Source organism: Streptomyces sp. NPDC032940, from assembly GCF_040636935.1.
Lineage (GTDB): Bacteria > Actinomycetota > Actinomycetes > Streptomycetales > Streptomycetaceae > Streptomyces.
In genome coordinates this window covers 282,486-337,801 of sequence record NZ_JBEZVJ010000002.1, presented here as the reverse complement: position 1 = coordinate 337,801, position 55,316 = coordinate 282,486, and the positions used below count along the sequence as shown (strand labels likewise).

The 55,316-nt window shown below is 72.9% G+C and carries 55 protein-coding genes and 2 riboswitches (2 of these 57 cut by a window edge); of the genes, 20 read left to right on the top strand and 35 right to left on the bottom strand.

Annotated features, from left to right (window positions below):
- The 3 genes from AB0E77_RS04160 to AB0E77_RS04150 form a co-directional block, all read left to right on the top strand.
- Positions 1–320, top strand: the end of a protein-coding gene (locus AB0E77_RS04160) for a MoxR family ATPase (RefSeq protein ID WP_361565613.1). Its footprint begins 694 nt before the window's first position; only the last 320 of its 1,014 coding nucleotides appear in the window; its start codon lies off the left edge, out of view; its stop codon occupies positions 318–320.
- Complete coding sequence (locus AB0E77_RS04155; protein ID WP_361565210.1) at positions 320–1,684, top strand: DUF58 domain-containing protein; 1,365 nt, start codon at positions 320–322, stop codon at positions 1,682–1,684. Before AB0E77_RS04160 ends, AB0E77_RS04155 begins: the two co-directional genes overlap by 1 nt.
- A gap of 174 nt (positions 1,685–1,858) precedes the next feature.
- Entirely contained in the window at positions 1,859–4,228 is a 2,370-nt protein-coding gene (locus tag AB0E77_RS04150) for a DUF3488 and transglutaminase-like domain-containing protein (RefSeq protein ID WP_361565611.1), read from the top strand.
- Positions 4,229–4,361: 133 nt separating this feature from the next.
- Here AB0E77_RS04150 and AB0E77_RS04145 read toward each other — a convergent pair whose 3' ends face one another.
- The 3 genes from AB0E77_RS04145 to AB0E77_RS04135 form a co-directional block, all read right to left on the bottom strand.
- Positions 4,362–4,772, bottom strand: coding sequence for a DUF3040 domain-containing protein (locus tag AB0E77_RS04145; RefSeq protein WP_361565207.1), 411 nt, complete (start codon positions 4,770–4,772; stop codon positions 4,362–4,364).
- Between the two features lie 279 nt (positions 4,773–5,051).
- Positions 5,052–5,879 (bottom strand): methyltransferase, encoded by an 828-nt coding sequence (locus tag AB0E77_RS04140; protein ID WP_361565204.1) that lies wholly within the window; start codon positions 5,877–5,879, stop codon positions 5,052–5,054.
- 181 nt (positions 5,880–6,060) lie between these two features.
- A complete protein-coding gene (locus AB0E77_RS04135) occupies positions 6,061–6,660 on the bottom strand; it encodes an SAV_6107 family HEPN domain-containing protein (protein WP_361565202.1) in 600 nt (199 codons plus the stop codon).
- Between the two features lie 186 nt (positions 6,661–6,846).
- Between AB0E77_RS04135 and AB0E77_RS04130 the strand changes: the two genes are divergently transcribed.
- Positions 6,847–7,476, top strand: coding sequence for a TetR/AcrR family transcriptional regulator (locus tag AB0E77_RS04130; protein WP_361565199.1), 630 nt, complete (start codon positions 6,847–6,849; stop codon positions 7,474–7,476).
- A gap of 395 nt (positions 7,477–7,871) precedes the next feature.
- Complete coding sequence (locus AB0E77_RS04125; protein WP_361565196.1) at positions 7,872–9,362, top strand: NAD(P)/FAD-dependent oxidoreductase; 1,491 nt, start codon at positions 7,872–7,874, stop codon at positions 9,360–9,362.
- 84 nt (positions 9,363–9,446) lie between these two features.
- Here AB0E77_RS04125 and AB0E77_RS04120 read toward each other — a convergent pair whose 3' ends face one another.
- From AB0E77_RS04120 to AB0E77_RS04095, 6 genes are all read right to left on the bottom strand, one after another.
- Positions 9,447–10,385, bottom strand: coding sequence for a hypothetical protein (locus AB0E77_RS04120; RefSeq protein WP_361565193.1), 939 nt, complete (start codon positions 10,383–10,385; stop codon positions 9,447–9,449).
- Between the two features lie 56 nt (positions 10,386–10,441).
- A complete protein-coding gene (gene metF, locus AB0E77_RS04115; RefSeq protein ID WP_361565190.1) occupies positions 10,442–11,365 on the bottom strand; it encodes a methylenetetrahydrofolate reductase [NAD(P)H] in 924 nt (307 codons plus the stop codon).
- 142 nt (positions 11,366–11,507) lie between these two features.
- On the bottom strand, positions 11,508–12,164 hold the full coding sequence (gene thiE, locus AB0E77_RS04110) for a thiamine phosphate synthase (protein WP_361565188.1): 657 nt from the start codon (positions 12,162–12,164) through the stop codon (positions 11,508–11,510).
- 70 nt (positions 12,165–12,234) lie between these two features.
- The gene (locus tag AB0E77_RS04105; protein WP_361565185.1) at positions 12,235–12,600 is read right to left on the bottom strand and encodes an Rv2175c family DNA-binding protein; all 366 of its coding nucleotides are present in this window, start codon (positions 12,598–12,600) and stop codon (positions 12,235–12,237) included.
- A 66-nt stretch (positions 12,601–12,666) separates the two neighbouring features.
- The gene (locus tag AB0E77_RS04100) at positions 12,667–13,908 is read right to left on the bottom strand and encodes an FAD-dependent oxidoreductase (RefSeq protein ID WP_361565183.1); all 1,242 of its coding nucleotides are present in this window, start codon (positions 13,906–13,908) and stop codon (positions 12,667–12,669) included.
- Between the two features lie 33 nt (positions 13,909–13,941).
- On the bottom strand, positions 13,942–14,292 hold the full coding sequence (locus AB0E77_RS04095) for a hypothetical protein (RefSeq protein WP_361565180.1): 351 nt from the start codon (positions 14,290–14,292) through the stop codon (positions 13,942–13,944).
- A 51-nt stretch (positions 14,293–14,343) separates the two neighbouring features.
- A riboswitch (TPP riboswitch) is annotated at positions 14,344–14,455 on the top strand.
- Here AB0E77_RS04095 and thiO point away from each other — a divergent pair.
- The 5 genes from thiO to AB0E77_RS04070 all read left to right on the top strand — a co-directional run bounded on the left by thiO (position 14,453) and on the right by AB0E77_RS04070 (position 19,812).
- Positions 14,453–15,712, top strand: a complete 1,260-nt coding sequence (gene thiO / locus AB0E77_RS04090) for a glycine oxidase ThiO (RefSeq protein WP_361565178.1) — start codon at positions 14,453–14,455, stop codon at positions 15,710–15,712. Its footprint overlaps the riboswitch before it by 3 nt.
- Positions 15,709–15,909, top strand: a complete 201-nt coding sequence (gene thiS / locus AB0E77_RS04085; protein ID WP_361565175.1) for a sulfur carrier protein ThiS — start codon at positions 15,709–15,711, stop codon at positions 15,907–15,909. The genes thiO and thiS overlap by 4 nt, the downstream gene beginning before the upstream one ends.
- A gap of 3 nt (positions 15,910–15,912) precedes the next feature.
- Positions 15,913–16,707, top strand: a complete 795-nt coding sequence (locus AB0E77_RS04080; protein ID WP_361565173.1) for a thiazole synthase — start codon at positions 15,913–15,915, stop codon at positions 16,705–16,707.
- A gap of 235 nt (positions 16,708–16,942) precedes the next feature.
- The gene (gene pknB / locus AB0E77_RS04075) at positions 16,943–18,886 is read left to right on the top strand and encodes a Stk1 family PASTA domain-containing Ser/Thr kinase (RefSeq protein ID WP_361565170.1); all 1,944 of its coding nucleotides are present in this window, start codon (positions 16,943–16,945) and stop codon (positions 18,884–18,886) included.
- 47 nt (positions 18,887–18,933) lie between these two features.
- Positions 18,934–19,812, top strand: coding sequence for a deoxyribonuclease IV (locus AB0E77_RS04070; protein WP_361565167.1), 879 nt, complete (start codon positions 18,934–18,936; stop codon positions 19,810–19,812).
- 12 nt (positions 19,813–19,824) lie between these two features.
- Here AB0E77_RS04070 and AB0E77_RS04065 read toward each other — a convergent pair whose 3' ends face one another.
- Positions 19,825–20,472 carry a sulfite oxidase-like oxidoreductase gene (locus tag AB0E77_RS04065; protein ID WP_361565164.1) on the bottom strand — a complete coding sequence of 216 codons (648 nt, stop codon included), beginning with the start codon at positions 20,470–20,472 and terminating at the stop codon, positions 19,825–19,827.
- Between the two features lie 184 nt (positions 20,473–20,656).
- Between AB0E77_RS04065 and bfr the strand changes: the two genes are divergently transcribed.
- A complete protein-coding gene (bfr, locus tag AB0E77_RS04060) occupies positions 20,657–21,160 on the top strand; it encodes a bacterioferritin (protein ID WP_361565161.1) in 504 nt (167 codons plus the stop codon).
- Here the strand turns inward: bfr and AB0E77_RS04055 are convergent.
- The gene (locus tag AB0E77_RS04055) at positions 21,157–21,390 is read right to left on the bottom strand and encodes a (2Fe-2S)-binding protein (protein ID WP_351135800.1); all 234 of its coding nucleotides are present in this window, start codon (positions 21,388–21,390) and stop codon (positions 21,157–21,159) included. The two genes, bfr and AB0E77_RS04055, sit on opposite strands and share 4 nt — an antisense overlap.
- Before the next feature lie 164 nt (positions 21,391–21,554).
- Positions 21,555–22,910 (bottom strand): class II 3-deoxy-7-phosphoheptulonate synthase, encoded by a 1,356-nt coding sequence (locus AB0E77_RS04050; RefSeq protein ID WP_361565158.1) that lies wholly within the window; start codon positions 22,908–22,910, stop codon positions 21,555–21,557.
- Positions 22,911–23,138: 228 nt separating this feature from the next.
- On the opposite strand from AB0E77_RS04050, the gene AB0E77_RS04045 reads away from it, so the two are divergent.
- Both AB0E77_RS04045 and AB0E77_RS04040 read left to right on the top strand, forming a co-directional pair.
- Positions 23,139–23,195 (top strand): trp operon leader peptide, encoded by a 57-nt coding sequence (locus AB0E77_RS04045; RefSeq protein ID WP_225634270.1) that lies wholly within the window; start codon positions 23,139–23,141, stop codon positions 23,193–23,195.
- Positions 23,196–23,300: 105 nt separating this feature from the next.
- On the top strand, positions 23,301–25,244 hold the full coding sequence (locus tag AB0E77_RS04040; RefSeq protein ID WP_361565155.1) for an anthranilate synthase family protein: 1,944 nt from the start codon (positions 23,301–23,303) through the stop codon (positions 25,242–25,244).
- Here AB0E77_RS04040 and AB0E77_RS04035 read toward each other — a convergent pair.
- The 4 genes from AB0E77_RS04035 to AB0E77_RS04020 all read right to left on the bottom strand — a co-directional run bounded on the left by AB0E77_RS04035 (position 25,196) and on the right by AB0E77_RS04020 (position 29,028).
- On the bottom strand, positions 25,196–26,191 hold the full coding sequence (locus tag AB0E77_RS04035) for a 2-hydroxyacid dehydrogenase (protein WP_361565152.1): 996 nt from the start codon (positions 26,189–26,191) through the stop codon (positions 25,196–25,198). The two genes, AB0E77_RS04040 and AB0E77_RS04035, sit on opposite strands and share 49 nt — an antisense overlap.
- Positions 26,192–26,282: 91 nt before the next feature.
- Complete coding sequence (locus tag AB0E77_RS04030; protein WP_361565149.1) at positions 26,283–26,960, bottom strand: response regulator transcription factor; 678 nt, start codon at positions 26,958–26,960, stop codon at positions 26,283–26,285.
- On the bottom strand, positions 26,957–28,207 hold the full coding sequence (locus AB0E77_RS04025; protein WP_361565146.1) for a DUF5931 domain-containing protein: 1,251 nt from the start codon (positions 28,205–28,207) through the stop codon (positions 26,957–26,959). Before AB0E77_RS04025 ends, AB0E77_RS04030 begins: the two co-directional genes overlap by 4 nt.
- Before the next feature lie 26 nt (positions 28,208–28,233).
- On the bottom strand, positions 28,234–29,028 hold the full coding sequence (locus tag AB0E77_RS04020) for a lysophospholipid acyltransferase family protein (protein ID WP_361565609.1): 795 nt from the start codon (positions 29,026–29,028) through the stop codon (positions 28,234–28,236).
- A 193-nt stretch (positions 29,029–29,221) separates the two neighbouring features.
- On the opposite strand from AB0E77_RS04020, the gene AB0E77_RS04015 reads away from it, so the two are divergent.
- Together AB0E77_RS04015 and AB0E77_RS04010 are read left to right on the top strand one after the other, a co-directional pair.
- Entirely contained in the window at positions 29,222–30,010 is a 789-nt protein-coding gene (locus AB0E77_RS04015; protein ID WP_361565143.1) for an alpha/beta fold hydrolase, read from the top strand.
- Complete coding sequence (locus AB0E77_RS04010; RefSeq protein WP_361565140.1) at positions 30,003–30,665, top strand: hypothetical protein; 663 nt, start codon at positions 30,003–30,005, stop codon at positions 30,663–30,665. The genes AB0E77_RS04015 and AB0E77_RS04010 overlap by 8 nt, the downstream gene beginning before the upstream one ends.
- 34 nt (positions 30,666–30,699) lie before the next feature.
- On the opposite strand, the gene AB0E77_RS04005 is transcribed toward AB0E77_RS04010, so the two are convergent.
- From AB0E77_RS04005 to AB0E77_RS03980, 6 genes are all read right to left on the bottom strand, one after another.
- Positions 30,700–31,446, bottom strand: coding sequence for an endonuclease/exonuclease/phosphatase family protein (locus AB0E77_RS04005; protein WP_361565137.1), 747 nt, complete (start codon positions 31,444–31,446; stop codon positions 30,700–30,702).
- A 136-nt stretch (positions 31,447–31,582) separates the two neighbouring features.
- Positions 31,583–32,536: an ROK family glucokinase gene (locus tag AB0E77_RS04000; RefSeq protein WP_361565134.1), complete on the bottom strand. Its 954-nt coding sequence runs from the start codon at positions 32,534–32,536 to the stop codon at positions 31,583–31,585.
- Positions 32,537–32,590: 54 nt separating this feature from the next.
- Complete coding sequence (locus AB0E77_RS03995; RefSeq protein ID WP_361565131.1) at positions 32,591–33,151, bottom strand: DUF5304 domain-containing protein; 561 nt, start codon at positions 33,149–33,151, stop codon at positions 32,591–32,593.
- A 57-nt stretch (positions 33,152–33,208) separates the two neighbouring features.
- Positions 33,209–34,381 (bottom strand): ArsA-related P-loop ATPase, encoded by a 1,173-nt coding sequence (locus AB0E77_RS03990; RefSeq protein WP_361565128.1) that lies wholly within the window; start codon positions 34,379–34,381, stop codon positions 33,209–33,211.
- 71 nt (positions 34,382–34,452) lie between these two features.
- Entirely contained in the window at positions 34,453–34,893 is a 441-nt protein-coding gene (locus AB0E77_RS03985) for an SRPBCC family protein (protein ID WP_361565125.1), read from the bottom strand.
- Positions 34,894–35,034: 141 nt separating this feature from the next.
- Entirely contained in the window at positions 35,035–35,832 is a 798-nt protein-coding gene (locus tag AB0E77_RS03980; protein WP_361565122.1) for a metallophosphoesterase, read from the bottom strand.
- 308 nt (positions 35,833–36,140) lie between these two features.
- On the opposite strand from AB0E77_RS03980, the gene AB0E77_RS03975 reads away from it, so the two are divergent.
- A complete protein-coding gene (locus tag AB0E77_RS03975; protein WP_361565119.1) occupies positions 36,141–37,937 on the top strand; it encodes an AMP-dependent synthetase/ligase in 1,797 nt (598 codons plus the stop codon).
- Between the two features lie 122 nt (positions 37,938–38,059).
- Here AB0E77_RS03975 and AB0E77_RS03970 read toward each other — a convergent pair whose 3' ends face one another.
- Positions 38,060–39,202 (bottom strand): glycosyltransferase family 4 protein, encoded by a 1,143-nt coding sequence (locus tag AB0E77_RS03970; protein ID WP_361565116.1) that lies wholly within the window; start codon positions 39,200–39,202, stop codon positions 38,060–38,062.
- Positions 39,203–39,385: 183 nt separating this feature from the next.
- Between AB0E77_RS03970 and AB0E77_RS03965 the strand changes: the two genes are divergently transcribed.
- Complete coding sequence (locus AB0E77_RS03965) at positions 39,386–40,585, top strand: glycosyltransferase family 87 protein (RefSeq protein WP_361565606.1); 1,200 nt, start codon at positions 39,386–39,388, stop codon at positions 40,583–40,585.
- Between the two features lie 22 nt (positions 40,586–40,607).
- On the opposite strand, the gene AB0E77_RS03960 is transcribed toward AB0E77_RS03965, so the two are convergent.
- The 5 genes from AB0E77_RS03960 to AB0E77_RS03940 all read right to left on the bottom strand — a co-directional run bounded on the left by AB0E77_RS03960 (position 40,608) and on the right by AB0E77_RS03940 (position 46,062).
- A complete protein-coding gene (locus AB0E77_RS03960) occupies positions 40,608–41,798 on the bottom strand; it encodes a hypothetical protein (RefSeq protein ID WP_361565113.1) in 1,191 nt (396 codons plus the stop codon).
- 49 nt (positions 41,799–41,847) lie between these two features.
- Complete coding sequence (locus AB0E77_RS03955; protein WP_361565110.1) at positions 41,848–42,867, bottom strand: NlpC/P60 family protein; 1,020 nt, start codon at positions 42,865–42,867, stop codon at positions 41,848–41,850.
- 212 nt (positions 42,868–43,079) lie between these two features.
- Entirely contained in the window at positions 43,080–44,120 is a 1,041-nt protein-coding gene (locus AB0E77_RS03950) for an NlpC/P60 family protein (RefSeq protein WP_361565107.1), read from the bottom strand.
- 273 nt (positions 44,121–44,393) lie between these two features.
- Positions 44,394–45,743: an NYN domain-containing protein gene (locus AB0E77_RS03945; protein WP_361565104.1), complete on the bottom strand. Its 1,350-nt coding sequence runs from the start codon at positions 45,741–45,743 to the stop codon at positions 44,394–44,396.
- Between the two features lie 79 nt (positions 45,744–45,822).
- The gene (locus AB0E77_RS03940; protein WP_161168307.1) at positions 45,823–46,062 is read right to left on the bottom strand and encodes a hypothetical protein; all 240 of its coding nucleotides are present in this window, start codon (positions 46,060–46,062) and stop codon (positions 45,823–45,825) included.
- Between the two features lie 156 nt (positions 46,063–46,218).
- Between AB0E77_RS03940 and AB0E77_RS03935 the strand changes: the two genes are divergently transcribed.
- Together AB0E77_RS03935 and AB0E77_RS03930 are read left to right on the top strand one after the other, a co-directional pair.
- Positions 46,219–46,977, top strand: coding sequence for a rhomboid family intramembrane serine protease (locus AB0E77_RS03935; protein WP_361565101.1), 759 nt, complete (start codon positions 46,219–46,221; stop codon positions 46,975–46,977).
- Complete coding sequence (locus tag AB0E77_RS03930) at positions 46,974–47,255, top strand: Lrp/AsnC ligand binding domain-containing protein (protein ID WP_077797603.1); 282 nt, start codon at positions 46,974–46,976, stop codon at positions 47,253–47,255. Before AB0E77_RS03935 ends, AB0E77_RS03930 begins: the two co-directional genes overlap by 4 nt.
- Positions 47,256–47,285: 30 nt before the next feature.
- Here the strand turns inward: AB0E77_RS03930 and AB0E77_RS03925 are convergent, their stop codons facing one another.
- From AB0E77_RS03925 to AB0E77_RS03900, 6 genes are all read right to left on the bottom strand, one after another.
- A complete protein-coding gene (locus AB0E77_RS03925) occupies positions 47,286–48,668 on the bottom strand; it encodes an aminotransferase class V-fold PLP-dependent enzyme (RefSeq protein WP_361565098.1) in 1,383 nt (460 codons plus the stop codon).
- Positions 48,669–48,844: 176 nt separating this feature from the next.
- Positions 48,845–48,961, bottom strand: a riboswitch (SAM riboswitch).
- Positions 48,962–49,045: 84 nt separating this feature from the next.
- A complete protein-coding gene (trpD, locus tag AB0E77_RS03920) occupies positions 49,046–50,110 on the bottom strand; it encodes an anthranilate phosphoribosyltransferase (protein ID WP_361565095.1) in 1,065 nt (354 codons plus the stop codon).
- A gap of 131 nt (positions 50,111–50,241) precedes the next feature.
- Complete coding sequence (locus AB0E77_RS03915; RefSeq protein WP_361565092.1) at positions 50,242–51,879, bottom strand: cytochrome bc complex cytochrome b subunit; 1,638 nt, start codon at positions 51,877–51,879, stop codon at positions 50,242–50,244.
- Positions 51,876–52,934 (bottom strand): Rieske 2Fe-2S domain-containing protein, encoded by a 1,059-nt coding sequence (locus AB0E77_RS03910; RefSeq protein WP_361565089.1) that lies wholly within the window; start codon positions 52,932–52,934, stop codon positions 51,876–51,878. The genes AB0E77_RS03915 and AB0E77_RS03910 overlap by 4 nt, the downstream gene beginning before the upstream one ends.
- A complete protein-coding gene (locus tag AB0E77_RS03905) occupies positions 52,931–53,740 on the bottom strand; it encodes a c-type cytochrome (protein WP_361565086.1) in 810 nt (269 codons plus the stop codon). Before AB0E77_RS03905 ends, AB0E77_RS03910 begins: the two co-directional genes overlap by 4 nt.
- A gap of 65 nt (positions 53,741–53,805) precedes the next feature.
- Entirely contained in the window at positions 53,806–54,426 is a 621-nt protein-coding gene (locus AB0E77_RS03900; RefSeq protein WP_029393865.1) for a heme-copper oxidase subunit III, read from the bottom strand.
- 188 nt (positions 54,427–54,614) lie between these two features.
- Here AB0E77_RS03900 and AB0E77_RS03895 point away from each other — a divergent pair, with 188 nt between their 5' ends.
- Positions 54,615–55,016 carry a hypothetical protein gene (locus AB0E77_RS03895; protein ID WP_361565083.1) on the top strand — a complete coding sequence of 134 codons (402 nt, stop codon included), beginning with the start codon at positions 54,615–54,617 and terminating at the stop codon, positions 55,014–55,016.
- A gap of 43 nt (positions 55,017–55,059) precedes the next feature.
- On the opposite strand, the gene AB0E77_RS03890 is transcribed toward AB0E77_RS03895, so the two are convergent.
- Positions 55,060–55,316, bottom strand: the 3' portion of a protein-coding gene (locus AB0E77_RS03890; RefSeq protein ID WP_361565080.1) for an Ig-like domain-containing protein. It continues 1,021 nt past the right edge of the window; only the last 257 of its 1,278 coding nucleotides appear in the window; its start codon lies beyond the right edge, outside the window — the gene reads right to left on this strand; it ends in the stop codon at positions 55,060–55,062.

The following is a 55,316-nucleotide window of genomic DNA, read 5'->3' as shown; positions in this document are numbered from 1 at the left end:
CCACGCGCACCCACCCGGATCTCAGACTCGGCGCCTCACCGCGCGCGACGCTGCATCTGCTGCGCGCGGCGAAGGCGTCCGCCGCCCTGAGCGGCCGGGACTACGCGCTCCCCGACGACCTGCAGGCCCTCGCCGTCGCCGTCCTGGCGCACCGCCTGCTGCCCACCGCGCAGGCCCAGCTCAACCGGCGTACGTCCGAGCACGTCGTCCAGGAGATCCTGCAGCGCACCCCGGTGCCCGCGGCGCCCCGGCAGCAGACCGGCCACGGCATGGGCCGCGGTGAGCCGGCGTACGGCCAGCAGCCGCCGCGGAGGCTGTGATGGACGCCGGGGGGGCGGGCCGGGCGGAGGGCGAGCGCGGGGAGGCCGGCGGCGTCCGCACCGCCCTGGCGGGCCTGACCACCCGCGGGCGTTCCTTCCTGGCCGCCGGTGTCGCCGCCGTGATCTGCGCGTTCGTCCTCGGGCAGGACGACCTGCTGCGGGTCGGGCTGCTGCTGGGCGTGCTGCCGCTGGTGTGCGCGACGGTGCTGTACCGCACGCGCTACCGGGTGGCGGGCAGCCGCCGCCTCTCCCCCGGGCGGGTGCCCGCGGGCAGCGAGGCGCGGGTCCATCTGCGCATCGACAACGTGTCGCGGCTGCCCACCGGGCTGCTGATGCTCCAGGACCGGGTGCCCTACGTGCTCGGTCCGCGTCCCCGCTTCGTGCTGGACCGGGTGGAGCCGGGCGGGCGCCGGGAGGTGTCCTACCGGGTCCGCTCCGATCTGCGCGGCCGCTATCCGCTGGGCCCGCTCCAGTTGCGCCTGACCGACCCGTTCGGCATGTGCGAGCTGACCCGGTCCTTCTCCACGTACGACGACCTGACGGTGATCCCGTGCGTGGAGCCGCTGCCGCCGGTGCGGCTGAGCGGCGAGGCGAAGGGGTACGGCGAGGGGCGGCAGCGTTCGCTGGCGCTGGCGGGCGAGGACGACGTGATCCCGCGCGGGTACCGCTACGGCGACGATCTGCGCCGTGTGCACTGGCGCTCCACCGCGCGCCACGGCGAGCTGATGGTGCGCCGCGAGGAGCAGCCGCAGCGGGCCCGGTGCACGGTGCTCCTGGACACCCGGGGCACGGCCTTCGAGGGCGCGGGTCCCGACTCGGCCTTCGAGTGGGCGGTGTCGGGCGCGGCGTCGGTGCTGGTGCACATGCTGGAGCGGGGGTACTCCGTGCGGCTGATCACCGACACCGGTGACGTGGTGCCCGGCGAGGGCCCCGACGGGTTCGCGGGCATGAGCCAGGGGGCGGCCGACGCGGCCGGGCTGATGATGGACACCCTCGCGGTGATCGGCCACTCCGACGGTACGGGCCTGTCCCGGGCCTACGACGTGCTGCGCGGCGGCGGCGAGGGGCTGCTGGTGGCGTTCCTCGGCGATCTGGACGAGGAGCAGGCCATGGTGGCGGCCAGGATGCGGCAGCGCAGCGGCGGGGCGGTCGCCTTCGTGCTGGACGGCGAGACGTGGCGGCGGGAACCGGCGGACGTGCCCGGCCCTTCGGTCAGGAGCGGGGAGCGGCTGCGGATGCTGCGCGAGGCCGGCTGGAGCGCCGTGGGCGTGCCACGGGGCGCCGGTCTGGAGGAACTGTGGCGCCGGGCGGACCGCGAGCGCACGGGCCTCGCCGCGACGAGCGGCGGGCAGGGCACATGGTGAGCGGGCGGACACGGTGGTCGCCGTGCGCCCCGGCGGCGGAGTGTTCGGACGAGGGGGCACGGTGAGCACGGAAGCACGACCGGCGCCGGGTGTCGCCGCGGCCACGGCGCACCGGATCTGCGGGCCGGCGGCGGGGCGTCGGGAAGAGGGGGCGTGGTGAGCGGGCGGGCTCGGATGGCGTTGTGGGCGTGGGCGGCCACGCTGATGGCGGCGTGTGCGCTGCTGCCCCTGGTCGACCCGGCCTTCTGGATCCTCGAGGCGGCGATCCTGCTGGCGATCCTGTCGGGCGTCGGCGCGGGGGCCCGCAGGCTGGCGCTGCCCCGGCCGCTGATCATCGCCGCGCAGGTCCTGGTCGGGCTGATGCTGCTGACCCTGGACTTCGCCCGGCAGCAGGCCCTCGCCGGGCTGGTCCCCGGCCCGGAGGCCTTCCGGCACTTCGGCGAGCTGCTGCGGCAGGGCGGCGACGACATCGCGCGGTACGCGATCCCGGCCCCGCTCGGCTCCGACGGCATCCGTCTGATGCTGGTCGGCGGCGTGCTGGTGATCGGCCTGCTCGTGGACACCCTCGCGGTGACCTTCCGCAGCGCGGCCCCGGCGGGACTGCCGCTGCTGGCCCTGTACTCGGTGGCCGCGGGCCTGTCCGACGGCGGCGCCGACTGGCTGTGGTTCCTGGTCGCCGCGGCCGGCTATCTGATGCTGCTGCTGGCCGAGGGCCGCGAGCGCCTCTCGCAGTGGGGCCGCGTCTTCGGCGGGGCACCGCCCCTGGCGGGCGGCGACCGCGGCGCGGTGGCCCCGGTGCGGACCGGGCGCCGCATCGGCGCGCTGGCGCTGGGCGTGGCCCTGGTGGTGCCGCTCGCGCTGCCCGCGCTGGACGGCGGGCTGCTGGACGGCGCCGGGACGGGCGTCGGCTCCGGCACCGGGGGCGGCGGCACGATCTCCGCGGTGAACCCGCTGGTCTCCCTGCGCGACAGCCTCAACGTCGACGAGGACCGCGAGGTCCTCTCCGTCAGGTCCGACTCGACCGACCCCTCCGGCCTGTACCTGCGGATCGTGTCCCTGGACGACTTCGACGGCAGCACCTGGAAGCCGTCCAAGCGGAACATCACCGCCGTGCCGGGTGGCACGTTCCCCGCTCCGGCGGGCCTCGGCCCCGACATCATGCGCGTGGAGACCGAGACCACGATCTCGGCCGCGGACTGGTACGCCCAGGACTGGCTGCCCATGCCGTACCCGCCGAGCGGGGTCCGGATCGGCGGCAACTGGCGCTACGAGCCCGTCGGCATGACGCTGGTCGGCGACCACGGCCAGAACACGCGCGGGCTGACGTACGAGGTGCGCAGCCTGGACGTGCGGCCGACGGCGAAGCAGCTCGACGCGGCACCGCGGCCGCCGGAGGCCCTGCGGCGGGAGTACACCGAGCTGCCGGACTCGCTGCCGCCGGTGGTGGCGCAGACCGCCCGGGACGTGACCGAGGGGGCGACGACCGCCTATGAGCGGGCGGTCGCGCTCCAGGAGTACTTCGCGATCACCGGTGGTTTCGAGTACGACACCCAGGTGCAGGTCGGCAGCGGTTCGCAGGCGATCGCCACCTTCCTGAGGGACAAGCAGGGCTTCTGCGTCCACTTCTCCTTCGCCATGGCGGCGATGGCCCGCTCCCTGGACATTCCGGCGCGCGTCGCGGTCGGGTTCGCGCCCGGCTCCCCGCAGGCGGACGGTTCGGTGTCGGTGGGGCTGCGGGACGCGCACGCCTGGCCCGAGCTGTACTTCGAGGGCGTGGGCTGGACCCGGTTCGAGCCCACGCCGACGCGGGGTTCGGTGCCGTCCTACACGGTGGAGAACACGCCGGGCGACGCGGTCCCCGACCCGGCGCTGCCGTCCCGGGCGGCGACGCCGGAGCCCTCGGCCGCGCCCTCGACGAGCGAGAGCTGCTCGCCGCAGCAGCGGAAGCTGGATGCCTGCCCGAGCGAGTCGGCGGCGGCGGTGCCGGTGACCGAGGGCGGCGGTCCCCGGTGGTACGCGGTCCTGGGCTGGTCGCTGGGCGGGCTCGCGGTGCTGGTGCTTCCGCTGCTGCCGATGCTGTGGCGGATGCGGATCCGCGCGGTCCGGCTGGGGGCGCACGGGCGGAGCGAGGCGGACGCGGTGCCGCACGTCCTGGCGGTCTGGGAGGAGCTGACCGACACGGCCTGGGACTTCGGCATTCCGCCGCAGGGGTCGCAGACGCCGCGCCGGGCGGCGGACCGGATCGTCCGGCTCGGGCGGCTCGACGCCGCCGCGGCGGCCGGGGTGCACCGGGTGGCGGACGCCGTGGAACAGGTCCTCTACGCGCCCCGGCCGCGTCCGGCCGCCGGCCTCACCGAGGACGTGCGGCGCGTGAACGCCGGGCTGCGGGCGACGGTCAGCCGCCGGACGGCGCTGCGCGCACGGTTCGCGCCGCGTTCGGCCGTCCGGGTGGTGTGGGCCGCGGCGGCCCGGTGGGCGGCCCTCAAGCGGCGGGTCTCGGCGGCCCGTCCGACGCTGCGGAAGGCGTCGGAACAGCAGGGCTGAGCCGCCCCCGCGGGCACCGGCACGGGTGCCGGTGCCCGCGGGGGCGCGAGGGCGTACGGCATGCGTAAGGGGGGTGACCACCGGATCGGTGGTCACCCCCCTCACACGAACTGTCGTGGCGAGCGGTGGCCGGCTACTGGCCGCCCTGCTGCTCGTCGCGGCGCCGCTGCCAGCGCTCCTCGATGCGGTCCATCACGGAGCGTCTTTGCCGCGCCGGTCGGCGTGCCTGTGGTCCGGCGCCCGTGGCGCCTGCGGCGGGCTGCTCGCCCGGCTTGGGGGCCTTGCGCCAGCCGGTCACGGCGAGGACCGCACAACCCAGCATGACGAGGAAACCCACCACGCTGAGCCAGACCTGCTTGGCGACCATACCGGCCATGAGGAGCGCAATTCCCACGAGGAAGCCCGCGACCGCCTGGTAGACCCGCCGCCGGGTGTACGTACGCAGCCCGCTTCCCTCGAGCGCCGACGCGAACTTGGGATCTTCGGCGTACAGCGCTCGCTCCATCTGCTCGAGCATGCGCTGCTCGTGCTCCGAGAGCGGCACGGAGTCCTCCTCATCGTGCAGTCGCCGGGGCGACCCGGGGGGTCCCTTCAGGATAGGCAGGGAATCGCCCCCGTGAAACCCGCCCCTCTACGCCAATTGGCCAACCGGACTCCGTCATGGCCGCGCCGGCTCGCTGAAGTTCCCTTTCCCCAGCGGCCGACCCGTCATGCCGGGCGGTCTCCTTCGATCATACGGCGCCGGGCCCCCGTTCGGGTGGCCTGTGGCGTACTCCATCTGCAGCCGCGGCCCTGATCAGCGGGCTGCCTCGCAAGTCGGCTCTCAGGCCCCTTCGGTCCCCCGCGTCTCGCCGAGCACATGGAGTTGCGTGGCCACGGAGTGGAAGGCGGCGAGCTCGGCCGCCGCGGCCTCCAGTTTGAGCAGCGCGTCCAGGGCGCCGGGCTCGGTGTCCACCAGTGCCCCGGGGACGAGGTCGGCGAAGACGCGCACCCCGTGGACCGCGCCGATCCTGAGTCCCGCGCCCTCGACCAGGCCGGTCAGCTGCTCCGCGGTGAACCGGCGGGGCATCGGGTCCCCCGTGCCCCAGCGGCCGTCCGGGTCGTCGAGGGCCTGCCGGGCCTCGGTGAAGTGGCCGGCGAGCGCCCGGGCGAGCACGGCGCCGCCCAGGCCCGCGGCGAGCAGGCTGAGGACGCCCTCGTCGCGCAGGGCGGCCACCGCGTTGCGGACGCCCTCGGCGGGGTCGTCCACGTACTCCAGGACGCCGTGGCACAGCACCACGTCGAATCCGCCGCGGTCGACGACGTCGAAGAGGCCGTGGACGTCGCCCTGGACGCCCCGCACCCGGTCGGCGACGTCGGCCTCGGCGGCCCGGCGCTCCAGGGCGAAGAGCGCGTTGGGGCTGGGGTCGACGACGGTGACGCGGTGCCCGAGACGGGCCAGGGGCACCGCGAAGTTGCCGCTGCCGCCGCCGGTGTCCAGGACGTCCAGCGCCTGCCGGCCCGTGGCCTTGACCCGGCGGTCGAGGGCGTCCTGGAGGACCTCCCGGACCACGGCGGTGCGCAGGTCGGCGCGGGACCTGGAGGGGTCGGAGCGCAGCGACTCCGCCTGGGGGCGGTGGGGCGAGGCGGGCGGGCGCATCGGGTCCGACACGGCAGTTGACTCCTCGGCGCGGCCCCGCCTCTGGCAGGGGCGGAGCGAACGGGCTGCCTCCCCGGCCCGGGTGCGGGAAGGGGCAGGCTTCAGGCGTCTCCCACCCTATTGCCTCCGGCCCGCCGGCCGGTCACTCCGGGTACCCGGAGCCGGGGCGGGTGCGCCCGCCGACGCGGCGCTTTCATCCTGCGTCGGGCAGCTCGTGGCCCCCGTCGTCCGGCGCCGGACGAGGCCGGCCCCCCTCCGGGCGGTCGGGGTCAGCGGGCTCCGTGCCGGCGCGGGGCTGGGGCAGGACCGGCTCGAGGACGAGCATCCGCTCCACGATGCGCAGGAACATCGCCACGTCGCGTATCAGGTCGTCGGCGTCCCGGCTGCCCGCCGCTCCCCGGATGCCCGCCTCGGCGCGGGCCCGGCGCCGGGCGCCCGCGGCGAACAGCGCACTCCAGTCGGCGAGCTCGGGCGCGATCTCGGGGAGCACCTCCCAGGCGCTGCGGATGCGGGCCCGGGCCCGCGGGGTGGTCTCGGGCCGGCCGCGCGCCGCGAGCACGGCGGCGGCGGTGCGCAGGGCGGCGAGGTGGGCCGTCGCGTACCGCTCGTTGGGCGTTTCGAGGACAGCGGCCTCTTCCAGTCCGGCGCGGGCCTGGGCAAGGAGGTCGAGGGCGGCGGGCGGGGCGGATGTCCGGCGGAGCACGGGGTGCACGTCGCTCGCCGGGCCGTTCAGTGAGGGGGCAGGGCCGGCTGCGCGGGGCCGCCGGGCGGCGGCTGCGGACGAGTGGGCCATGACGATCCTCCTGTCGTCTCCTGACGGCACGTCCCGGGCAGGAGGTGCCGTATGCGCCCATCGTGCGGTATGCCACTGACAATCCGTTCCGACCTGGACTTTTGACGCGATCGCGTGTTCGAGGACGGGTGGGCGGCCGGGCCCTGCGGTCACGGTCGCGGGCGGGGTGCTGTGAGAATCGGGACCATGGAACGCAGCAGCACCGCCTCGCCGGGCAGCAGCCGGCGCGAGGCCACCCGGCAGAAGCTCTACGAGGCGGCCGTCACCCTCATCGCCGAGCAGGGCTTCTCCGCCACCACCGTGGACGAGATCGCCGAGCGCGCCGGCGTCGCGAAGGGCACCGTCTACTACAACTTCGCCAGCAAGTCCGTCCTCTTCGAGGAGCTGCTGCGGCACGGTGTGGGGCTCCTGACCGCCTCGCTGCGGGAGGCGGCGGAGGGTACGGCGCGGGAGGGCCGGGGCCGGGTCGACGCCCTGGACGCGATGATCCGCGCGGGGCTCGTCTTCATCGACCGTTACCCCGCCTTCACCCAGCTGTACGTGGCCGAGCTGTGGCGGACCAACCGGGCCTGGCAGTCGACGCTGCTGGTGGTCCGGCAGCAGGCCGTCGCGGTGGTGGAGGACGTGCTGCGCGAAGGGGTGGCGAGCGGCGAGTTCAGCGACGAGATCGACGTGCCGCTGACCGCCGCCGCGCTGGTCGGCATGGTCCTCGTCGCGGCGCTGGACTGGAAGTCGTTCCAGCCGGAGCGGTCCCTCGACGAGGTGCACGCGGCCCTGTCCCGGCTGCTCCAGGGGCGGGTGAGCGGCTGCCGCTGAGCCGCGGTCCGGACAGGCGGAACGCCGGTCCGGGGTGGCCGCGTCCCCCTCGGGCCACCGCCGGACCGGCGTCTCCTCCTGCTCCCCCGTACGTCCCCCCGTGGGTCCCCGTTTCTCGGTCGCCCCCCGGGTTCCCCCGTCTCGCTCCCGCCGGCCACGGCCGGCGGAAGGAGCGGATCGCGGGCCCGGCTCCGTTCCGGCGCCCCGTGTCGCCGGTGCCGGAGCCGTGCCCCTCTCCGTGCCCCCACTCTCTCGTCACCGCAGGCCGGGACCCATCCGCGCGCGTACTCATCTCCTCGACTAGGTACGGGTACTCAGTCCTGCGCACCCGCGCCCACCGGGGCGCGGCCCCTCGGGCGGGATCGATGTCGGTGGTGGCGGCTAAAGTCCCTGGCATGGCACGGATTGCGGTGATCGGCGCCGGGATGGGCGCGATGGCGGCCGCCGCCCGGCTGGCCGTCGCGGGCCACCGGGTGGCGGTGTACGAGCGGACGGGGACGTACGGCGGGGCGGTGCGCCGCTTCGAGCGGGACGGCTTCTCCTTCGACACCGGACCCGGCCTGCTGCCCCTGCCCGCGGTCTGGCGCGACCTGTTCGTCAAGACCGGCAGGGAGCCGCTGGAGTCCCGCGTCGAGCTGGTGCAGGTCGACCCGTCGTCACGGCACGTGTTCGCGGACGGCACGGAGGTCGCGCTGCCGAACGCCTCGCGGGCGGGCGTGGTCGCCGCCCTGGACGAGGCGCTCGGCCGGCCCGCCGGGCAGCGCTGGGGCGACCTGCTGGTGCGGGCCCGGGAGGCCTGGGACCGCACGCGCCGGCCGCTCCTCGAGGAGCCCCTGTGGACCGACTGGCGGGTGCTGGCCGAGCGCGAGCCCTACCCGGCGGTCCCGCACAAGCGGCTGCTGCGCACCCGCAGGGCCGGCACGCTCGCGGAGGTCGCCGCGTGGGAGCTGCGGGACTTGCGGCTCACCGCCCTGCTGGAGAGCCACGCGCTCGCGTACGGCCTGGATCCGCGGACCGCTCCGGCCAACGCGGCCGTGCTGCCCTACATGGAGCACGCCTTCGGCATGTGGTACGTGCGCGGTGGGCTGCGGGAGCTGGCGCGGGCGGTGTACGAGCGGTGCCGGGAGCGCCGGGTCGAGTTCCGCTTCGACACGGAGGTCACGGGGATCGTCGAGAAGGACGGCCGGGTCGCCGGCGTGGAGCTGGCCGGCGGCGAGCCGGCCGAGGCCGAGTTCGTGGTCGCCGGTGTGACGCCGGGCGTGCTGGACCGCCTCGCCGGGGACACGGCGGTGCGCGATGCCGGCGGGGTCCCGCCGCAGCGCGGGGCGGCGAGCCGGGTCACGGTGCTGCTGGCGCTGCGGGGCGGGCGTCCCGAGGGCACGGCGCACCGGACGGTGGTGCACACCCGCGACCGCGCGGGCGAGCTGGAGGCCCTGTTCGGTGCCGCGCCCGCGGCGCCCGCGGATCCGACGGTCACGATCCTGCGGCCCGGCGATCCCGGCCTGGTGCCCGACGCGGAGCACGAGGCGATGACGCTCACCTCGGTGGTGCCCGCCGGCACCGGTGCCGAGGACGGCGCCGAGCGGCTCCTGGCCGTCGCCGAGCGGGCCGTGCCGGGGCTGCGGGACCGGCTCCTGTGGCACGAGGTGCGCACCCCGGCCGACGTCGCGGCGGAGACGGGAGCGGCGGGCGGCGCGGTTCCGGCCCCGGCGCTGGCGGCGGCGGACGGCCGGCTGCTGCACGCGGGCAACAGCACCGCCCTCGCCGGGCTGTTCACGGCGGGCGGCTGGTCGCACCCCGGCGGCGGGCTGCCGCACGCGGGCATGTCGGGCGCGCTGGTCGCCGGACTCGTCGTGGAGGGGCCGGACTTCCGGGGCTCGCAGTGACCGGCCGGCCGGGGTGACCGGTCGGCCGGGGTGACCGGTCGGCCGGGGTGACCGGAAGCCCGTCACCGGTCCCGGGCGCCTCCGTCAGAAACGGTACTGCTCGTCGTATCCCTGACTGGGGCCCTGCGCCTGGTCGTTGCCCTGGTACGGGTACGGCTGCTCCGGCGGGAGCTCGCCGCCGTACGGGTCGTCGGCGGTGCGCTGCTGCGGCACCCACACCCCGCCGGCGGGGGTCTCGCCGCCGTAGCCGCCGGGTGCTCCCGCGGCGTACTGGCCCTGCCCGTAGCCCTGCTGGTCGTACTGCGCGCCGGTGGTGTCGTAGCCCCCGGTGTCGTACGACCCGCCGCCGTAGGTGGTGGTGCCGATGTACGGGTCGGAGTAGGCGGCGTACTGCTGCTGGCCGGTGTCGTAGCCGTAGCCCTGCTGGCCGTAGCCGGAGTAGTCGTAGGCGTAGGACTGGTCGGGGCTCTGCGCGGCGGGAGTCCGCTGGTCCTGTCCGTAGCCGTCGCCGCCGTACACACCGTACGAACCGGTGTCGTCCGGAAGGGGCTCCGGCGCGTAGACGGTGGTGGTCTCGGCGGGCCGGACCGGGGTGAAGACATCGTCCCGGTCGTAGTCGTCATGGCCGTGGGCGAGGCCGTCGTAGCTCTGCGCGAGGTCCTCGCGGGTGCCTGGGGCCGCGTCGTCCGCCTCGAGGCCCGAGACCTCCAGCGTCGGTTCCTGGCGGCCGCGCTCGGGGCGGCGGCGCTTGCTGCCCACCAGGCCCGCCGGGGCGTTGACCGCCCAGCCGGCCTCGAAGCCGCGGCGGAACGACAGCGTGACGTAGGTCTGGCCGACCGCGAAGGCGGCGGCGCCCGCGCCGATGACGAGCACGTTCGACATCAGCACGCCGGCCACCACGCAGGCGAAGCCGCCGAAGGCGAGCAGCCGCCAGCGCAGCCGCGCCTTGTACTGCAGCAGCACCTCACCGAGCAGCCACAGCGCGACGATGCCGAACGCGATGTAGAGGACCGTCCAGCCCATGTACGCCCCTCTCCCAGTGGCCGCTACGCAGTGTGTCGCAAATACGTGCGGCCGGTCTAGGCCCGCGGGGGGTGGTGCAGGCCCAGGTTCTCGTAGATTTCCAGCGTCGCCGTGGAGTTGTTCAGCGTGATGAAGTGCAGTCCGGGCACACCCTCGGCCAGCAGCCGCGCGCAGAACTCCGTGGCGAACTCGATGCCAATGGAGCGTACAGCCGCCGGATCGTCCTGTGCCGCGAGGATCCGCTCTTTCAGCTCGGCCGGGAACGAGGCGTTGCTGAGTTTCGGCAGCCTCTCCAGCATCTTCACACTGGTCACCGGCATGACCTCGGGGATGACCGGGGTCTCGCAGCCGGCCGCGGCGACCCGGTCGCGCAGCCGCAGGTACGACTCGGGCTGGAAGAACATCTGCGTGATCGCGTAGTCGGCGCCGGCCCGGCACTTGTCCACGAAGTGCGTCACGTCGGTGTCCCAGTCCGCGGAGCGCGGGTGCATCTCCGGGAAGGCGGCCACGCCGACGCAGAAGTCGCCGGACTCCTTGATCAGCCTGACCAGCTCGGCGGCGTACGTGAGGCCCTCGGGGTGCGGGACCCAGTCGGCCGTCGGGTCGCCGGGCGGGTCGCCGCGCACGGCCAGCATGTTGCGGATCCCCGCGTCGGCGTACTGGCCGATGATGTTGCGCAGCTCCGCGACGGAGTGGTTGACCGCGGTGAGGTGGGCGACCGGGGTCAGGGTCGTGTCGGCGACGATCTGCTCGGTCTCCTTGACCGTGCCGGCGCGGGTGGAGCCGCCCGCGCCGTAGGTCACGGACACGAAGTCGGGGGCTACCGCCTCGACCCTCCGGAGCGCGCTCCACAGGTTCCTCTCGCCCTTGGGCGTCTTCGGCGCGGAGAACTCGAACGAGTACGTCGTCTCGCCGGCGGCGAGGATGTCGCGCACGGTGCGTGCGCGATCAGTCCTGGTGGATGCGGTTCCTAGGGCCATACGGGCAGGTTAGCCAGGGAGTGGCGGCCCCCCAACCGGGTGGGGGGCATTTGTCCTTATTGTCGACTTGTTGTCCATCCCTTGGACACATGCCGCCGGCAACCGCTCCGGTCGCGCTCCCCGTCCGGACGGCCCCTGGCCCCTACGCCTGCCGCAGGCGCTTCGCGAACTCGGCCGCCGCCGCCCCGGGGTCGTCCGCCGCGGTGACGGCGCGCACCACGACGACCCGGCGGGCGCCCGCCTCCAGCACCTCGTCGAGATTGCCGAGGTCGATGCCGCCGATGGCGAACCAGGGGCGGTCGGTGCCCAGGGACGCGGTGTACCGCACCAGGCCGAGGCCGGGCGCGTGCCGGCCGGGCTTGGTGGGCGTCGGCCAGCACGGGCCGGTGCAGAAGTAGTCCACGCCCTCCTGGGCCGCGGCCGCGGCGGCCTCGGACTCGGCGTGCGTGGAGCGGCCGATCAGGACGTCGTCGCCGAGGACCGCCCGGGCCGCGGGCACCGGCAGGTCGCCCTGGCCGAGGTGGAGCACGTCGGCGCCGGCGGCGTGGGCGACGTCCGCCCGGTCGTTGACCGCGAGGAGCTTGCCGTGGCGCGCGCAGGCGTCGGCGAACACCTCGAGGTGCTCCAGCTCCTCGGCGGCCTCCATGCCCTTGTCGCGCAGCTGCACGATGTCGACACCGCCGGCCAGCACCGCGTCCAGGAACTCCGGCAGGTCGCCCTGGTCCCTGCGGGCGTCCGTGCACAGGTAGAGCCGGGCGTCGGCCAGCTGGGCGCGCGCGGCGGCGGCGGTGTCGGGCATACGTGTTCCCCCAGATCGGTGGCGTACGGGCCTCGGGTGCCGCGGCCCGCACGCCGGGCGGTGTGTCAGGTCAGACGGCGAGCGCCTGGGCGCGGCGCTTCACCTCCGTGCCGCGATTCTCGCTCAGCGCCTGCGCGGGGGTGCCGGGCAGGGTCGGGTCGGGCGTGAAGAGCCACTCGAGCATCTCCTCGACCGTGAAGCCGTCGTCCCGGAGCAGGGTCAGGGTCCCGACGAGGCCCTTGACGACCTTGTCCCCGTCGACGAAGGCCGCCGGGACGTGCAGTGCGCGGTTCTCGCCCCGGCGTACGGCGATGAGCTGGCCTTCCTTGATCAGCTGCCGCACGCGGGTCACCTCGACGCCGAGCATCTCGGCGATGTCGGGGACGGTGAGCCAGGCGGGTACGAGAGCATCGATCTTTGCGTCAATCTCGGTCACGTCTCAAGCCTGCCATCTGCCACTGACAGTCGGAAGCCGGACCCGTCCCAACCCGCCGGGGCGGGCCTAGACGGTCGCGGTCTTCAGCGGCCGGGCGGGGTCGGCGAGCAGCCGCGGGTCCATCCTCGCGCCCGCCTCGATCAGCCGCCTGCCCTGGGCCAGGTCCCGGGGGCGGCCCACCGCCAGCAGGGCGATCAGCCGCTCGTCGCGCAGCCAGCACACCGTCCAGGCGGGACCGGAGGGGTCGCCGCGCCACAGGGTGGTGTCGGCGGACGTGTGGTGCCCCGCGTACTGGACGAACCGGCCGAACTGCTCGGACCAGAAGTACGGCACGGGGTCGTAGACCGCCGGGGCCTCGCCCGTGCCGGCGCCGACGATGTCGGCGGCGACCGTGCGCGGGCCCTGGAGGGCGTTGTCCCAGTGGTGGACGAGGAGGCGCTCCCCGTAGCGGCCGGAGGGGAAGGATGCGCAGTCGCCGACCGCGTGGACGTCGGGCACGGAGGTGCGCAGGCGCTCGTCGGCCAGGATCTCGCCGTGCGCGCCGAGCTCGACGCCGGAGCCCGCGAGCCAGGCGGTGGCGGGCCGGGCGCCGATGCCGACGACGACGGCGCCCGCGGGCAGCCGCGAGCCGTCGTCGAGGAGGACGTGACCGGGCTCGACGCGCTCCACGCGCGCGTGGGTGCGCAGTACGGCGCCCGCGTCGGCGTACCAGGCGGTCATGGGGGCGGCGACCTCGGCGGGCAGCGCACGGGCGAGCGGCCGGTCGGCGGCCTCCACGACCGTCACCGCACAGCCCGCCTCGCGCGCGGCGGTGGCGAACTCGGCGCCGATCCAGCCCGCGCCGACGACCACGATGTCGTGCTGCCTGGCCAGCACCGGGCGCAGCCGCTCGGCGTCGTCCAGGGTGCGCAGCAGATGGACGCCGGGGACGCCGTCGGCACCGGGCAGCCGGACCGGTTCGGCGCCGGTCGCGACGACGAGGACGTCGTACGGCACCGGGCCGCCGGAGGTGTCCAGGACGTGCGCGCCGGGGCGCAGGCCCAGTGCCTCGCAGCCCAGCCGCAGCTCGATGCCGAGCGCCTCGAAGTCGACGTCGAAGGCGGAGCCCTCGGCCGTGCCGAGCAGGACGGCCTTGGACAGCGGGGGCCGGTCGTAGGGCTGATGGGGTTCGGCACCGATCAGGGTCACGGTCCCGGTGAAGCCCTGCTCGCGCAGCGCGACCGCGGTCTGCACGCCCGCCATGCCGGCACCGACGACGACCACCCGGCGCTCCGCGTCCGCTCCCCGCTCCTGCGTCTGCTCGCTCACCTGATCAACCTTAGACACCCGGTGAACGGCCGGTCAGTCCTCGTGCGCGGTGATCTCCTCCACAACGCTCGTCCCGCTGCCCTCGCGCGACTCCCATTCCCAGGTCTCCTCCAGACGCACCCGCCCGTCGGGCAGGCCGACGACCGTCGACACGCAGTGCCCCGACGAGGTGCTGCCGTCGGTCCTGAGCTGTACGTACCGGAAGTCGAGCCGGTCGCCCGCGCGCGTGCCCACCAGCCGGCCGCGGACGACGTCGCCGCCCGCGTACTCGGCCCAGACCGCGCCGTCCTCCTCGTGGTAGGTGAACCGGGTGCGGGTGCCCACCTGCCCGGGAGCCTGGTCGGCGACCGGGGCGAGGACGAGACCGTCGAGCGAACGGGCCATGGTGGAGGCTCCCTTACGAGTTCGGCGCGCTGCGGGCTAGGGTGGCCAACGTAAAGCACTCGCGGGAGCCCGGACGCACCGGGCTGAGAGGGAGGCTGGCGGCCTCCGACCGTACGAACCTGATCCGGGTCATGCCGGCGAAGGGAGGGGCTGGACGCCCATGTCGTCCCCATCGATCGCACCATCCGTGCCACCCCGTACGCAGGACGTCCTCGTCGTGGGCGGCGGGATCATCGGCCTGGTCACGGCCTGGCGCTCCGCGCAGCGCGGGCTCGCCACGGCCCTCGTGGACCCCGAGCCGGGCGGTGGCGCCGCCCAGGTCGCGGCCGGGATGCTGGCCGCCGTCACGGAACTGCACTACGGCGAGCAGACGCTGCTCGCGCTGAACCTCGCCTCGGCCCACCGCTATCCGGAGTTCGCCGCCGAGCTGACCGACCTCACGGGCCACGACCTCGGCTACCGCCGCTGCGGCACCCTGGCCGTCGCACTGGACGCCGACGACCGTGCCCACCTGCGGGAACTGCACGCGCTTCAGGAGCGCTCGGGTCTGGAGTCCGAGTGGCTGTCGGGGCGCGAGTGCCGGCGCCTGGAGCCGATGCTCGCGCCGGGCGTGCGCGGCGGCCTGCGGGTGGACGGCGACCACCAGATCGACCCCCGGCGCCTGGCCGGCGCGCTCGTGGCCGCCTGCGAGCGGGCGGGCGTGGTCTTCCACCGGATGTGGGCCGACCGGCTCACGGTCGCCGGGGACCGGGCGACCGGCGTCGTCACCGCCGACGGCACGGTGCTGACGGCCGGGCAGGTGGTGCTGGCCGGGGGCAGTCTGAGCGGGCGCCTCGCGGGCGTGCCCGAGGCCGTGCTGCCGCCGGTGCGGCCGGTCAAGGGGCAGGTGCTGCGGCTGACCATGCCGCGCGCGCACGGGCCGCTGCTGGGCCGGACGGTACGTGCCGTGGTCCGCGGCAACCCCCTCTACCTGGTGCCCCGGGAGAGCGGCGAGCTGGTCGTCGGCGCCACCAGCGAGGAGCTGGGCTGGGACACGACGGTGACCGCGGGCGGCGTCTACGAGCTGCTGCGCGACGCCCACGAGCTGGTGCCGGGCATCACCGAGCTGCCCCTCACGGAGACCCGTGCGGGCCTGCGCCCCGGCTCCCCGGACAACGCCCCGCTGCTCGGCCCGACCGGCCTCGACGGACTGCTGCTGGCCACCGGCCACTACCGCAACGGGGTGCTGCTGACCCCGGTCACCGGCGACGTCATGGCGCACGTCCTGACCACCGGGGAGCTCCCGGAGGAGGGCCGCCCCTTCACTCCCCGGCGCTTCGCCGCCGGCGCGGCGCGCGCGGAGCGGGCCGGCACGGAGCGGGCCGTCCGCACCGAGCAGACCCGCACGGAGCAGACCGCTTTCACGGAGCAGACCGTATGAACATCTCCGTCAACGGGGAGCCGCGCGAGGTGGCTCCCGGCACGTCCCTGGACGCCCTGGTGGGCACGCTCACCGCGGCACCGTCCGGAGTGGCCGCCGCCCTCAACGAGACCGTCGTCCCGCGCGCGCAGTGGTCCGCCACCGCCCTGTCCGACGGCGACCGCGTCGAAGTCCTCACCGCCGTCCAAGGAGGCTGACCCATGGCCGACGATCCCTTCGTCCTCGGCGGTACGACGTACACGTCCCGCCTGATCATGGGCACCGGCGGGGCGCCCAGCCTGGACGTCCTCGAGCACGCGCTGGTGGCGTCCGGGACGGAGCTGACGACCGTCGCGATGCGCCGGGTGGACCCGTCCGTACACGGGTCCGTGCTCTCGGTCCTGGAGCGGCTCGGCATCCGGGTGCTGCCGAACACGGCCGGCTGTTTCACCGCCGGGGAGGCCGTCCTCACCGCCCGCCTGGCGCGCGAGGCACTCGGCACCGACCTGGTGAAGCTGGAGGTCATCGCCGACGAGCGCACCCTGCTGCCGGACCCGATCGAGCTGCTGGACGCGGCGGAGACGCTGGTGGACGACGGTTTCACGGTGCTGCCGTACACGAACGACGACCCGGTCCTCGCGCGGAAGCTGGAGGACGTCGGGTGTGCGGCGATCATGCCGCTCGGGTCACCGATCGGGTCCGGGCTCGGCATCCGCAACCCGCACAACTTCCAGCTGATCGTGGAGCACGCGCGCGTACCGGTGATCCTGGACGCGGGGGCCGGTACGGCGTCGGACGTGGCGCTGGCGATGGAGCTGGGGTGTGCGGGGGTGATGCTCGCCTCGGCGGTGACGCGGGCGCAGGAGCCGGTGCTGATGGCTGCCGCGATGCGCTCCGCGGTGGAGGCGGGGCGGTTGGCGCGACGGGCGGGGCGGATCCCTCGGCGGCATTTCGCGGAGGCGTCTTCTCCTGCGGAGGGCTTGGCCGTACTGGATCCGGAGCGGCCCGCTTTCTAGGTGCTCGGTGTCGGGGCCGGGCGGGGCGGTCGCGCCGCCCGGCGTTGCGGGGTGCCTCCCCCACGCTCGGCTTCGCTCGAGCGGGAGGCCCCCGACCGCCCAGCGTGCCGTTCAGGCACCGGGGGAGGCACGACTGCCCGCAGCCGCGTAAGAAGCGTCACAGGTGCGCTTCAGTACCGGTGTGATGGGGTCGGACGACCGCGGGGTGTCCGTGGTGGCTCGTACACTCGCCTGCGTGGACACGACCCTTCAGGACCCTCTGGTCGGGCAGGTGCTCGACGGCCGGTACCGCGTCGAGGCGCGGATCGCGGTCGGCGGGATGGCCACGGTCTACCGGGCCGTGGACACCCGCCTCGACCGCGTGCTCGCGTTGAAGGTGATGCACCCGACGCTCGCCACCGACGCCACCTTCGTCGAGCGCTTCATCCGTGAGGCCAAGTCGGTGGCCCGGCTCGACCACCCCAATGTCGTCCAGGTCTTCGACCAGGGGGCCGAGGGGGCGTACGTCTATCTGGCGATGGAGTACATCGCCGGCTGCACCCTGCGCGACGTGCTGCGCGAGCGCGGGGCGCTCCAGCCGCGGGCAGCGCTGGACATCCTGGAGCCGGTGCTGGCCGCGCTGGGCGCCGCGCACCGGGCCGGTTTCGTGCACCGGGACATGAAGCCGGAGAACGTGCTGATCGGGGACGACGGCCGGGTCAAGGTCGCCGACTTCGGGCTGGTGCGGGCCGTGGACACGGTCACCAGCACCACCGGCTCGGTCCTCGGCACCGTGTCCTATCTGGCGCCCGAGCAGATCGAGCACGGCACGGCCGATCCGCGGGTCGACGTCTACGCGTGCGGTGTCGTCCTGTACGAGATGCTGACCGGCGGCAAGCCGCACGACGGGGACTCCCCCGCCCAGATCCTCTACAAGCACCTCCACGAGGACGTGCCGCCGCCGTCGGCCGCCGTCCCGGGGTTGGCGTACCCGCTGGACGACCTGGTCGCGGCGGCGACCGCGCGCACCCCGGACGTCCGTCCGCACGACGCCGTGGCGCTGCTGGCCGAGGCCCGTGAGGCGCGTGCCGCGCTGAGCGCCGAGCAGCTGGACGCGGTGCCGCCGCAGGCCCTCGCCGCGGACCACGACAACGCCGACGACCGCACGAGCGTCATCCCGCGCGCGCTGACGATGCCCCGGCCGCTGCCGGTGAACGAGGACGAGGACGCGCCGGCCGGCGGGGCTCCGGCGGACGGGGTCCACCGCACCAGCCGGTTCACGGCGCCCCCGCCGCCTCCCCGGCGCCGCCCGCAGGTGAGACGGGGCCCGCTGGCGGCCGTCGTCGCCGTGCTGCTGCTCCTCGGCGTCGGTACGGGCGTGTGGTACATCAACTCCGGCCAGTTCACCAAGGTGCCGCCGCTGCTGTCGAAGACCCAGGCGCAGGCCGAGGACCGGCTGGAGGACGCCGGTCTCGACCTCGGCACGGTCGAGCACGCCTACAGCGACACGGTCGAGCGGGGCACCGTCATCAGCACCGACCCCGGCGTCGGCACCCGGATCCGCAAGAACGACTCGGTGTCGCTCACGATCTCCGACGGCCCCGACACCGTGAAGCTCCCGGACGTCGGGGGTTACAAGCTGGACCGGGCGCGGACCCTGCTCGAGGACGACGGGCTGGAGCCGGGCATGGTGACCCAGGAGTTCAGCCGCGACGTCCCCAAGGGCTTCGTGATCTCCACGGACCCGAAGACGGGCACCGTGGTGCGCGCGGGCTCCGCGGTGGCGCTCGTGGTCAGCAAGGGCCGCCCGGTCCGCGTGCCGGACGTCACCGGCGAGGACCTAGAGGACGCGCGGGCGGAGCTGACGGACTCCGGTCTCAAGGTGAAGGTCGCCGCCGAGCAGGTCACCTCCGAGTACGACAAGGGCCAGGTCGCCCGGCAGACGCCGGACGCCGGCGGGCGCGTCGCCGAGGGCGACACGGTGACGCTGACGGTCTCCAAGGGCCCCGAGATGATCGAGGTCCCGGACGTGACCGGCGACAGCGTGGACGACGCGAGGCGCAAGCTGGAGGACGCCGGGTTCGAGGTGAAGGAGGACCGCGGGCTGCTCGGGCTGTTCGGCGACACCGTCAAGGACCAGTCCGTCGAGGGCGGGGACACGGCACCCAAGGGATCGACCATCAAGATCACCATCAGGTGACGGCTCTCACGCTCCGGACGCCCGACCGGCCATGACACCCTGAATGGGTGAACAGCCAACAGCCCGCCCTCCCGCGCAACCCCGTCGGCGGTCACGTGCCCGTGGCCGGCGGCCTGCACTCCGTGGGCCTGTCCTACGCCCGTGACCTGCGGGCGGAGGCCGTACAGGTCTTCGTCGCCAACCCGCGCGGCTGGGCCACCCCGGCCGGCAGCCCGAAGCAGGACGAGGCGTTCCGCGAGGCCTGCGCCGCCGGGTCGATCCCGGCGTACGTGCATGCGCCGTATCTGATCAACTTCGGTTCGCACACCGAGGCGACGGTGGAGCGGTCGGTCGAGTCGCTGCGGCACTCGCTGCGGCGCGGGCGCGAGATCGGGGCGCTCGGGGTGGTCGTGCACACCGGCAGCGCGACGGGCGGCCGGGACCGTTCGGTGGCGCTGAAGCAGGTGCGGGAGTTCATGCTGCCGCTGCTGGACGAGCTGACCCACGACGACGACCCGTTCCTGCTGCTGGAGTCGACCGCCGGCCAGGGCGCCTCCCTGTGCTCGCGGACCTGGGACTTCGGGCCGTACTTCGAGGCGCTGGACGCCCACCCGAAGCTGGGCGTGTGCCTGGACACCTGCCACATCTTCGCGGCGGGACACGACCTGACCGGCCCGGCCGGCATGCACCGGACCCTGGACCTGCTGGTGGACACGGTCGGCGAGGGCCGGCTGAAGCTGATCCACGCCAACGACTCCAAGGACGTGGCGGGCGCGCACAAGGACCGGCACGAGAACATCGGCGCCGGGCACATCGGCGAGGACCCGTTCCGGGCGCTGATGACGCACCCCGCGACCGAGGGCGTGCCGCTGGTCATCGAGACACCGGGCGGCAAGGAGGGGCACGCCGCGGACGTCGAGCGCCTGAAGAAGCTGCGCGACGGCTGAGCCCTCAGGGGGTCACAGCTCGGGGCCGTCCCCGGGCTCCTCCTGGTAGGAGTAGCGCTGCTCCCGCCACGGGTCGCCGATGTTGTGATAGCCGCGCTCCTCCCAGAACCCGCGGCGGTCGGCGGTCATGTACTCGACGCCGCGGACCCACTTCGGGCCCTTCCAGGCGTACAGATGAGGGACGACCAGACGGAGCGGGAAGCCGTGCTCGGCGGTCAGCAGCTCGCCGTCCTTGTGGGTGGCGAAGAGCGTGCCGTCGGCGGCGAAGTCGGACAGCCGGAGGTTGGAGCTGAAGCCGTACTCGGCCCACACCATCACATGGGTGACGTCGGGCCCCGGCGGGGCGATCTCGAGGATCGTGCGGGCCGGGACGCCGCCCCACTCGGAGCCGAGCATGCTGAACTTCGTCACGCAGTGCAGATCGGCCACGACCGTGGTGTAGGGCAGTGCGGTGAACTCCTCGTGGGTCCAGCAGTGCTTGTCCCCGTCGGCGGTGGAGCCGAAGACCCGGAACTCCCACCGCTCGGGCCGGAACTTGGGGACCGGCCCGTAGTGCGTGACCGGCCAGCCGCGCTGGAGCCGCTGTCCCGGCGGAAGCTCGAACTGCGGCGTCTGACCCGAACCGCCCTCTCCCGACCCGTGTTCCACCGGCTGACCCATGCCTCCATCCTGACAGACCCGGACCGATGCCCCTGACACGGCCCTCCTTACATGGGATCAAAAAGGGGCAATAACGACTAAGCATGTACTTACTTACTAAGTCAAGACTTACTGGACGATCTTGGATGTCGGTGCAATCATGCGGCCCAACCCGCAAGTTCCCGCGTGGAAGGAGCCTTACGCGATGCAGGGCGACCCCGAGGTCATCGAATTCCTCAATGAGCAGCTGACGGCCGAGCTCACCGCGATCAACCAGTACTTCCTGCACTCGAAGCTGCAGGACCACAAGGGCTGGACCAAGCTCGCGAAGTACACGCGCGCCGAGTCCTTCGACGAGATGCGCCACGCCGAGCTGCTCACCGACCGCATCCTGCTCCTCGACGGCCTGCCCAACTACCAGCGCCTCTTCCACGTGCGGGTGGGCCAGACGGTGACGGAGATGTTCCAGGCCGACCGGGAGATCGAGATCGAGGCCATCGACCGGCTGCGCCGCGGCGTCGAGGTGATGCGGAACAAGAACGACATCACGTCGGCCAACATCTTCGAGGCGATCCTCGCCGACGAGGAGCACCACATCGACTACCTGGACACCCAGCTCGAACTGATCGAGAAGCTGGGCGAATCGCTCTACCTGTCGACGGTCATCGAGCAGTCCCAGCCCGACCCGTCCGGACCCAAGCTGGTCTAGGCGGCTTCCGGAAGCTCCGAGAGGACCGGTTCACCCTGGTCGGCGAGCTGCCGGCGCGGGCAGGCACCCCGGCCGAGCAGGGCCTGGATGCGCCGTACGCAGCCACCGCAGTCGGTGCCCGCCTTGCAGGCGGAGGCGATCTGCCGGGGCGTGCAGGCGCCGGCCTCCGCGTGGCCCTTCACCTGTTCCTCGGTGACACCGAAGCAGCTGCAGACGAACACGCGGTTCACCTCCCGAGCGGGTACAAGGTCGTGCCGTACCGACGACCGGAGGGCCCGACTGATCGGTGAGGCAAACCTAACCTTACCCATCACGCAGGGACGGCAAAAGGGGAAGGGGCGCGGATCCCATGTGACCCGCGCCCCATTTCACGTCCCGGCCCGCGGGCCGGCCGTCACTGGTCCCGGTACATCTCCGCCACCAGGAACGCCAGGTCGAGCGACTGGCTGCGGTTGAGGCGGGGGTCGCAGGCCGTCTCGTAGCGCTGGTGCAGGTCGTCGACGAAGATCTCGTCGCCGCCGCCCACGCACTCGGTGACGTCGTCACCGGTCAGCTCCACGTGGATGCCGCCCGGGTGGGTGCCCAGCGACTTGTGGACCTCGAAGAAGCCCTTGACCTCGTCGAGCACGTCGTCGAAACGGCGGGTCTTGTGACCGGAGGCCGCCTCGTAGGTGTTGCCGTGCATCGGGTCGGTGATCCAGGCGACGGTGGCACCGGACGCGGTGACCTTCTCCACCAGCTCCGGGAGCTTGTCGCGGATCTTGTCCGCGCCCATCCGGACGATGAAGGTCAGCCGGCCGGGCTCACGCTCCGGGTCCAGGCGCTCGATGTACTGCAGCGCCTCCTCGGCCGTCGTCGTCGGGCCGAGCTTGATGCCGATCGGGTTGCGGATCTTCGAGGCGAACTCGATGTGCGCGTGGTCCAGCTGCCGGGTGCGCTCACCGATCCACACCATGTGCCCGGAGACGTCGTACAGCTGCCCGGTGCGGGAGTCGACGCGGGTGAGCGCCGACTCGTAGTCGAGCAGCAGCGCCTCGTGCGACGAGTAGAACTCGACCGTCTGGAACTCGGCCGGGTCCGTGCCGCAGGCCCGCATGAAGTTCAGCGCGTTGTCGATCTCCCGGGCGAGCTGCTCGTAGCGCTGGCCGGAGGGGGACGACTTCACGAAGTCCTGGTTCCAGGCGTGCACCTGGCGCAGGTCGGCGTAGCCGCCGGTGGTGAAGGCGCGCACCAGGTTCAGCGTGGACGCCGACGCGTGGTACATGCGCTTGAGCCGCTCGGGGTCCGGGATCCGGGCCTCTTCGGTGAAGTCGAAGCCGTTGACGGAGTCGCCGCGGTAGGTCGGCAGGGTGACACCGTCGCGGGTCTCGGTCGGCTTGGAGCGCGGCTTGGAGTACTGCCCGGCGATCCGCCCGACCTTCACGACGGGCACGGAGGCGGCGTACGTGAGCACGGCGCCCATCTGGAGCAGGGTCTTGAGCTTCGCCCTGATGTGCTCGGCGGACACCGCGTCGAACGATTCGGCGCAGTCCCCGCCCTGGAGCAGGAAGGCCTCACCCCGGGCGACCGCTGCCATGCGAGCGCGCAGTTGGTCGCACTCTCCGGCGAACACGAGCGGCGGATACGACTCGAGCTCGGCGATCACATCGCGCAGAGCCTCGGCATCCGGGTACTCGGGCTGCTGCGCCGCGGGCAGGCTTCGCCACGTCGCCTGAGCGGCGACACTTCGGGAATCAGCGTTCACGGTCACGCGCTCAACAGTACGCGGTCGGTCAGGGCGTCCAGCACCACGCCCAGTCCGTGAGACGGGCGTACTCCGTCGACGGGGTACGCCCGATATCCCCGCGGGTGCGGGGAGCGACCAGCGCCCATCTGGAGCAGTGTCTTGACGGGCCATCCCCGCACGGGCGGGGAGCACATCCGGAGCGACGACGCGACGGGCTCCGGGACACCGCCTGCATGGTGTAGCGTCCGTGGCATGTTCGCGCACTCGACCCAGAACTGGTGGTGGACCGCTCCTCCGGCGGCCCACTGACTGCGCGTACGCAAGACTTCGCGAAGGCCGCCCCGAGAGGCGGCCTTCGGTGTTTTCCGGAGCAGGGCCGTTCCTCTCGCCAGACAACGAGAAGGACACGGACCCATGTCACAGTTCGATCTGCGCACCCTGACCGCCGGCGACCGCCCGTTCGCCCTGCTCAGACGCCGCACCCCGGGACATGACCACGACACCGTGGAACTGCTGCTCGGCCCGGTGACGGAACACGACCGGCTCGCCGAGCTGCCCGACGAGGGGCTGGCGCTGGTGCCCTTCCGGCAGATCCGCGAGCGCGGCTTCGACGTGCGCGACGACGGCACGCCGCTGCTGGTGCTGGCCCCCGAGGAGCGGTACGGCATCCCGCTCGCCGACACCCTGGAGCAGCTGCCCGCGCACGGCGTCCGCGTCGAGGGCGGCGGCTTCGACGTGCCCGACGAGGAGTACGCGCGGATCGTCGGCCGGGTGCTGGACGAGGAGATCGGGCGGGGCGAGGGCGCCAACTTCGTGATCCGGCGGACGTACGAGGGGCGCATCCCCGGCTTCGGCCGCGCCGACGCGCTGGCCCTGTTCAGGCGGCTCCTCGAGGGCGAGCGGGGCGCGTACTGGACGTTCGTGGTGCACACCGGGGACCGGACGCTGGTCGGGGCGAGCCCAGAGGTGCACGTGCGGATGTCCGGTGGAAGGGGCGGGCGCGCGGCGCCCACGGTTGAGGGTGGCGGTGGGAGACGGGCGGGCACCGTCGTCATGAACCCGATCAGCGGCACGTACCGCTATCCCGCCGAGGGGCCGACCCCCGAGCACCTGCTGGACTTCCTCGCCGACGGCAAGGAGATCGAGGAGCTGTCGATGGTGGTCGACGAGGAGCTCAAGATGATGTGCACCGTCGGCGACATGGGCGGTGTCGTGATCGGGCCCCGGCTGAAGGAGATGGCGCACCTCGCGCACACCGAGTACGAGCTGCGCGGCCGGTCCTCGCTGGACGTGCGGGAGGTGCTGCGGGAGACGATGTTCGCGGCGACGGTCACCGGCTCGCCGGTGCAGAACGCCTGCCGGGTCATCGAGCGGCACGAGGCCGGCGGACGCGGTTACTACGCGGGTGCGCTGGCGCTGCTCGGCCGGGACGCGGGCGGTGCGCAGACCCTCGACTCCCCCATCCTCATCCGTACCGCCGACATCGGTGCCGACGGGCGGCTGCGGGTACCGGTCGGCGCCACGCTGGTGCGGGGCTCGGACCCGGCGGGCGAGGTGGCGGAGACGCACGCCAAGGCGGCCGGTGTGCTGGCGGCACTGGGGGTGCGCCCCGCCCGGCCGCGCGCGGAGGCCGGGCGGCCGGGGCTGGCCGACGACCCCCGGGTGCGGGCGGCGCTGGACGGGCGGCGGGCCTCGCTGGCGCCGTTCTGGCTGCGGATGCAGGACCCGTCGGACACGCTCACCGGGCACGCCCTCGTCGTCGACGCGGAGGACACCTTCACCGCGATGCTCGCGCACGTGCTCCGCTCGGCCGGGCTCGCCGTCACCGTGCGGCGGTACGACGAGCCGGGGCTGCGCGAGGCGGCGCTCGGGCACGACGGGCCGGTGGTGCTGGGGCCGGGGCCCGGTGACCCGTCCGACCTGGCCGACCCGAGGATGCGCTTCCTGCGCGCCCTGACCGCCGACGTGCTGCGGGACAACCGGCACGGCGTCCTCGGGGTCTGCCTGGGGCACGAGCTGATCGCCGCCGAGCTGGGGCTGGACATCGTCCGCAAGGAGGTGCCCTACCAGGGGGCGCAGACGGAGATCGACCTGTTCGGGCGGCGGGAGACCGTCGGCTTCTACAACAGCTTCACCGCCCGCTGCGACGACGAGGCCGCCGCCGGACTGGCCGCGCACGGCGTGGAGGTGAGCCGCAGCGCCGCGCACGAGGTGCACGCGCTGCGGGGGCCGGGGTTCGCGGGCGTGCAGTTCCACCCGGAGTCGGTGCTGACGCTGAACGGGGCGGCGATCGTGCGGGAGCTGGCCGGTCAGCTGCGCGGCACGAGCACGTTCTCCGAGCGGCGTCCGGCGCGGTAGTCGAGGACATTGCGCACCGTGGCGTCGACGATCTGCCCGACGGCGTCCTCGGTGTAGTAGGCCTGGTGCGAGGTGACCAGGACGTTCGGGAAGGTGACGAGGCGGGCCAGGGTGTCGTCGGCGATGGCCTCCAGGGACTTGTCGAGGAAGAACAGGCCCGCCTCCGCCTCGTACACGTCCAGGCCGACGCCGGTGAAGCGGCCCGCGCGCAGCTCGCCGACCAGGGCGGTGGTGTCGATCAGGCCGCCGCGGCTGGAGTTGACCAGGATCGCGTCGTCCTTCATCGCCTTCAGGGCGTTCGCGTCGATCAGATGCTGGGTGGCGGCCATCAGCGGGACGTGCAGGCTGACCAGGTCGGACTCGGCGAGCAGTTCGTCCTTGGGGACGTAGCGCATGCCCAGGGCGAGGCAGGCCGGGTTCTCGGCGACGTCCCAGCCGAGCAGCCGCATGCCGAAGCCGTGGGCGATGCGGGCGAAGGCCTCGCCGATCTTGCCGGTGCCGAGCACGCCGGCGGTGCGGCCGTGCAGGTCGCGGCCCATCAGGCCGTGCAGGCGGAAGTCGAAGTCGCGGGTGCGGGTGGAGGCGCGCACGATGCGGCGGTTGACGGCCATGGCGAGCGTCCAGGCGAACTCGGCGACCGAGTACGGCGAGTAGGACGAGACCCGGGCGACGGTCAGGCCGAGGCGCTCGGCGGCGTCGAGGTCGACGTTGTTGAAGCCGGTGGAGCGCTGGGCGACCATCCGGGTGCCGCCGGCCGCGAGGGTCTCGAGGACCGGTGCCCCGAGGTCTGCGTTGACGGAGGTGGAGACGATCTCGTGGCCGGCCGCGATGGGAGCGGTGTCCTCTGTGAGGAAGACGTCCAGACAGTGGACGTCCTGGTGACCGCGGAAGGCCGCCTCGATCAGGGGCTGCTCGTCCGCCTGGACGCCGAAGGCCAGGATCTCCATGACCGCTCCCGTTCCGCTGGGCTCCGGGCCGAATATACGGCGCCGGGCCCGCGGCCGCCGGTCGGCCGGTGAGGTCCGGCCACCGCGTGGGTCACTCGTCGTCGAGGCCGCGTTCTATCGCGTACCGCACGAGCTCGACGCGGTTGTGCAGCTGGAGTTTGCCGAGGGTGTTCTGGACGTGGTTCTGCACGGTGCGGTGGGAGATGACGAGGCGTTCGGCGATCTGCTTGTAGCTCAGGCCCTTGGCGACCAGGCGCAGCACCTCGGTCTCGCGGTCGGTGAGCCGGGGTGCGCCGGGCTCGCCGGTCTCCGGGGCGGGGGCCGGTTCGGAGGCGAGGCGGCGGTACTCGCCGAGGACCAGTCCGGCCAGGCCCGGGGTGAAGACGGGGTCGCCCGCGGCCGTGCGGCGCACCGCGTCCTGGAGCTCCTCGGTGGAGGCCGACTTCAGCAGGTAGCCGGTCGCGCCGGACTTCACGGCCTCCAGCACGTCGGCGTGCTCGCCGCTCGCGGACAGCACGAGGACGCGAAGCTTCGGGTCGGTGCCGACGACCTCCTTGCACACCTGGACGCCGGGCTTGCCGGGCAGGTTGAGGTCGAGCACGAGGACGTCGGGCGCGGCGGCCCGGGCGCGGCGCACCGCCTGGTCGCCGTCGCCCGCGGTGGCGACCACCTCGAAGCCGGACTCGGCGAGGTCCCGGGCCACGGCGTCGCGCCACATCGGGTGGTCGTCGACCACCATGACCTTGATGGGCTGCTGTCTCTCGGTCATCGGTCTGCCTTCCCCCGTGCGGTGCCGCCGGTGTCCGTGGATGTGCTCGGCGCCTTCGGCGCCCTGAGTTCGACCTCCGTGCCCTGTCCGGGCACCGAGACCAGCTCGGCCGTGCCGCCGAGGTCGCGCAGCCGGCCGCGGATGGAGAGGGCGACGCCGAGCCGGCCCTCGCCCTCGGCCTCGGCGAGCCGTCCGGCGGGGATGCCGGGTCCCTCGTCGCGGACGGTGACGATCACCTCGTCCGGCTCGTCCTCGACGAGGATCCACGCGCGCGCGTCCTCGCCGACGTGCCGGCGGACGTTGTCCAGGGCGGCGCCCACGGCGGCGGCGAGTTCCCGTGCCGCGAGCGCCGGCAGGGGCACGGGGGCGCCGGGCTCGGCGAGGTTCACGCGGGCGCCGGCGTAGGGGGCGAGCAGCGAACGCAGGTCGACGGGGCCGTCCGGGGCGTCCTCGTCCGGTTCGTCCACGGCCCGTACGAAGGCTCCCTCGGCGGCGTCCTCCGACACCCGGGAGACGGGGACCAGTCCGCCGGAGACCAGGGTGCGCAGCGCGACCTCCTGCTCGCCGGCCATGCGGCCCAGCTCGGCCGCCTCCCCGCCGATGACGGCGCCGCGCCGCTGCACCATCGCGAGGACCTGGAGGACGCTGTCGTGGATGTCCCGGGCTAGCCGCTCCCGCTCCCTGGTGGCCGCCTCGATCTCCAGCGCGCGGGCGAGGGTGCGCTCGGAGGCGCGGGCGACCTCGACGACGTAGCCGATGGCGAGGGAGGCGACCCAGACGAGGATCACGTTGTGGACGGTGTCGCGGGCCGGGGTGCCGCGTTCGACGAGGTTGGCGACGGCGACGGGGGTGGAGGCCACGGCGGCCCAGCGCCAGCCGCCCTTGATGGCGAAGGCCAGGACGGAGCCGGCGGTCCATATCGAGGGCAGGGTGGGTCCGCCGTCCATGACCCGTTCGTGCGCGTCGGCGAACGGGGTGAGCAGGATGCCGGTGAGGGCGACGGTGAGGTCGGCGGCGAGGAAGCGCTTGGTGCAGCTCGCCGCGCCGGAGACCTTGGGGAGGGTGGTGAGGGTCCAGACGAAGAGGACGGCGTAGTAGGCGACGGCGAGCCAGGGGCGGGCGAAGCCGGACCAGGCGGTGGTGAAGAATCCGATCGCGTACAGCATGGTGAGCACGCGGTATCCGGCGAGCGCGCGCCACAGCGGCTGCTCGACCGACATCCTCATGACTCTCTCGCGCCTGGCCATGTCCCCCGCCCCCGGCCCGGGCCCGGCTAGGGCTCGGTCCCCTGATCGGCGGCCCCGTCGCGCTCGGCCGCCTTCTCCTTGGCGTTCTGTTCCTTCTCCGCCTGGGCGAGCGCGGCCTTCGCGGCCTTGCCCGCCTCCTTCTCGGCCTTCGCCGCCTCCGCGATCTGCCGCTTCATGGCGGTCGCGTACATGTCGACGTACTCCTGGCCGGAGAGCTTCATGATCTCGTACATGACCTCGTCGGTCACCGCGCGCAGCACGAAGCGGTCGTGTTCCATGCCCTGGTAACGAGTGAAGTCGAGGGGCTCGCCGATGCGGATGCCGGGGCGCATCAGCTTCGGCATCACCTTGCCGGGCGGCTGGATCTTCTCGGTGTCGATCATGGCGACGGGGATGACCGGGGCGCCGGTGGCGAGCGCCACGCGGGCGAGGCCGCCGGGCTTGCCCCGGTACAGCCGGCCGTCCGGGGACCGGGTGCCCTCGGGGTAGATGCCGAACAGCTCGCCGCGCTCCAGGACCTCTATGCCGCTCTTGATGGCGGCCTCGCCCGCGCCGCGCGCCCCGGAACGGTCCACGGGGAGCTGGCCGACGCCCTTGAAGAACGCGGCGGTCAGCCGGCCCTTCACGCCGGGCGTGTTGAAGTACTCGGCCTTGGCGATGAAGGTCACCTTGCGGTCGAGGACGGCCGGCAGGAAGAACGAGTCGGAGAACGACAGGTGGTTGCTCGCCAGAATGGCGGGGCCGTCGGCCGGGATGTGCTCGAGGCCCTCCACCCAGGGGCGGAAGGCGAGCTTCAGCGAGCCCCCGATGGTGACCTTCATCGTGCCGTACAACAACCCAGTGCCTCCCGTGTCCGTGGCTCAGACCTTAACCCGGAGCACCGGCAATGGCCCCGACGGCCCTGGTCGGTGTCAGTGCGGTCGCGTACGGTGAAGTACCCGCAAGTACCGCACACGCGTTAGTCGCACACGACGGTCCGGCTGTGCCGGCCCCCTGACGACAGGAGACCGAGACGTGCCGGTCCTGCCCGGAGCCGAGCCGTTCCGCCACGAGGGCGGGGAGGCCGGCGTCCTCCTCTGTCACGGCTTCACGGGATCCCCGCAGTCGCTGCGCCCCTGGGCGCGGTATCTCGCCGAACGCGATCTGACCGTCGCGCTGCCGCTGCTGCCCGGGCACGGCACACGCTGGGAGGACATGCAGGTCACGGGCTGGCAGGACTGGTACGCGGAGGTGGACCGCGAGCTGCGCGCGCTGCGGGAGCGGTGTGCGCGCGTGTTCGTGGCGGGCCTGTCGATGGGCGGGGCGCTGGCGCTGCGGCTCGCCGCGAAGCACGGCGACGCGGTGTCGGGCGTCGTGGTCGTCAACCCGGCGAACCGGATGCACGGCGTCGCCCAGCACGCCCTGCCGGTGCTGCGTCATCTGCTCCCGGCGACCAAGGGCATCGCCAGCGACATCGCCAAGCCGCTGAGCACGGAGCTGGGGTACGACAGGGTGCCGCTGCACGCGGCCCACTCGCTGCGTACGTTCTTCCGCCTCGCCGACGGTGATCTGCCGCAGGTCACGCAGCCGCTGCTGTTGCTGCGCAGCCCGCAGGACCATGTGGTGCCGCCGGCCGACTCGGCGCGCATCCTCGGCCGGGTGTCGTCGACGGACGTGACGGAGGTCCTGCTGGAACAGAGCTACCACGTGGCGACGTTGGACCACGACGCGGACCGGATCTTCGCGGAGAGCGCCGCGTTCGTCGCCCGGCTCGCGCCCGGTTCCGTCAAGGAGCCGGAGGAAGGGACGACCGCAGGTGGCTGAGCACGACTCCGACCGCGAGGACCGGGAGGAGCGGGGAGAGCGGGAAGAGGTGCGGAACGTGGAGCGGGACCGCGAGCGGGACGTCGAGCGGGAGGACCGCGAGGGCCGGGGCGCCGGGGAGGAGCGCGCGCCGGAGGAGCAGGGCGTGCCCTTCGACGAGGACGCGGCCTGGGCGGCGATCGTCGCCGGGTACGGGGAGGAGCCCCCGGACCCGCCGGGCGCCAAGCCGTTCAAGTCGGTGGAGGACCTGGCCCTCCTGGAGCCGGAGACGAACGACGACGGACCCGAGCCCGAGCAGCCGGCCTCGGCCCGCCCGCTGGGCAGCTCGGTCGCCTTCGCCCCGGGTGTCGGACCGCGTGACCACAGCCTGGCCGAGCCCTCCGAGGACGATCTCGGCGCGGACGACGAGGGGCACTTCGTGCCGCCCGAGCCGCCGCCGCTGCCGGAGGGCGACACCACGGCGAAGTTCGCCTGGCTGGGCGTGCTCGGCGGCCCGGTGCTGCTCCTGCTGGCGGTGGTGCTGGGCTGGGACATGACCTGGTGGCTGAAGACCCTCGGCATCGGCGGCTTCCTCGGCGGTTTCGCCACGCTGGTCATGCGGATGCGCACGGGTGACGAGGACGACGACGACCCGGGGCGCGGCGCGGTGGTCTGAGGCCGGCGGCACCGGCCCGGGCACCGGACGGACGTCAGGCCGCGGGCACGCGGAGGGCGGCGAGGACCGGGAGATGGTCCGTGGCCGCCCTCAGGTCGTCCTCGGCCACTCCGGGCAGCCCCGCCGGCACGCCGCAGCCCAGCACCTCGACGCCCCGCGTGGTGAGGACGGCGTCGATGCGCTGATGCGGGTCGGCGGCGGTGGAGGTGTACTCGCCGCCCCAGGGCGCGGCGGTCCAGCAGTCCCGCAGCCCGTCGCCGAGCCGCCGGAAGACGGGGCCGCCGGGGCGTTCGTTCAGGTCGCCGCCCGCCACCGTGTGCTCCACGCCCATCGCGGCGATCCGCTCGAGGAGCAGGCCGGCCTGCGTCAGCCGCTCGTCCTTCTGCAGCGACAGATGGCAGCTGACGACGCCGAGACGGGCGCCGCCGAAGCGGACCACGGCGGTGGCGAAGCCCCGGCGGTGCAGGCCGGGGGTGAGCGGGAGCAGGACGTCCTCGGTGCGCTCGACGGTGGCCCGCAGGGAGCACAGCAGGGCCGGTCCGGCGGCCGTGGCGCCCCCGGAGAGGATCACCAGCCCGGAGGCGGCGGCGAGCCGGGCGAGCTTCTTGCGCCAGCGGAAGAAGCGGGGGGCCTCCTGGAGGAGGACGAGGTCGGGGGCGCAGGCGGCGATCACGCGGGCGAGGGCGTCGGTGTCGTCGCGCATCGAGCGGATGTTGTAGCTGAGGACCCGGATGACGGCGGAACCGTCGGGTTCGGTGCGGGAGTTGGGGAGCGGCTCCATGTCGATCACAGTACGCCCAAAGGCTCGGGGCGCGAGGAGCGTGGGCGAGTGCCGGTCGTGCGTGGCTTCTCGCGCCGCGGGGCGGAGCCCGGATGGACTCCGCCCCGCGCCCCCGAGGGCATGCAACGAGCGTCGTTTACATGATCGGGTCGGGCTCGCGGGCCAGGTCCGCCGCGCCCACCAGGCCCGCCTTGTTGCCGAGCTGGGCGGCGATCACGTCGGCGACCGGGCGCCAGTTGCCGCCGACCAGCCAGCGCTTGTACGACTTGCGGATCGGGTCGAGGACCAGGTCGCCCTCGTCGGAGAGACCGCCGCCGACGATGAAGGCGGACGGGTCGAAGAGCGAGGCCAGGTCGGCGAGGCCGGCGCCGGCCCAGCGGGCCAGCTCTCGGTAGGAGTCGACGGCGACCGGGCAGCCCTGCCGGGCGGCGACCGAGATGTGCTTGCCCTCGATGCCCTCGGGGGTGCCGTCGCCGAGCGCGAGCAGCACCTCGGCGCGCTCGGGGGTGGCGTTGGCGCGCTGCTTGGCGTAGCGCACGAGGGCGCGGCCGGAGGCGTACTGCTCCCAGCAGCCCTGCGAGCCGCAGCCGCACAGCAGGCCGTCCGGCACCATGCGGATGTGGCCGAACTCGGCGGCGACGCCGAAGTGGCCGCGGCGGAGCTGGTTGCCGATGATGATGCCGCCGCCGAGGCCGGTGCCGAGGGTGATGCAGATGACGTTGCGGTGGCCCTTGCCCGCGCCGAACTTGTACTCGCCCCAGGCCGCGGCGTTGGCGTCGTTCTCCACGACGACCGGGAGGCCTACGCGGGCCTCGACCTTCTCCTTGAGCGGCTCGTTGCGCCAGTGGATGTTCGGCGCGAAGTAGACCTCGGAGCGCTGGCGGTTGACGTATCCGGCGGCGCCGATGCCCACGCCGACGATCTCGTGCCCCGCACGCGCGCCCTCCACCGCCGAGGCGATGGCGTCCACGATGGCCTCGGGTGTGGTGGGGGTCGGCACCTTGAAGGTCGAGAGGATGTTGCCTTCCTCGTCGACCACGCCGGCCGCGATCTTCGTGCCGCCGATGTCGACGCCGATGGTGAGTCCCATGAATCCCTCAGTTTCGGTCGAGCCCCGCTACGGCCAACCGTACCCGAGGGGGCCTCAGTCCAGGTCGATGCGTTGGCCGGGGCCGGGGCCCTCGTCGCCGTCGTCGCCGTTTCCGTCCAGGTCACGGGGGTCGCTCGCGCCGGTCGTCCCGGTGGTCCAGCGGCGCTCCTGGTTCTGGACCGCGGAGCGGTAGGCGGCGAGGAGTTCACCGCCGGCCGCCGCGAGGTGGTCGAAAACATCCGGATTGCGCTCGATGACTGGTTCGACGGCGGCCTTGGCCTGCTGGACGACCTGGCGGACCATCTGCTGGGCGGCCGGCCCGGCGACCTGTCCGAGCAGCGGGGACTGGAGGCCGGACAGCTTGTCGGCGACCGTCTCCACGAGGCGGCGCAGTTCCTCGGCGGCCGAGCCCGGCTGCGGGCCGTGCTCGGCGCGGCGGCGGGCCTTCTCGGCCTCCAGGTCCTCGGCGCACGCCGTCGCCCAGGCGTCGTCGTCGGTCGCCCGCGTCTGGTCGGCCCGCTCGGCTCGTCCAGCCCGCTCGGCCCGTTCGTCCGGTCCGGCCGCGTCGGTCTCGTCGTGGCGAGCGGCCTCGGACGGGGGGAGCTCTTCGCTCATGACGGACTCCTGACTACGGTTCGTCCTTCCGACGTTACCCGAACGGGCGTCGTGGGATCAGCGTCCCCGCGGCCACAGCCGGGGGTCCGGCGCGAACCGGACGGCGAGGGTGCCCTCCCGCAGGGCGGCGCCGTCGACGGTGCAGCGGCGCAGCGCGGAGGGCAGCGGCACGATCCGGCGGAACGGGCCGGTGGTGACGACGAGTTCGTCGCCGCGCCGGACGAGGTCGAGGTCGTCGCGTATGGCGCCGGGCAGCGGGATGTGCCAGACGAGGACGCCGTCGTCGGCCAGCCGGTCGAGGACGGGCCACTCCACCGGGGTGACGTCCTTGTTGACGCCCGGGGCACCGAGGGCGGCCAGGTCGTCGGTGCCGCGCGGGTCGCGTCCGAGGTGGGCGACGGTCCGGACGTCGTACGTGCCGTGCCACTCGTCCAGCGCCTTGCGCTGCTGGGCGAGGGGGCCGGCGAGCCAGCTGTCCGCGGGGGCGTCCTCGGGCAGGACGCGGTTGGCGACCAGCAGGTCGGTGCGCAGACCGCGCAGGGCGAGGCCGAGGCGGGCGGTGCGGACGGCGTCGGCACCCGCGGGGCCCGGCTCGGCGACGAGCCGTACGACGGTGTGCCGGTCGGCGAGGACGGACTCGGCGGCGGCCAGTTCCAGGTCCCAGCGGGCCGCGGCCTCGTACAGCGACTCGGCGGGCATGGGGACGCCCGCGAGACGGCCGAGGACGGGGCGCAGGGCGCGGGCGGCCTGCCGCTCGGGCGGGAGCAGGCGGCGCAGATAGCGGCGCAGTTCCTCGGGGAGGGCGAGCAGGGCGAGGGCGCGCGGGGCGGGCGGGAGGTCCACGACGAGGAGGTCGTGCGCCTCGGCGAGGGCGGCGTCGCGCACGGCGCGCAGCAGGGCGAGTTCCTCGGCGCCGGGCAGGGGCGTGAGCTCCTCGGCGTCCAGGCGGGCGGCGCCGAGCAGGTCGAGGGCGGAGGCGGCGCGCTCCTGGAGGGCGGCGAGGCCGTCCCGGAATCCCTGGGCGGCGTCGGGCCGCCGGACCGTGAGGCCGGGTTCGACGGGGGCCGGTTCCGGGCCGGTGCGCATCCCGAGCGCGGCGCCGAGGGTGTCGTCGCGGTCGGCGCCGAGCAGCAGGGTGCGGGTGCCGGCGCGGGCGGCGGCGAGCGCGGTGGCGGCCGCGACGGTCGTGCGGCCGCTGCCGCCGGGGCCCGTGATCAGGATGGTGCGCATGAGGCTGAACGCTACCGCCGCGCCCGCGCCGGACGGCCACGCCGGATGCCCGTGCCGACCTGCCGGGCCGGTTACTTCGGGGCGGACTCCACGCGCTTCTTCAGCCCCGCCAGCGCCCGGTCGATGATGACCTTCTCGGCCTTGCGCTTGATCATGCCGAGCATCGGGATCTTGACGTCGACCGTGAGCCGGTAGGTGACCTCGGTGCCCGTGCCCGCCGGCCGGAGCAGGTAGGAGCCGTCGAGCGAGCGCAGCATCTGGGACTTGACCAGCGTCCAGGATACCTCGTGCCCGCCGGTCCAGGTGTAGGCCAGCGTCTGGTCGTCCTTGATCGCCCCGGCGTCCATGACGAGTCGGACCTGCTCGGCACGCCCCTGCGCGTCGGTCGCGAGGACCTGCGCCTCCTTCACCTCACCGGTCCAGTCCGGGTAGCGGGCGAAGTCGGCGATCACCTCCATGACGTCGGCCGGTGCCGCCTCGATCGTGATGCTCGAGCTGGTGTGTTCCGCCATCGCCGTGGCTCCTCCAGATGCGGGCCGGTACTGAGGGTGTCGTCGTGCGCCGGGAACGCGCACGTGTGTGCCGCGTGAAGGCTATCGCGCACGGGCAAAGCGGATGTCACCACCTGCCTGCGACAGACCGGCCGTGCCGCCTCACCACTCCAGCGCCCACGGCTTCCCGGTCGACGCGAAGTGGCCCACGTTCACGCACTCGGTCGCTCCGATCCGCATCCGCCGCACCAGCGGCTGGTGGACGTGGCCGAACAGGGCGTAGCGCGGCCGGGTGCGCCGGATCGCTTCCAGCAGCGCGCGGCTGCCCCGCTCGAAGCGCCGCGCCACCGTGTCGTAGACCAGTTCCGGCACCTCCGGCGGGATGTGCGTGCACAGCACGTCGACATCGCCGACGGCCTCGATCTTCGCGGCGTACTCCTCGTCGCCGATCTCGTACGGCGTGCGCATCGGGGTGCGCAGGCCGCCGCCGACGAAGCCGAAGACCCGGCCGCCGATCTCGACGCGCTCCCCGTCCAGCACGGTCGTGCCCGGTCCGGCGTACTCCCGCCACAGGGGCGGCATGTCGACGTTGCCGTAGGTGGCGTACGTCGGGGTGGGGAAGGCGGCGAACATCTCGGCGTACTGTCCTCGCACCGCCCGCTCGATCAGTGCCGCCCGGTCCTCGCCGACGCCCGCCCACAGCCGGGCGCCCAGCTCCCGCGCCTCGGCGAAGCGGCGGGCGGTGCGCAGCTCGACGATGCGGTCGGCGTTGGCCTTGCCGAACAGGTCGGGGAAGATGCCGCGCGAGTGGTCGGCGTAGTCGAGGAAGAGGACGAGGTCCCCCAGGCAGATCAGGGCGTCGGCGCCGTCCCCCGCCCTGGCCAGGTCGCGTGCGTTGCCGTGCACGTCGCTCACCACGTGGACGCGCGTCGTCGTGTTACGGGCCGGTGTGGGTGCCATGACGATCAAGCGTAAGTGTGTGGGGCACGCGTGAACAGTGGCGGCCGGACCTGCGGTTACTGGCTGGTCGGTCAAGGCGTCGACTACTCTGCGCCAAGGAAACCCCATCCGTGTGACGCAGCGAACATCTCGCGGGGACCCCCTGTCGGAGACGCCATACCGGCGGGTAACGTCCGGGCAGTCCAGTGGTGCTCAGGATTTCAACATGTGCCTTCCACATGTTCCGTCCGAGCACTAGCCCGACCCTTGGACCGCACCGTCGCATCACACAACGTCGTGGCGCCGGCGCCCTATGAGGAGCAGCAGTCTTGCGCGAGTTCAGCCTTCCGGCCTTGTACGAGGTCCCTGCGGACGGAAATCTCACCGACATCGTCCGCAGAAACGCCGCGCAGCACCCGGACGTCGCCGTCATCGCCCGCAAGGTGGGAGGCGCCTGGCAGGACGTGGACGCCCGTGCCTTCCTCGCCGAGGTGCACGCCGCCGCCAAGGGCCTCATCGCCTCCGGTGTCCAGCCGGGCGACCGGGTCGGTCTGATGTCCCGCACGCGCTACGAGTGGACCCTGCTGGACTTCGCGATCTGGAGCGCGGGCGCGATCACCGTGCCGGTGTACGAGACCAGTTCGCCGGAGCAGGTGCAGTGGATCCTCGGCGACTCGGGCGCCACGGCGTGCGTCGTGGAGTCGGCCGCGCACTCCGCCGCCGTGGAGTCGGTCCGCGAGCAGCTGCCCGCCCTCAAGAACGTCTGGCAGATCGACGCCGGGGGCGTGGAGGAGCTGGGGCGCCTCGGCGGGGACGTCACGGACGAGGCGGTCGAGGAGCGCAGCTCGATCGCGAAGGCCGACGACCCGGCGACCATCGTCTACACCTCGGGCACGACCGGCCGGCCCAAGGGCTGTGTGCTCACCCACCGCAGCTTCTTCGCCGAGTGCGGCAACGTCGTCGAGCGGCTGCGCCCGCTGTTCCGCACCGGCGAGTGCTCCGTCCTGCTGTTCCTGCCGCTCGCCCACGTCTTCGGCCGCCTCGTGCAGATCGCGCCGATGATCGCGCCGATCAAGCTGGGCTGCGTACCGGACATCAAGAACCTCACCGACGAACTGGCCGCGTTCCGGCCGACGCTGATCCTCGGTGTGCCGCGCGTCTTCGAGAAGGTCTACAACTCGGCGCGTGCCAAGGCGCAGGCGGACGGCAAGGGCAAGATCTTCGACAAGGCCGCCGACACGGCGATCGCGTACAGCAAGGCGCTGGACAGCCCGTCGGGCCCGTCCGTCGGTCTGAGGATCAAGCACAAGGTCTTCGACAAGCTCGTCTTCAGCAAGCTCCGCACGGTCCTCGGCGGGCGCGGCGAGTACGCCATCTCCGGCGGCGCCCCGCTCGGCGAGCGGCTCGGCCACTTCTTCCGCGGCATCGGCTTCACGGTGCTGGAGGGCTACGGCCTGACCGAGTCCTGCGCGGCCACCGCCTTCAACCCCTGGGACCGGCAGAAGATCGGCACGGTCGGCCAGCCGCTGCCCGGCTCGGTGGTGCGCATCGCCGACGACGGCGAGGTGCTGCTGCACGGCGAGCACCTGTTCAAGGAGTACTGGAACAACCCGGGCGCGACCGCGGAGGCGCTGGCCGACGGCTGGTTCCACACCGGGGACATCGGCACCCTGGACGAGGACGGGTACCTGCGGATCACCGGCCGCAAGAAGGAGATCATCGTCACCGCCGGCGGCAAGAACGTCGCCCCGGCCGTGATCGAGGACCGCATCCGGGCGCACGCGCTGGTCGCGGAGTGCATGGTGGTCGGCGACGGGCGGCCGTTCGTGGGGGCGTTGGTCACCGTGGACGAGGAGTTCCTCGGCCGCTGGTGCGCGGACCACGGCAAGCCGGCCGGTTCGACGGCGGCCTCACTGCGGGAGGACCCGGATCTGCTCGCGGCGATCCAGTCGGCGGTCGACGACGGCAACGCGGCGGTGTCGAAGGCGGAGTCGGTGCGGAAGTTCCGGGTGCTGTCGGCGCAGTTCACGGAGGAGTCGGGTCATTTGACTCCGTCGTTGAAGCTGAAGCGGAACGTCGTGGCGAAGGATTACGCGGACGAGATCGAGGCGATCTACGCCAAGTAGTCGGGCGGGGGCGCCTCATGGGGTGCCCCCTTGTCGCCGCGGGCGGGTGCGGGTTCGCCGTGACCTGTCGCGCCCGCGCGGCGGAGCCGCACGATGTCACACAGCCCCCTCGGGGCGTTGTCCTACAGCAGCGTTTTCAGGTGCTCCGCCAGGAGGTCCCAGCGCCACTTCTCCTCGACCCACGCCCTGCCCCGGTCCCCCATCCTGCGGCGCAGTTGCGGGTCGGCGAGAAGCGTGACGATGCGGTCGGCGGACTCGTTCGGGTCGCCGCCGCGGACGACCCAGCCGGTCTCGCCGTCGAGGACCGCGTCGGGTGCGCCGCCGGAGTCGCCGGCGACGACGGGCAGGCCGGTCGCGGAGGCCTCCAGGTAGACGATGCCGAGCCCCTCCACGTCGAGTCCGCCCCGCCGGGTGCGGCAGGGCATGGCGAAGACGTCCCCGGCGCCGTAGTGCGCGGGCAGCTCGGACCAGGGGACGGCGCCGGTGAAGTGCACGGCGGCGGCGACGCCGGTGTCCTGGGCCAGGCGGCGCAGCTCCTTCTCGTAGGGGCCGCCGCCGACGATCAGCAGGACGGCGTCCGGCTCGGCGGCGAGGATGCGCGGCATCGCGCGGATCAGGGTGTCCTGGCCCTTGCGCGGGACCAGCCGGGAGACGCACACCACGACCGGGCGGTCGGTCAGGCCGAGGCGGGCGCGGACCTCGTCGCCGCCGCTGTCCGGGTGAAAGGTCTTCTCGTCCACGCCCGGCGGCAGTTGCACCATCCGCGCGGCGGCCTCGGGCGTCAGCGCGCCCGCGATCCGGGAGCGCGTGTACTCGCCGAGGTAGGTGATCGTGTCCGTGGACTCCCCGATCCGGCGCAGCAGTTGCCGGGCGGCGGGCAGCTGGGCCCAGCCGGCCTCGTGTCCGTGGGTGGTGGCGACGATCCGCTCGGCGCCGGCCCTGCGGAGCGCGGGCGCCATCAGGCCGAGGGGCGCCGCCGCCCCGAACCACACCGAGGTGCAGCCGTGTTCGCGCAGCAGCCCGGCCGCCCGACGGGTCGCTCCCGGCGTCGGCAGCAGCATCGTCGTACGGTCGCGTACGACGGTGAAGGGCTGCTCGGCGTCGAAGGCGGCGGTGGCCTCGACACCCTCCCGGCTGCGCTTCCAGGTGGAGGCGTAGACGACCAGGCGCTCGGGGTCCAGGCGCAGCGCCATGTTGTGCAGGAAGGCCTGGATGCCGCCCGGGCGGGGCGGGAAGTCGTTCGTGACGATCAGGGTCTTGCGCATCGCCGCCGACCCTACCGAACCGGCCGCCCGGGGCGGGGTCCGGCCGTGCCGGTGGCACGCATACAGGTGTTCGGGACATCATGGCCCGACGGGCAGGACGGGCGCGGACGGGCGCGGAACGGGCGGAGTGACGTGGAGAAGACCGACACGGGGCGGTTCCCCGCCTGGCTGCCGACGGCCGGGATGCTCGCCGTCTGGACCGTGACGCGGCTGATGCTGCTGCTGTTCGTGCTCAAGGTGTGGATCTTCCCGGGCCCGGACGTGACCAGCGACGTGTCGGTCATCTACCGGGGCTGGTACGACGTCCTGTCCGCCGGAACGTTTCCGTCCGACGACGTGACCTGGCAGTACCCGCCCGCCGCGGCCCTGCCGATCCTCTCGCCGGGTCTGCTGCCCTTCCTCGACTACCCGACGGCCTTCTTCGTCCTGGCCTGCGCGGCCGACGCGGTCGTCCTCGGCCTGCTGCGGTACGGGGCCGGCGGCACCGACAGGACGGCGCTCGGGCCCTGGGTGTGGGTGGTGGGGGTGCCGCTGCTCGGGCCGACGGTGTACGCCCGCTACGACGTGATGGTCACCGCCGTCGCCGTGGCCGCGCTGCTCGCCGCGGGCCGGCATCCGCGGGCGGCGGGGGTGCTGGCGGCGATCGGGGCGATGCTGAAGGTGTGGCCGGTGCTGGTCCTCCTGGGGATCCGCCGGCGCGCGGCGTGGGTCGCCGCGGTGCTGACCGGTGCCGGGCTGGCGGCGGTGTTCGCGCTGGCGATGCCGGGGGCGTTCGCCTTCCTGACGTTCCAGCGCGACCGGGGCACCGAGGTGGAGTCGCTTGGCTCGCTGGTCTTCCACGTCGCCCGGCACCACGGCTGGGACGGGCAGGTCCTGCTCAACTACGGCTCCGTGGAGTTCCTCGGCCCGCACGTGGAGACGGTGAGCGCGGCCGCGCTGGCGCTGACCGGGATGGCGTTCGGCTGGCTGCTGCTGTGGCGGGTGGCGGCGTCCCGGTTCGAGGCGCACACGGCGGCGGACGCGGCCTTCGTGGCGGTCCTGGTGTTCACGGTCACCAGCCGGGTGATCAGCCCCCAGTACATGGTGTGGCTGGTGGGCGTCGGGGCGGTGTGCGGGTGCTTCCGCGCCAGCCGGATGCGGGTGCCGGTGGCGCTGGTGCTGACCGCGACCCTGGTGACGGTGCTGGAGTTCCCGCTCTGGTTCGGGCACGTGGTGGCCAGCGACACGCTCGGCACGACGCTGCTGTTCGTCCGCAACGGCCTGCTGGTGGCCGCCGCGCTGGTCGCGGCCCGTGCCCTGTGGCGCGACACGGTGCCGAGCCGGGGCGGCGCGCCCCTGCCGCCGCGCCCGGCCCGCGCCGACGAGGCACCGGTCCCGCACTGACCGCCCGGCGGCCCCACGTCGCTCAGCCGAGCTGCTCGCGCAGGTACGTCCGCCACCGCGCCGTGAACGCCTCCTCGGTCGTCCCGAGCACGTCCCGCAGCGCGTCCTCGACCGCGCCGGCGCGCCCGTCGTGGGCACCCACGGCACGGTAGAAGGCGTCCAGCCGGTCCTCGCCCCACCGGTCGGCGATCATCCGGCAGGCCAGCCAGCCGCCCTCGTAGGCCCGGGCGAGTTCGTCCGCCTCGCCGGTGAAGCCGAAGTCCTCGTCCGTGGGCAGTGCTGCGGGCACGCGGCCCTCGGAGACCGCGCGGGTCAGTTCGGCGGCGGCCTCGGTGGGCGCGCGGCCGTCGGTGCGGTAGCCGACCCAGTCGGCGTAGCCCTCGGACAGCCACAGGGGCGTGGCGGCGGTGGTGTGGGCGCGGGTGGCGACGTGGGTGGTCTCGTGGGTGAGCACGACCTGTTTGCCGAGGGCGCCGAGCAGCCCGTACGCGTCGGGGTTGACGATGACGCGGTCGGCGGGCGCGTGCTCCCGGCCGCCCGTCTCGCCGGTGGTGACCGCGGCGATGCCCCGGTAGGAGGAGGCGGGCGAGCCCAGCAGTCCCGCCATCCCCTCCAGGGATTCGGGCACCACGACGACGATCCGGCGCGCCCAGTCGCCGTCCCAGGCGTCGGACACGGCCGGTACGGCCTGGTCGGCCAGCTCCGCGTAGCCGCGCAGCGCCTCGGTGGACCGTCCGACGCCGAGGACGAGGCTGTGCGTGCCCCGCACCACCCGCACCGGGCCCTGGTCCCAGGGCTGCTGGCCGGACCGCTGCGCGGGCCGGTCGGATTCGACGGACCAGTCTCCGTCCTGCTCCCGGCTCAGCCGCACGGTGCGGGCGGTCGTGACGGCGCCCCGGTCGTAGCCGTCGACGCGGTAGCTGAGGTCGACGTCGGCGGTGGCGGTGGTGCCGGTGCGGTGCAGGCCGGTCACGCGGTACGACCAGGCGGCGAGCGGGACGGCGCTCAGGTTGCCGAAGGCGGTTCCGGTGCCGGTGCGGTCCCAGGCGGTGCGGTCGTGGGCGAGGACGGCCGCCGCGCGCCGGTCCAGGATCCGCTGCACCTCGGCCCGGACGGGGTCGGCCGCGGTCCGGCCGCCGCAGGCCACAAGGGAGACCAGCAGCAGGCACAGCGCCACCACCGAGGAACCCGACACCCGCCTTCGACCAGCCACCTCTCCGATCGTACGGGCGCCGGGCCGCGACGGCCCGGGTTCGCGCGGGTCAGACCCTGGTCACCGAGGAGACCGGCATCATACCGACCGGGTCGTAGCGCACCGGGGCGCCGGGGTGGGGGGCGTGGATCACCTGGCCGTTGCCGGCGTACATGCCGATGTGGCTGGCGTCGTCCCGGTAGGCGACCAGGTCGCCGGGCCGCGCCTCGGAGAGCGGGATCCGCCGGCCCGCGTACCGCTGCTCCTGCGAGGTGCGCGGCAGCCCGACGCCCGCCTGCGCGTAGGCCCACTGGGTCAGGCCCGAGCAGTCGAAGCCGGAGGGGCCGTTGGCGCCCCAGATGTAGGGCTTGCCGAGCGCGGAGCGGGCGGCGGCGAAGGCGGCCGCGGCCCGGCCGGAGGCAGCGGGTGCGGCGCCGTCGAGGGCGGTCAGGCCGGGGCGGCCGGAGCGGGAGGTACGGCCGTAGGCGTCGCGTTCGCCGGCCGGGAGCCCGGCGAGCAGCCGCCGGGCCTCGGCGAGCTTGCGTTCGACGGTCTTCTTGTGGGCGGCGACGGCCTTGCGGCCCTTCTCCAGCTCGCCGAGCCTCCGCGCGGCCTCGGCGCGGTCCTGGGCGAGCTCGCGCAGGGCGCCGCGCAGCTCCCGGAGTTCACCGGCCTGGTGAGTGGTGATCCGGTCGAGCACGGAGGCCCGGTCCAGATAGTCGTCCGGGTCGGCGGAGAGCAGCAGCACGAGCGACGGGTCGACGCCGCCCGAGCGGTACTGGGCCCCGGCCAGCGAGCCGAGCCCGTCCCGCATGGTGTTGATCCGCTGCTGTTTGCGGGCGATCTCGTCCTGGGCGGCGTCGACCTGCTCGCGCAGGGCGTCGGTGCGCTCGTCGGCCTTGTTGTAGGCCTCGGTCGCCCGCTCCGCCTCGGTGTGGAGGCGGTCCACCTCGGCACGGGTGTCGTCGTGCGGCGCGGCCACGGCCGCCGGTACGGCGCCCAGGACGGCGGTGGCGACGGAGAGAAGGCCGACGGCGGCGGTGGCGCCGCGATCGAACCCGGTCGGTGCAAGGCGGCGATGGGACCCCACGGGAAGCCGCACTCCTTCCGCTGACGGACGGGAAACGCGGCAGACAGTAACCCCGCGGCGGGGCGGCGACCAACGACCTCGGGAGGGTGCGCAACGCGACGCCCCGCCGCTGACGCAGGTCACCGGCGGGGCGGAGGGTCAGAAGCCCGTGCCGTGATTCGCCCGAACGGGCGGCACGAGCGGGTCGTTCCCCGATCTTCCCGGAAGCGGGATCAGACGCGCACGCCCCACATGAAGGGGCCGCCGATGGTGTCCATCGACTCGTAGCGGACGACGGTGCCGGTGCGCGGCGCGTGCAGGACCTGGCCGTTGCCGGCGTACAGACCCACGTGGTGCAGGTCGTTGAAGAAGAAGACGAGGTCGCCGACCTGGAGGTCGCTCATCGAGGAGATGCGCGTGCCGTAGTTGGCCTGGGCCTCGGAGGTGCGGGGTATGCCGACGCCGGCCTGGGCGTAGGCCCAGGAGGTCAGGCCCGAGCAGTCGAAGGAGGACGGGCCGGTGGCGCCGTAGACGTACGGGGTGCCGATCTTGCTCTGGGCGGCGGAGAACGCGGCGCCGGCGCGACCGGAGGCGGAGGCGGTGGAGCCGGAGAGGGCCTGGCGCTCGCTGGTGCGGTTGGCGCGGTCCTGCTCGGCGTCGAGGGCGGCCTTCTCGGCGGCGGTGAGCGTGTTGAGGAGCTTCTGGGCCGAGGAGAGCTTGCCCTGGACCTCCTTCTTCTTCTTGCCCAGTTCGGTGCGGGTGGCCGAGAGGTCCTTGAGCTTCTTGGAGGCCTCGGCACGCTGCTGGGCGAGGTCGCGCTGCTTCTCCTGGATCTTCTTGAGCGCCTCGACCTGCTGACCGCTGAGCTGGTCGAGCGTGGAGGCCTTGTCCAGGTAGTCGTCCGGGTCGGCGGAGAGGAAGAGCTGGAGGGAGGGGTCGATGCCACCGGAGCGGTACTGGGCGCTGGCCATCGAACCGAGGCCGTCGCGCAGCTCGTTGAGCTCCTCCTGGCCGCGGGCGACGTTGTCCTGGATGGTGGAGATCTCCTTCTGGAGCTTCTCCTGCTTCTCCTTGGCCCCGTTGTACTTCTCGGTGGCCTGCTCCGCCTCTTCGTAGAGCTTGTCGACCTTGGCCTTGACCTCGTCCTTGCTCGGCTTCTCGCTCGGCGCGGCGTTGGCCGCCTGCGAGCTGAGAGCGACTGCGGCTGCCGCTGCGGTGGTGAGCACGGTCACACGCGTGCGGCTCGGCTGCTTGGGACGACGGTGGGACGCCACGGAGTCGAGCTCCTTCTTGAGGGGGATCACCCGAGCGCGGGTTCGAAGGCAGACCCTAGTGACCAAGTCGTGATGAGTTCAAATCCTGAGGTGAAAATAGTGAGACCTGTGAGGCATATTTTGCCGTGAACTCACGTGCGGTGAGGCGCCCTTGACAGCGCGTCGCCCCGAGGGGCCCTCAATTCGGGCAAGCGGACCGTACGTTGCGCATGGGACGGACGGCGCTCCGGGGACATACCGCCCCGGGGCCGGGACCTGGCACTCGGGGCCGGCTCAGCCGTGCGAGAACCGCTTGAGGAGGACCACCGAGGCCACCGGACGGGCCCCCGCCTTCGCCACCCCGTCGGCGACCTCGCGGTCGGTGGAGACGACGATGACGGGCCGTCCCGGGGGCTCGGCCCGCACGAGCTGGCGGATCAGCTCGTCGGCGGTGACGCCGGGCTTGGAGAACAGCACCCGCACCCCGCGCGGCGGCGCGAGCAGCACCGGCGCCGCCAGTTCGGCCCCGTCGAAGACGCAGGTCGTCTCGGCACCGGTCTGCGCGGCGAGCTGGGAGAGCTGACCGAGCAGCCGCAGCCGCTGCTTCTCCAACGGCATCTGCGGATAGCCGGTCTTGGTGACGTTGTAGCCGTCGACGACCAGATGCGCCTGGGGCAGGGCGAGCAACTGGTCGAGGATGGCGGGGTCGTGCTCGGACAGGGCGCGGGCGGCGATGTCCTTGGGGGTCATCCGGCCGGGCTCGACGGCGTCCACCGTCTCCGCGGGCCGCACCGACACCGGGGGCAGCGCGAGCTCCCGGCGCAGCCCCTGCGTGGCGTCCAGCAGCGTGTCGAGGAGCAGCCGTACGCGCATGTCCTCGACGCTGCGCCCCTCGCGGGCCGCCCTGCGGCTGGCCTCGAGCGCGGCCTCCGTCTCGCCGAGCCGCGCCTTGAGCCGCCGGCTCTCGCTCTCGGCGGCGGAGACCTGGGCGTGCGCCTCGGTGCGGACGGTGTCTATCTCGTCGCGGACCTTGCGCAGGGCCGCCTCGCCGCGTTTGACGTCGCTGAGGGCGGAGCGCAGCTTGCGGTGCAGCGACTCGGCCTCCTTCTTCGCCGCGTCCAGCTCGGCGCGCAGCCGCTCCGTCTCGGCCCTGGTGAGCTCCCGGGCCCGGGCCAGCTCCTCCTGCAGCCGCTCCAGCTCCGCGCGGCTCTCCTCGTCGGCGCGCTCGGCGTCCGCGCGCTGGGCCTCCTCGCCGGCGGCGGTCACCAGCTTCACCCAGCCGTGCGGGCGCAGCACATAGGCCGCGGCCGCCACGTCGAGGGGGTCCGCGGCCGGTGGCGGGGAGCCGGAGTCGAGGGCGCCGGCCAGTTCCGGCTGGGCCTCTCTGAACTTCTCGCCGATCCGCTGCCGGAACAGCGGGTCGGTCTCCACGGCCGCCGCCATGGCGTTGCCGGCGAACTTGGTCCGGCGGTTGGGGGCGAAGCGGGCGTACTGTCTCAGCTGTGCGGGCAGTTCGCCGAGGGTGAGCCCGCCGAAGCCGTCGGACACGATCTGCACGACCCTGCGGCGCACCCCGTCGGGCAGCGGGCGGTCGAGCACCTCAGCGGCGCCGTCGCCCGGCCCCCCGCCGTGTGTCTCCACCATCCGTCACCCCAATGCCTCTGCTGCCTGCGCATGCCTGTGCGGTCCCGGCAGGGGACCGCGGCCCGCGAGCCCGCTCCCGTCAGGAGCCGGCGCCCGGCCTGTCCACGAGTTCCACCTGGTCGACGGCGTTGCACCAGCGGCACCGCACCGATTCGATGGTCTCACTGAGCACCTCGCGCTCCTCGACCGTCGGCTCACCGGCCAGATCGAGGTGCACGTACTCGACGACCTTCGAGGCGCGGGTCACGTCGAAGCGGGTGAGGTTGCCGCAGAGGGTGCAGCGCCACCGCGTCGTGTCCGTCGGCAGGGGAACCGTCATCGTGGCTGTCCGCTCTCTTCCAGTGTCCGTGACGCGCCGGCCTCCCCGGTGCGTGTGGCTCGTAACCCTACGGCCTGGCGGGTACCCGCCGCCCGCGTGTCCACGGCGGCGAGGCGGTACGGGAGGTTGCGCCCCGTTACGTCATGCTCTGTATTCATGATCCGCAAGTGGAACACCGCGGCCCTCGGGAAGGCCAGGACGCTCGGGGCCCGCGGCCGGCGGGGTCGCACGGCACCGGTGACCTGTGCGCTGATCACCCTGTGCTGCCTGCTGTTCCTGGTCAGCCCGGCCTCGGGCCTCAATCCGGCCCACGGGACCGGGGAGGAGCTGCTCGCCGCGCAGCGCGCCTGGTTCCGCCGCTGGGGCGTGATCCCCGCAGAACTGTTCGAGGACTCCCCCGGAGCCGTCCTCATCCCCGCCACGGCACTCTTCGTCCACGGGAGCTGGGTGCACCTGCTGGGCAACATGCTCTTCCTCTACGTCTTCGGCGCGATGACCGAGGCGCGGATGGGGCGGCTCCAGTTCCTGCTGTTCTACCTGGGCTGCGGCTATCTGGCGCTGCTGGGCTACGCGGCGGCCAACGCGGACTCCCAGGAGTCCCTGGTCGGGGCCTCGGGGGCGATCTCCGCGGTCCTCGGGGCGTTCCTCTTCCTGTTCCCGCGCGCCCGGGTGACCAGCCTCCTGCCCTTCCTGTTCTTCCTGCCGCTGCGCTTCCCGGCCTGGGTGGTGCTGCCGTTCTGGGCGTCCCTGCAGTGGATGGCGGCGGGCCGGGCCGGTGACGGGCCGGGGGTGGCCTACCTGGCGCATCTGGTGGGCTTCGGGCTGGGCTTCGTCTTCGCCTGGGTGCGGTTCGGCGGTGGGACTAGAGTTGGGGGCGTTCCAGCGACGGCCCCCGAGGGAGAGAACCAGCCGTGATCAGCGCGATCGTCCTCATCAAGACCAGCGTGGACCGGATCCCCGAGATCGCCGAGCAGATCGCCTCGCTGGAGAACGTCAGCGAGGTCTTCTCCGTCACCGGCACCTACGACCTGATCGCGATGGTGCGGGTCAACCAGCACGAGGACCTGGCCGAGGTCATCCCCGGCCGGATCAGCAAGATCCCGGGCGTCGAGGGCACGGACACGCACGTGGCGTTCCGTACGTACTCGCAGCACGACCTGGAGGCGGCGTTCGCGATCGGGCTGGACAACTGAGCCCTCCCGGCACGACCGCCGCCCCGGGGCTCAGGCGGCGGTACCGGCCGCGGACGTGTCCGGGACGCAACGCCCGCCCTCGGTGCGGTAGTTCCACCGGGCGCCGTCGCTCACCAGCTCCTTGACGGCGTTCACGAACCGCTCGACGTGCTCGTCCGGGGTACCCGCGCCGAAGCTGACCCGGATGGCGTTGAGGGACTTCTCCCCCGGCGCCGCCTCGGGGGCGCCGCACTCGCCCTGCGTCTGCGGGTCGCTGCCGAGCAGCGTGCGCAGCAGCGGGTGGGCGCAGAACAGTCCGTCGCGCACGCCGATGCCGTACTCGGCGGAGAGGGCTGCGGCGAAGTGGGAGCTGTTCCAGCCCTCGACGACGAAGGAGAGGACGCCGACGCGGGGCGCGTCGTCCCCGAAGAGGGACAGCACCCGCACCTCGGGCACCTCGGCGAGACCCTCCCGCACCGTGCGGATCAGGTACTCCTCACGCGCGACCAGCGTGTCGAACCCGGCCTCGGTGAGCGCCTTGCAGGCGGACGCGATGGCGTAGGCGCCGATGACGTTGGGCGACCCGGCCTCGTGGCGGGCGGCGCTGTCGTGCCACTGCACGTCCACGCCGCCGTCCGCGCGCCGGCTGACGCTGCGGCTGGCCCCGCCGCCCGCGAGGTACGGCTCGGCCTCGCGCAGCCAGTCGGCACGGCCCGCGAGGACGCCGGCGCCGAAGGGGGCGTACAGCTTGTGCCCGGAGAAGGCGACCCAGTCGACGTCGAGGTCACGGACGCTGAGCGGGTGGTGCGGGGCGAGCTGGGCGGCGTCCAGGACGATCCGGGCACCGTGCGCGTGGGCGGCGGCGGCCAGCTCGCGCACCGGCCACAGCTCACCGGTGACGTTGGAGGCGCCGGTGACGCAGACCAGGGCGGGCCCGTACGGCTCACGGGCGGCGAGCGCGCGCTCCAGGGTCTCGACGGCCTCGGCGGGGCTGCCCGGGGCGTCGAGGAAGGTCACGTCGGCGTCCCGCCAGGGCAGCAGCGAGGCGTGGTGCTCGGTCTCGAAGACGAAGACCCGGCAGCCGGCCGGCAGGGCGCCGGCGAGCAGGTTCAGGGAGTCGGTGGTGGACCGGGTGAACACCACCTGGTCGGCGTCCCGGCAGTCGAGGAACTCGGCGACGGTCTTCCGGGCGTTCTCGAACAGGTCGGTCGACAGCTGCGACAGGTACCCGGCGCCGCGGTGCACGCTGCCGTAGTACGGGGCGTAGGCGGCGACGTCGTCCCAGACCCGCTGGAGCGCGGGCGCGCTGGCGGCGTAGTCGAGCGCGGCGTAGGTGACCTCGCCGCCGGTGACGAGCGGGACGGTGACGTCCCGGCCCAGGACGGGCAGCGGGGCACAGACGGACTGGTCGGCGGCGACGGCGGAGACGGACATGGGTGCTCCCGTGAAGGCAGAGGACGTCACCGCGCGAGCGCACACGGCTCCAGCACGGGACGGAAAGGAAAACGCAAAGGAAAAGGGGATGCGGAGGCGGGGCTCTGCGGCCCTAGCGCATTCGCTGATTCACGGAGAACTCCCTCGGACGACCCAGGACCCCTGGTTCCGCGAGGGGTCCGCGCTTGCCGTGGACCTTGCTGTCCACGGCCTGGTCTTCACCCGGGGCACCCCGCCACGGACGGAGGGTTGCCGGACAGTCGGCCGGGGCCTCATGACTGTCACTCATGACCTGAGGAGGAAAGTACGTGAAGTGATCGCCGCCCCGCAACCCGTGTCCGGATCGCGGGACGGCCGTCACTGTCCCGGGACGGGCGCTACGCGTTGCTGGCGGCCACCCAGCGCTCCAGGGTGCGCCGGGCCGCGCCGGAGTCGATGGACTCGGCGGCCTGCTCCATGCCGGCCCGGATCCGCTCGGTCAGCGGTCCGTCGCCGGGCGTCAGGGCGACCAGGGCCGCCGCCGAGTTCAGCAGCACCGCGTCCCGGACGGGGCCCGGCTCGCCGGCCAGCAGACGGCGGGCGACGTCGGCGTTGTAGGAGGCGTCGGCGCCGCGCAGCGCCTCGACCGGCACCAGTTCCAGGCCGACGTCCCGCGGGTCGAAGGTCTCCTCGGTCACCGTGCCGTCCCGCACGACCCAGACCCGGGAGGTGGAGGTCGTGGTCAGCTCGTCGAGCCCGTCGTCGCCGCGGAACACCAGCGAGGAGTTGCCGCGCTCGGCGAACACCCCGGCGATGATCGGGGCCATCCGCGGGTCGGCGACACCGACGGCCTGTGCCTTCACCTTCGCCGGATTGGTCAGCGGCCCGAGGAAGTTGAACACGGTCCGCACGCCGAGCTGGCCGCGCGCGGTCGCCACATGGCGCAGCGCGGGATGGAACTTCACGGCGAAGCAGAAGGTGATCCCGGCCTCCTCGGCGACCTGGGCGACCCGCTTCGGGGCCAGTTCCAGATTGACGCCGAGCTTCTCCAGCACGTCGGACGCGCCGGACGCCGAGGACGCGGCACGGCTGCCGTGCTTGACGACCTTCGCTCCGGTGCCGGCGATGACGACGGCCGACATGGTGGAGATGTTCACGGTCTTGGCGCCGTCGCCGCCGGTGCCGACGATGTCGACCGTCTCACCGGGCACCTCGATGACGTGCGCGTGCGCGTACATCGAGCGCACACAGCCGGCGATCTCGTCGACGGTCTCGCCCTTGGCCCGCAGCGCCGTCGCGAACCCGGCGATCTGCACGTCGGTCGCCTCGCCGCGCATGATCAGGTCCATCGCCCAGGCGGTGTCGTCGGCGGACAGGTCGCGGCCGTCCAGCAGACCGTTCAGCAGGGCGGGCCAGGAGCGGCCCGCCGCGATGTCGCCTCCAGCGGGGGTCACAGCGCTCATGAGCCGCTCCTGATCGTGTGCATCGTGGAAGAAGAGTGTGGTCCCACCCTATCCAGCCGCCGGGCACGGCGAAGGGCCCCGTCCGCAGACCGGACGGGGCCCTTCGACCGTGGTGTGGCGACGCTGGAGGATCAGTGGTGGCCGTGGCCGCTCGTGATCTCCTTGTACTCGTCGACGGTCGGCTTCGGAATCTGCGACTCCGGACCGAAGTACGCCTTGCTGAGCTTGACGCGGAGCTTCTCCGAGCCCTTCGCCTTGCGCTCGACGCCGTTCTCGTCGACCGTCGGGCCGATCTCGGCCGGCTTGTACTGCTCGTGCGAGGTCAGGGTGTACAGCGCACCCTGGCTCAGCGGCTCGTGGACCTCGATGAACTCACCGTGCGGCAGGCGCTTGATGATGCCGGACTCGCGTCCGTGCAGCACCTTGTCCTTGTCGCGGCGCTGGAGGCCGAGGCAGATCCGCTTGGTGATCACGAAGGCGATGACCGGGCCGACGAAGAACCCGATCCGGACGAACCAGGTGACCGAGTTGATCGACAGGTGGAAGTGCGTGGCGACGATGTCGTTGCCACCGCCGATCAGCATGATCATGTACGCCGTGACCCAGGCGACGCCGAGGCCCGTACGGGTCGGGGCGTTGCGCGGACGGTCGAGGATGTGGTGCTCGCGCTTGTCGCCGGTCACCCACGACTCGATGAACGGGTAGAGGGCGATGGCGGCGAGGAAGATGCCGAACAGCACCAGCGGCACGAACACGCCCAGGACCAGCGTGTGACCCCAGAAGTTGATCTCCCAGCCGGGCATGGCGCGGACGAGACCCTCGGCGAAGCCCATGTACCAGTCGGGCTGCGCCCCGGTCGACACCTGGTCCGGCCGGTACGGGCCGATGCTCCAGATCGGGTTGACCGACACGAGGCCGGCGATGGCCGCGATCACACCGAAGACCAGGAAGAAGAAGCCTCCGGCCTTCGCCGTGTACACCGGCAGCAGGGGCATGCCGACGACGTTGTTGTTCGTCTTGCCGGGGCCCGCGAACTGCGTGTGCTTGTGGTAGAAGACCAGGATCAGGTGGCCCACCAGCAGGCCGAGCATGATGCCCGGCAGCAGCAGGATGTGGATCGAGTAGAACCGGGCCACGAAGTCGTGGCCGGGGAACTCCCCGCCGAACAGGAACATCGAGATGTACGTACCGACGATCGGCACGGACAGGATCGCGCCCTGCGTGAAGCGGACACCGGTGCCGGAGAGCAGGTCGTCCGGGAGCGAGTAGCCGGTGAAACCGGTGAACATGCCGAGGACGAACAGCAGGAAGCCGAACAGCCAGTTGATCTCACGCGGCTTGCGGAACGCGCCGGTGAAGAAGACGCGCATCATGTGCACGAACATGCCGGCGAGGAAGACGATCGCCGCCCAGTGGTGGATCTGCCGGATGAGCAGACCGCCCCGGATGTCGAAGCTGATGTTCATCGTCGAGGCGTACGCCTCGCTCATCAGCTGACCCTGCAGCGGCACGTACGAACCGTGGTACGTGACCTCGTTCATCGACGGGTGGAAGAACATCGTCAGGTAGACACCCGTGAGGATGATGACGATGAAGCTGTACAGGCACACTTCCCCGAGCATGAACGACCAGTGGTCGGGGAAGATCTTGCGCATGTTGGACTTGGCCAGGGAGTAGATCCCGAGCCGTCCGTCGGCCCAGTCGGCGACGCGCTCGCCGGCCGGTGCCTTCCCGCGTCCGCGGGAGTCTGTGGTCGCTGTCGTGCTCATCCGCGCTCCCAGAAAGCAGGACCGACGGGCTCTTCGAAGTCGCCGAGCGCCTCGAGATAGCCCTCGTCGTTCACGCCGATCCGCAGCTGCGGCAGGGCGTGACCGGCGGGACCGAAGATCACCCGGGCACCGTCGGAGAGGTCGAAGGTGGACTGGTGGCAGGGGCACAGCACGTGGTGCGTCTGCTGCTCGTACAGGGAGATCGGGCAGCCCACGTGGGTGCAGATCTTCGAGTACGCCACGATGCCCTCGTGCGACCACTCGAGCTCGCGCTTGTCCTTGATGTTCTCCGGCTGGATCCGGACGATCATCAGGGCGGCCTTGGCGATCTCGTTCTGGAATTCCTCGTCGTGCTCCTCCAGGCCCTCGGGCTTGGCGAAGGTGAGCGAGCCGACCGCGACGTCGGAGGGACGCATCGGCTCGTTCGTGTTCATGTTGACGAGCAGCTTGCCCTTGGACCACAGGGTGTGGCGCAGCTTGGTGCCGGGCAGCGGACCGAGGTCGCGCAGCAGGACGACGCCGGAGAGCGGCACCAGGGTGAGCGCGCCCAGCATCGTGTTGCGGATCAGCTTGCGGCGCCCGAGCGCGGACTCCTTGGCGCCCTGCTTGAAGTCCGCGTGGACCTTGGCACGGAGCTCGGGGGACGCCTCGATCGGGTGACGCTCGTCGGCGACCTCCTCGTCGGACATCAGGGTGCGCGCCCAGTGGACGGCGCCCGCGCCGATCGTGAACAGCGCCACGCCCAGCGTCAGGCCGAGCGCGAAGTTCATCGCGTTCACGTGCCCGAGCGGGAACAGGTAGATCGACTTGTCGCGCGGGATGGTCACGAACGAGGCGATGAAGCCGACGGTGGCCAGCATCGACAGGGTGAACATGAACGCGACCGCGCGCTCCGACCGCTTGGCGGCCCGCTCGTCGATGTCCTGGATCCGGTGCTCGTGGGGCGGCAGCCCCGGGTCGGCGAACGGATGGGCCTCGTCCGCGACCTTCACCGCACCGTGTGTGGTGCCCTGCTCAGCAGGCAGGTTCTCTTCTGGAATGTCTTGGCTACTCATGACTTCTTGGCCTTTGCGGTCCGAGCGGCAACCCACACGGCGACGGCGATGCAGGCGCCGAGGCCGAAGATCCAGCCGAAGAGGCCCTCGCTGACCGGCCCGAGGCCGCCCAGCGACAGACCGCCGGGGCTGACGGTCTCGTCACCGTTGACCGCGTTCAGGTAGGCGATGATGTCCTTCTTGTTCTGCTCCGACATGGTCGTGTCGGGGAAGGAGGGCATGTTCTGCGGGCCGGTCTGCATGGCCTCGTAGATGTGCTTCGGGTCGACACCCTCGAGGCTCGGGGCGTACTTGCCGTGCGTCAGCGCGCCGCCCTTGCCGGTGAAGTTGTGGCACTGCGCGCAGTTGGAGCGGAACAGCTCACCGCCCTTGGCGATGTCCGCGCCCTCCGGGCCGTACTTCTCCTCCGTCGGGATGGCGGGACCGGCGCCCAGCGAAGCGATGTAGGCCGCCAGCTGGTCGATCTCGGCCTGGGAGTAGATCACCTTCTTGCGCGGGACCTGCGCGCCGGGCTGCTGGGCCGGCATGCGGCCGGTGCCCACCTGGAAGTCGACGGCAGCGGCGCCGACGCCGACCAGGCTCGGACCGTCGCTGGTGCCCTGACCCCCGGTGCCGTGGCAGCTGGCGCAGCCGACGGCGTAGAGCTTCTTGCCCTCGTCGATGGCGAGGGACTGGGCGGTTTCATCGGCCTGCGCCTTGCTCGCGGGCGCGAACGCGGCGTACAGCCCCCCGGTGCATGCCAGCGCGAGGAGTAGGACGACGAGCGCCGCCAGCGGATGGCGTCGTCGTGCGGAGAGCTTTTTCACGGATTACCCCGGTGTCAGGATCTTCTGCGTCGATGCTTCTGGTATTGCGCGGGTGCGTGCCGCGACTACTTGATCATGTAGATCGTGGCGAAGAGGCCGATCCAGACGACATCGACGAAGTGCCAGTAGTAGGACACGACGATGGCCGCGGTCGCCTGCTCGTGGGTGAACCTCCGGGCCGCGTAGGTACGGCCGAGGACCAGCAGGAAGGCGATGAGGCCGCCCGTCACGTGCAGTCCGTGGAAGCCGGTGGTCAGGTAGAACACCGAGCCGTACGGGTCGGACGAGAGCGAGAGGCCCTCGTGCTTGACCAGCTCGGTGTACTCGAACACCTGACCGCCGATGAAGATCGCACCCATCACGAAGGTGACGATGAACCACATCCTGAGCTTCTTCACGTCACCGCGCTCGGCGGCGAAGACGCCGAGCTGGCAGGTGAGGGAGGAGAGCACCAGGATCGTGGTGTTCGTCGCGGAGAACGGGAAGTTCAACGCGTCGGCCTTCTCGGACCAGAAGTCCGGGCCGGTCACCGATCGCAGGGTGAAGTACATCGCGAAGAGGGCCGCGAAGAACATCAGCTCGGAACTCAACCAGATGATGGTTCCGACGCTGGTGAGGTTCGGCCGGTTGACCGACGGGTGCGCGTGCCCGGTTTCTACTGTCGTTGCTGTCGCCACGACCGACATTATGTCGGTCGCTTATCCCGCCCTCACCCCGGGGGGTGCCGTTCGGTGTGTTCGCCCCCTCTGTAGTGCCCGTATGGCCCATCGAACGGCCCGTCGAAGCCGTGTCCGAACCGGTGTTGACGGGCAGTGGGAGGGAGTAGCATCCGGCGCAACGGGCACGACAGTCTCCACCGCGTATCGGAGGAAGCATGCAGGCGACCGCCACGGTGCTGGTCTACAGCGACGACTCCAACACCCGCGAACAGGTGCGGCTCGCGACCGGTCGCCGGCCGGCTCCGGACGTGCCCGTGGTCGAGTTCGTGGAGTGCGCGACGCCGGCCGCCGTCATCAGGGAGCTGGACAAGGGCGGGATCGACGTCTGCGTCCTGGACGGCGAGGCCGTCCCGATGGGCGGCATGGGGGTGTGCCGGCAGATCAAGGACGAGATCTTCGACTGCCCGCCGGTGCTGCTGCTCATCGCCCGCCCGCAGGACGCCTGGCTGGCCACCTGGAGCCGCGCGGAGGCCGCTGTGGCCTCGCCGGTGGAGCCGGTGGAGTTCGCGGGTGCGCTGGCCGCGCTGTTGCGGGAGAAGAGGCTGCAGGGCGTCTAGGGACGTCCCGGCGCCCCTGAGGGCATCGCCCTCAGGGGCGTTCTCACGCGCTCTCCGGGCGCAGCCGGGCCTGTTCCGCCGTACCGGTGCCGTTGGTCGCGCCGCCCGTCAGGGCGCTGCCCTGGCGCCACTTGGCCCAGTCCAGGTTCCAGTCGCCGAAGCCGTTGCCGAAGGGCTCCATGGTCTCGCCGTCCGAGTTGATGACCTGGACGAGGTCGCCCTCCTGGACCTCGTTGAAGAACCACTCGGCGTTGTCGGTGCTCATGCCGACGCAGCCGTGGCTGACGTTGGCGGAGCCCT

Excerpts from the sequence above, each read along its gene's own strand:
- AB0E77_RS04035 (WP_361565152.1), bottom strand. The coding sequence starts at position 26,191 with ATGGAGATCCTGGCCTTCGGCGTCCAGGCGGACGAGCAGCCCCTGATC.
- AB0E77_RS03985 (WP_361565125.1), bottom strand. The coding sequence starts at position 34,893 with ATGGCGGAACACACCAGCTCGAGCATCACGATCGAGGCGGCACCGGCC.
- AB0E77_RS03940 (WP_161168307.1), bottom strand. The coding sequence starts at position 46,062 with ATGACGGTTCCCCTGCCGACGGACACGACGCGGTGGCGCTGCACCCTC.
- AB0E77_RS04005 (WP_361565137.1), bottom strand. The coding sequence starts at position 31,446 with ATGGAGCCGCTCCCCAACTCCCGCACCGAACCCGACGGTTCCGCCGTC.
- AB0E77_RS03895 (WP_361565083.1), top strand. The coding sequence starts at position 54,615 with ATGCAGGCGACCGCCACGGTGCTGGTCTACAGCGACGACTCCAACACC.
- bfr (WP_361565161.1), top strand. The coding sequence starts at position 20,657 with ATGCAGGGCGACCCCGAGGTCATCGAATTCCTCAATGAGCAGCTGACG.
- AB0E77_RS03990 (WP_361565128.1), bottom strand. The coding sequence starts at position 34,381 with ATGCGCACCATCCTGATCACGGGCCCCGGCGGCAGCGGCCGCACGACC.
- AB0E77_RS04000 (WP_361565134.1), bottom strand. The coding sequence starts at position 32,536 with ATGGGACTCACCATCGGCGTCGACATCGGCGGCACGAAGATCGCGGCC.
- AB0E77_RS03925 (WP_361565098.1), bottom strand. The coding sequence starts at position 48,668 with ATGTCCGTCTCCGCCGTCGCCGCCGACCAGTCCGTCTGTGCCCCGCTG.
- AB0E77_RS03900 (WP_029393865.1), bottom strand. The coding sequence starts at position 54,426 with ATGTCGGTCGTGGCGACAGCAACGACAGTAGAAACCGGGCACGCGCAC.
- AB0E77_RS04030 (WP_361565149.1), bottom strand. The coding sequence starts at position 26,960 with ATGACCGAGAGACAGCAGCCCATCAAGGTCATGGTGGTCGACGACCAC.
- AB0E77_RS04020 (WP_361565609.1), bottom strand. The coding sequence starts at position 29,028 with ATGAAGGTCACCATCGGGGGCTCGCTGAAGCTCGCCTTCCGCCCCTGG.
- AB0E77_RS04025 (WP_361565146.1), bottom strand. The coding sequence starts at position 28,207 with ATGGCCAGGCGCGAGAGAGTCATGAGGATGTCGGTCGAGCAGCCGCTG.
- AB0E77_RS04150 (WP_361565611.1), top strand. The coding sequence starts at position 1,859 with ATGGCGTTGTGGGCGTGGGCGGCCACGCTGATGGCGGCGTGTGCGCTG.
- metF (WP_361565190.1), bottom strand. The coding sequence starts at position 11,365 with ATGGCCCTAGGAACCGCATCCACCAGGACTGATCGCGCACGCACCGTG.
- AB0E77_RS04125 (WP_361565196.1), top strand. The coding sequence starts at position 7,872 with ATGGCACGGATTGCGGTGATCGGCGCCGGGATGGGCGCGATGGCGGCC.
- AB0E77_RS04135 (WP_361565202.1), bottom strand. The coding sequence starts at position 6,660 with ATGGCCCACTCGTCCGCAGCCGCCGCCCGGCGGCCCCGCGCAGCCGGC.
- AB0E77_RS03945 (WP_361565104.1), bottom strand. The coding sequence starts at position 45,743 with ATGGTGGAGACACACGGCGGGGGGCCGGGCGACGGCGCCGCTGAGGTG.
- AB0E77_RS03965 (WP_361565606.1), top strand. The coding sequence starts at position 39,386 with ATGCTCGCCGTCTGGACCGTGACGCGGCTGATGCTGCTGCTGTTCGTG.
- AB0E77_RS03910 (WP_361565089.1), bottom strand. The coding sequence starts at position 52,934 with ATGAGTAGCCAAGACATTCCAGAAGAGAACCTGCCTGCTGAGCAGGGC.
- thiS (WP_361565175.1), top strand. The coding sequence starts at position 15,709 with ATGAACATCTCCGTCAACGGGGAGCCGCGCGAGGTGGCTCCCGGCACG.
- AB0E77_RS03970 (WP_361565116.1), bottom strand. The coding sequence starts at position 39,202 with ATGCGCAAGACCCTGATCGTCACGAACGACTTCCCGCCCCGCCCGGGC.
- trpD (WP_361565095.1), bottom strand. The coding sequence starts at position 50,110 with ATGAGCGCTGTGACCCCCGCTGGAGGCGACATCGCGGCGGGCCGCTCC.
- AB0E77_RS04040 (WP_361565155.1), top strand. The coding sequence starts at position 23,301 with ATGTCACAGTTCGATCTGCGCACCCTGACCGCCGGCGACCGCCCGTTC.
- thiE (WP_361565188.1), bottom strand. The coding sequence starts at position 12,164 with ATGCCCGACACCGCCGCCGCCGCGCGCGCCCAGCTGGCCGACGCCCGG.
- thiO (WP_361565178.1), top strand. The coding sequence starts at position 14,453 with ATGTCGTCCCCATCGATCGCACCATCCGTGCCACCCCGTACGCAGGAC.
- AB0E77_RS04065 (WP_361565164.1), bottom strand. The coding sequence starts at position 20,472 with ATGGGTCAGCCGGTGGAACACGGGTCGGGAGAGGGCGGTTCGGGTCAG.
- AB0E77_RS03995 (WP_361565131.1), bottom strand. The coding sequence starts at position 33,151 with ATGAGCGAAGAGCTCCCCCCGTCCGAGGCCGCTCGCCACGACGAGACC.
- AB0E77_RS03980 (WP_361565122.1), bottom strand. The coding sequence starts at position 35,832 with ATGGCACCCACACCGGCCCGTAACACGACGACGCGCGTCCACGTGGTG.
- AB0E77_RS04155 (WP_361565210.1), top strand. The coding sequence starts at position 320 with ATGGACGCCGGGGGGGCGGGCCGGGCGGAGGGCGAGCGCGGGGAGGCC.
- AB0E77_RS04095 (WP_361565180.1), bottom strand. The coding sequence starts at position 14,292 with ATGGCCCGTTCGCTCGACGGTCTCGTCCTCGCCCCGGTCGCCGACCAG.
- AB0E77_RS03915 (WP_361565092.1), bottom strand. The coding sequence starts at position 51,879 with ATGAGCACGACAGCGACCACAGACTCCCGCGGACGCGGGAAGGCACCG.
- AB0E77_RS03935 (WP_361565101.1), top strand. The coding sequence starts at position 46,219 with ATGATCCGCAAGTGGAACACCGCGGCCCTCGGGAAGGCCAGGACGCTC.
- AB0E77_RS04130 (WP_361565199.1), top strand. The coding sequence starts at position 6,847 with ATGGAACGCAGCAGCACCGCCTCGCCGGGCAGCAGCCGGCGCGAGGCC.
- AB0E77_RS04080 (WP_361565173.1), top strand. The coding sequence starts at position 15,913 with ATGGCCGACGATCCCTTCGTCCTCGGCGGTACGACGTACACGTCCCGC.
- AB0E77_RS04120 (WP_361565193.1), bottom strand. The coding sequence starts at position 10,385 with ATGGGCTGGACGGTCCTCTACATCGCGTTCGGCATCGTCGCGCTGTGG.